Below are 57357 nucleotides of genomic sequence, written 5' to 3'. Positions count from 1 at the left end.
TCGCGGAAAGCCGCGACGTGTTTCCGCTGCTGAGCGTGCGCGACAACCTGCGGCTCGGGCTGCGCGGCGTGAGCGGCGCGGCCGAACGTGCGGCGCTCGACCGGCTGCTCGCACGCTTTCCGCTGCTGGGTGCGCGTGCCGACGTGAAGGCCGGCCGGCTGTCGGGCGGCGAACAGCAGGTGCTCGCGCTGGTGCGCGCGCTCGCCGGCGGCCCGCGCGTGCTGATCGTCGACGAACCGGCCGAAGGGCTCGCGCCGCTCGCGGTCGACGCGGTCCGCGCGTGTCTGGCGGCGCTGCAGGCCGACGGCGTCGCGATCCTGCTGATCGAGCAGCGGCTGCAGCTCGCGCCGCGGCTCGCGCAGCGCGTCGCGGTGATGGGGCGGGGACGGATCGTCCACGACGGTGCGCTCGACGGCCTCGGCAGCGACGTCGTCGGCACGTGGCTGAGTGCCGGCTGAGCGCACGCACATCTCGCCGATTGTTCGGCAAACCCCGCCAGTCAATTCGTGTCGAGCCGCTTTATCGCGGCCGCGCGAACCGCGAAGATTGCCAGCAAGGCCGGTGCGCGACGCGACGCAACGCAACGCAACGCAACGCAACGCAACGCAACGCAACGCGCAGCCGGCGCCCATCCATCGAGGTCTTCCGACTGAGGAATGCAATCATGAGCAAGCTGGCAAACAAGGTAGCGATCGTCACGGGCGGTTCCAAGGGCATCGGCGCCGCCATTGCGAAGGCGCTGGCCGCCGAAGGCGCGTCGGTCGTCGTCAACTACGCGAGCAGCAAGGCCGGTGCCGACGCCGTGGTGAGCGCGATCGTCGCAGCGGGCGGCCGCGCGGTCGCCGTCGGCGGCGACGTGTCGAAGGCAGCCGATGCGCAGCGCATCGTCGACACGGCGATCGAGACCTACGGCCGTCTCGACGTGCTGGTCAACAACTCCGGCGTGTACGAATTCGCGCCGATCGAAGCGATCACCGAAGAGCACTATCGCCGGCAGTTCGACACGAACGTGTTCGGCGTGCTGCTGACGACGCAGGCGGCCGTCAAGCATCTCGGCGAAGGCGCGAGCATCATCAACATCAGCTCGGTGGTGACGAGCATCACGCCGCCGGCAAGCGCCGTGTACAGCGGCACCAAGGGCGCGGTCGACGCGATCACCGGCGTGCTCGCGCTGGAACTCGGCCCGCGCAAGATCCGCGTGAACGCGATCAACCCGGGGATGGTCGTGACCGAAGGCACGCACAGCGCGGGCATCATCGGTTCGGATCTCGACAAGCAGGTGCAGAGCCAGACGCCGCTCGGCCGCCTCGGCGAGCCGGACGACATCGCGTCGGTCGCCGTGTTCCTCGCATCGGACGATGCGCGCTGGCTGACCGGCGAGCGCCTCGTCGCGAGCGGCGGGCTGCACTGATCGCGCAAGCCGGCGTGCGCCGCTACGCGATCATCGCGAGCGCGTTCGCGCCGACGTGCCAGCGCAGGCTCTCGACGACGAGCGCATGATCGCGTTCGTCGTCGAGCCCCGCGATCGTCATCGCGCCGACGATCGCACCGCCGGCGAGCCGCAACGGCACGCCGCCGCCGTCGAGCGCATAGTCGGCGTCCGACAATCCCTGCGACTGCAACGACCAGCCGGCGCGGCGAAAGCGCGCGCCGACCTCGAGCGAGCTCGCGCCGAAGCGCAACACCGTATTCTGCCGGCGGCGGATCGCGTCGCTGTGGTGCGCGCCGCTGCCGTCGCGCGCGCAGTAGAACAGCGGTGCCGCTTCGCCGACGATGCCGACCGCGATCGGCAGCCCGCGTCGCGAAGCGAGATTGATCGCGATGTCGCCGAGCCGGCGCGCGACGTCCGCATCGAAGTGCGCCAGCATCGGAACCGACGCCGTATCGCCGAAGGGCGCGGGTGCGAAGCGCGGGAAGGTAGTCGCCATGGCTGCTCCGTGTCGTCGCAACTGCGGTTCGTGTGCACGCCGGGCGTCGCGCCAACGGTCGATCGCCCGGCGCATCGATGCGTCAACGCATCGACACGTCAACGCTTCGGTGCCGCATCGAGCATCCATTCGTGCGCGGGATCGTTCTTGAACGCCCACGCGCGGCTCGGTCCGGCCATCACGTTCAGGTAGTACAGGTTGTAGCCATGCGGCGCGACCACCGGGTGATAGCCGCGCGGCACCATCACGACGTCGTGGTTCTCCACCGCGCACGCTTCGTCGAGACTGCGATCGTCCGTGTACACGCGCTGGAACGCGAAGCCCTGCGGCGGATCGATCCGGTGGTAATAGGTTTCCTCGAGCGACGTTTCGTCGGGCGCCGCGTCGCGATCGTGCTTGTGCGGCGGGTAGCTGCTCGAGTGGCTCGCGGGCGTGATCACTTCGACGACGAGCAGCCGGTCCGCGGCCGGGTTGTCGCCCATCAGGATGTCGCACACGTAGCGCGTGTTGGTGCCTTGCCCGCGCACCGCGCGGCGCATCCGTTCGCCGTCGAGGCGCTGCACGCGCTTGTCGCCGCTTGCGTACGGCGCGGTGCACAGCGCGACTTCGGCGTCGCGCGTCGCAACCAGCGTGACGGTCTTGCCGCCCGGCACGTACAGCGCGTCCGGCGAGACTTCCTCGAACACGCTGTCGCGCTTGCCGAGCGCATCGTAGGTTTCGCCGTCGACTTCGGCGCGCACCGTGCCCGTCAGCACGACCACGCACAGTTCGCGCGTACCCGTCTCGACCGTTTCGGTGTCGCCGGCCTTCAGGCGCAGCGCGCGAAAGCCGACGTGTTGCCAGCCGGCCGACTCCGGCGTGACGTTGCAGATTTCGCGCTCGGGCGATGCCTTGACCAGCAGGGGAGAAATCGTCATGGAGTGAAGCTCCTCGATGAGATGACGGCGCTCAAACAATCGAGCGCTCAGGCGTTTAGGCGCTCAAGCGGTCGACGATCGCGCGCAGCGACTCGTAGCCCTTCTTCGCATACTGATAGCTCGGTGCGACGGCCGGATCCTGCTCGGCCTCGACGACGAGCCAGCCTTCGTAGCCGGCGTCCTTCAGCGTGCGCAGCGTCGCCTCGTAATCGAGCGCGCCGTCGCCGGGCACCGTGAAGGTGCCGTTGATCACGCCGTTCAGGAAGCTCCAGCCGCCGTTGCGCGCCTGCGTGACGACCTGCGGACGCACGTCCTTGCAGTGCACGTGCACGACGCGCGCCACATGCTTCTTCAACAGCGCGACCGGATCGGCCGCGCCGCCGAAATACGCGTGACCGGTGTCGAACAGCAGAAACACCTTCGCGGGATCGGTCAGCGCCATCAGCCGGTCGACGTCCGCAGGCGACTCGACGTAGGCGCCCATGTGGTGATGGTAGGCGAGCTTGATCCCGTACGTGTCGAGCAGGTGCGCACCGAACGCGTCGAGGCGCGCCGCATAGCGCTGCCACGTTTCGTCGTCGACGAAGCGCGGCCGCTTCGCGACCGGCGTGTCGATGCTGCCCTGGATCGTGCCCGCGCATTCGCCGTATACGACCACCTTCACGTCGTTGTACTGCAGCTTCGTCATGTGCGCGCGGCAACGCTCGATCTCGGCGGCGACCGCGTCGGCATCGCTCATGCCCGGCGCGACTTCCGCTAGGAATCCCGAATACCAGCCGGATACGCACACGAGCCCGAACTCGGCGAGCTTCGCCTTCAGCTCGGGGCCCGTCTTCGGAAACTTGTTGCCGAGCTCGAAGCCCGCGTAGCCGATCTCGGCGCCTTCCTTCAGCGCCGTCTCGAGCGGCGTCTCGCCGCCGAGCGACGGCAGGTCGTCGTTCATCCACGACAGGGGATTGATACCGATGCGAACGTTCCAGCTCATGGCGTGTTTCCTGGGTTCGAATGTTGTTGTGTCGGCGCGGCCGATCGAAAGGGCGGATCAGCGCCGCTGCCGGGTTTTCTCGTCGAGATAGGCGTGGTGCGCGCGCTCGACGCCGGCGCGCGCGGACACCTGCGGCACCGCGACTTCCCACCATGCGCCGCCGTCTTCAGTCGTGCGCTGATGCGTCGTGTCGATCACGAGCACCTGGCTCGTCTTCGCCGCCCGCGCGCGCTTCATCTCGTGGCGCAGCTCGGCGACGTCGCGCACGTGCACGGCTTCGGCGCCCATCGCACGCGCATGCATCGCGAAGTCGATCGTCGAGCGTTCGCCGCCTTCGGGCACGCAGTCGTCGAGCATGTTGTTGAAGCTCGCGCCGCCGCAGTTCAGTTGCAGCCGCTCGATGCAGCCGTAGCCGCGGTTGTCGAGGATCACGACGATGATCTTGCGGCCGAGCAGCACCGACGTCGCGAGTTCCGCGTTGAGCATCATGTACGAGCCGTCGCCGACGATCACGATCACTTCGCGCTCGGGTCGCGCGAGCTTCGCGCCGAGGCCGCCCGCGACCTCGTAGCCCATGCACGAATACGCATAGTCCATGTGATAGTTGCCGGGCACGCCGCTGCGCCACAGCTTGTGCAGTTCGGCCGGCAGCGTGCCGGCCGCGCACACGACGAGATCGTCGCGCGCGCTGTCGCGCCCCGCGTCGGCCGCGGAGTCGCGCACCGCGCCGATCACTTCCGCGTCGTACGGCAGCGTGTCCTGCGGCACGCGCGTGGTCAGCTCGGTTACGCGCGCGTTCCACGCGGCGGCCTGGTCGCGGTTCGCGGCCGTCCATGACGCATCGGCCTGCCAGCCCGCGAGCGCGGCCGACAACTGGCCGAGGCCCGTGCGCGCATCGGCGATCAGTTGCCGGCCGCGCTTCTTGCCCGCATCGAACGGCTGCACGTTCAGGCTCAGCAGCGTCGCGTGGCCGAACAGCGCATGCGAGCCGGTCGTGAAGTCCTGCAGCCGCGTGCCGACCGCGAACACCACGTCGGCCTGCGCGGCCGCGCGGTTCGCGGCGGGCGAGCCCGTCACGCCGATCGATCCGAGGTTCAGCGGGTGGTCCCACGCGAGGCTGCCCTTGCCGGCCTGCGATTCGGCGACCGGCACGCCGTGCGTGTCCGCGAACGCGCGCAGCGCGTCCCACGCCTGGCTGTACAGCACGCCGCCGCCGGCAACGATCAGCGGCTTCTTCGCGGCCTTCAGCACGTCGAGCGCATCGGCGAGCTCGAGCGCGTCGGCCGGCGGCCGGCGCATCCGGATCACCGGCGGCGCGAAGAAATCCTCGGGCCAGTCGTACGCGAACGTCTGCACGTCCTGCGGCAGCGCGAGACACACGGGCCCGCATTGCGCGGGATCGGTCATCACCTGGATCGCGCGCGGCAGCGCGACGAGCAGCTGTTCGGGCGACGTGATCCGGTCGAAGTAGCGCGTGACCGGCCGGAAGCAGTCGTTCGCGCTGACGTCGCCTTGTTCGAAATCCTCGACCTGCTGCAGCACCGGGTCGGGCAGGCGCGACACGAACACGTCGCCGGGCAGCAGCAACAGCGGCAGCCGGCCGACGTGCGCGAGCGCGGCGGAAGTCAGCATGTTGGTCGCCCCGGGGCCGATGCTCGACGTCGCGGCCATCATCCGCTGGCGGAAATTCGCCTTCGCGAACGCGACGGCCGCATTCGCCATTCCTTGCTCGTTGTGCGCGCGGAACGTCGGCAGCCGGTGCTTCTCGGCGTGCAGCGCTTCGCCGAGCCCGGCCACGTTGCCGTGGCCGAAGATCGCGAACACGCCGCCGCAGTACGGCAGGATTTCGGTGCGGCCGTCCGGCTGGACGACTTCGGCGCGCAGGGCGGCCAGGTAGCGCACGAGCGCCTGGCTGACGGTCAGTCTCACGGTGGTGGTCATCGTCTGTCGATCAGGAAGAGTCGGGGAGTCGTCACGGACACGGGCATTGCGCGGCAGGCATCACGCGGCGGCAACGGCACGTGCCGCGGCACGGCGGCCGAGCCACGCATCGACCAGCTGCGCGAAATTGCCGGCGACTTCGTCGATCAGCGCCTGGTCGTCGATCCGGCCGGCGAGCCATTTCAGCGACGCGTCGGCCCACAGCGTGCGCCCGACCATGAAGCCCTTGACGATCGGGTTCGTCGCCGAGCGGAAGCTGTCGACGAGATACTGCAGCGGCTGGTTCAGCCCGAGGATCACGGCGCCGCGGCAGTGCGGATCGCGCTCGGCCACGAGCGTCTCGAGCCGCGCCCAGCCGTCGGCGCTCATCGGCGCGAGCTTCCACCACTCGGGCATCACGCCGAGGTTGTAGAAGCGGGCGACCGTGCGCAGCACCGCGTCGTCCTCGGTGCCGGCCGGCGTGACCGCGCGCGGCGGAATGATTTCGAGCAGCAGCTCGTTGCCGCTCGCCCGCGTCGCTTCCCACAGCTCCAGCACGCGCTGCTCCTGCGCGACGCGCAGGTCGACGTCGTCGTCCGGGTGGTAGTGCACGAGGCACTTCACCACCTGTTCGGTCGGCCAGTGCGTGAGCGACGAGCCGACCGAGCGCGTGTCGTCGAAGCAGAGCGGACGCGAGCCCGGCAGCTCGACCGGGCGGCCGACCCACCAGCCGCGGCCGGTGGCCGACGCGAGCGCGTCGCGGCCGTACGCGCCGCCGTCGACGAGCACGCCGACGTGGCCTTCGATATGGCGATCGCGCTCGACCTGTTCGGCCGCACGCACGAGCAGGCGCTTGAGCGTCTTGATCCGCGCTTCGTCCGCGCCGGCCTGCACGGCGAGCTCGTAGAACTGGCTGCGATGGTCGAACGCCATCACGCACAGGTCGTTCCATTCGCGGCGCGGTACCGTCACGCGATGCAGGTGCGCGAGCGTGCGATCGGCGTCGACCTGCGGATTGCGGCTGCCGCCGAACCAGTGCGCGAGCTCGGCCGGCGTCGGCATCGCGGCCGAACACGCGTGGCGCGACACGACGATCGCGCCGCACGCATTTGCGATCCGCGTCGCTTCGGCCCAGTCGCGCCCGCGCAGCAGCCCGGACAGCAGGCCCGACAGGAATGCGTCGCCCGCGCCGAGCACGTTCAGCACTTCGACGCGTTCGCCGTGGAAGGTCTGCGCGTCTTCGATGCGCGCGGGGATGTCGCGCTCGATCACGCAGCAGCCGAGCGCGCCGCGCTTGACCACCAGCACCGCGTTGCTCGCCCGGCGCACGGCCTGCAGCGACGCGATCAGGTCGTGCGGCACGCCGCCCGCGATCAGGAATTCCTCCTCGGTGCCGACCAGCAGGTCGAACTCGCCGAGCACCTGCTGCAACTGGCGCGTGACCTGCGCATCCGGCACGTAACGGTTCTCGCCCGCGCCGCGCGCGGTCAGCCCCCACAGCACCGGCCGGTAGTCGATGTCGAGAATCCGCACGACACCGTGGCGGCGCGCGTAGCCGAGCGCGGTCAGCGACGCTTCGCGGGTGGCCGGCGTCGACAGGTGGGTCCCGGTGATCGCGAGCGCGCGGCAGCCGGCGATGAAGTCCTCGCGGATCTCGTCGGCGCGCACGGCCATGTCCGCGCAGTTCTCGCGCACGAACAGCAGCGGGAACGTGTCGCGATCCTTCAGCCCGAGCAGCACGAGCGCGGTCTGGCGCTCCGGGTCGGCCTGCAGCTGGCTCGTGTCGCAGCCTTCGCGCTCGAGCGTCTCGCGCACGAAGCGGCCCATCTGCTCGTCGCCGACGCGCGAAATCATCGCGGTCTTCAGCCCGAGCCGGGCGACGCCGAACGCGACGTTGCCCGACGAGCCGCCGAGGTACATCTGGAAGCTGCGCGCATCCTCCAGGCGGCTGCCGTACTGCTGCGCGTAGAGGTCCACGGCGACGCGGCCGAGGCAGGCGAGATCGATGGGGCGGTCAGTCGGAAAGTTCAACGGGCTCATATCACGTATCACGCTCGCGGCCGGCGGTCGGCGTTGCCGGCGGATTGGGGGACCGATCCGGCGACGATGCTTCGTCACCTGCGCGGCACGACGCACACGCGCCTGCCGCAACGAATCGGGCTACGGAACGCAGTCTAGGCGTTTTGGAAATCCAGTTCCCTAGGTGAAATCACGTAGAAATAAATTTCCAAATTTTCGAGGAAGTGATCTACAGTTTCATCCGGATGCTTCAGTCCGTATCGGACTCGGCGCCGGCGGCGCGCAAAGCGCCGTTTTCCGCCCCCCGGAGATGAGGAGACAGAGTGATCATGAAGACCAAGCTGATGGCCGCCGCGGCCGCCGCGATCCTGGCCATGCCGCTCGCGCATGCCGAGAAGATCGGCGTGACGATGGCATCGTTCGACGACACGTTCCTGACGATCCTGCGCAACAGCATCGCCGATTCCGCGAAGAAGGACGGCGCGACCGTGCAGATCGAGGACGGCGGCAACGACGTCGGCAAGCAGTTGAGCCAGGTCCAGAACATGATCGCGCAGAAGGTGGACGCGATCATCGTGAATGCGGTCGATACCGACGCGACGCCGAAGATCACCAAGATGGTGACCGCCGCGAAGATCCCGCTCGTCTACGTGAACCGCAAGCCCGTCGATTTCGACAAGCTGCCGGCCGGCGTCGCGGTGGTCGCGTCCGACGAGAAGCAGTCGGGCACGCTGCAGGCGCGCCAGGTGTGCAAGCTGCTCGGCGGCAAGGGCGACATCCTCGTGCTGATGGGCGAGCTGTCGAACGAGTCGGCGCGCGCGCGCACGAAGGACATCGAGGACGTGATCGCGACGAAGGACTGCTCCGGCATGAAGATCGTCGACAAGCGCGAAGGCAAGTGGAGCCGCACGCAAGGGCAGGACATCACGATGAACTGGCTGAGTTCCGGCACGAAGTTCGACGCGATCATCTCGAACAACGACGAGATGGCGATCGGCGCGATCAACGCGCTGAAGGCTGCGCGCAAGCTGACGCCGAAGACGGTCGTCGCGGGCATCGACGCGACGCCGGACGGGCTCGCCGCGATGAAGAGCGGCGACCTGAAGGTGTCCGTCTATCAGAACGCGTCCGGGCAGGGCGCACAGGCCGTCGCGACCGCGCTGAAGCTCGCGAAGAAGCAGCCGGTCGACCGCTACGTGAACGTGCCGTTCGAGCTCGTCACGCCGGAGAACATGAACCAGTACGCGAAGCACTGACCGGTTTTTCCGCTGAACTGCGCGGGCCCGGCGCGACCGGGCTCGCGTGAGACTTTCGAGGAACGTCCATGTTTACAGCCAGGATGGCGCGCTCGATGGCCAGCGAAAGCGCGCCGGCCGCTTCGTCCGCCGCGCCCGGTTCGTCCGGCGTGCCCGCCGCCGATTGCCTGCTCGAGGTGCGCGGCGTCGGCAAGTCGTTTCCCGGCGTCGTCGCGCTCGACGGCGTGCAGTTCCGCGTGCGCCGCGGCACCGTGCATGCGCTGATGGGCGAGAACGGCGCCGGCAAATCGACGCTGATGAAGATCATCGCCGGCGTCTACACGCCCGACCAGGGCGAGATCCTGATCAACGGCGAGCCCGTCGTGCTGAACGGCCCGCTCGACGCGCTCGATCGCGGGATCGCGATGATCCACCAGGAACTCAACCTGATGCCGTACATGACGGTCGCGGAGAACATCTGGATTCGCCGCGAACCGAAGAACCGCTTCGGCCTGATCGATCACGCGGAGCTGCGCCGCCGCACCGCCGCGCTGTTCGAGCGGCTGTCGATCGACATCGATCCGGAAGCCGACGTGCGCACGCTGACGGTCGCGAGCCGCCAGATGGTCGAGATCGCGAAGGCCGTGTCGTTCGACTCCGACGTGCTGATCATGGACGAGCCGACTTCCGCGCTGACCGAGAAGGAAGTCACGCACCTGTTCCGGATCATTCGCCAGCTGCGCGAGCAGGGCAAGGGCATCGTCTACATCACGCACAAGATGAACGAGCTGTTCGAGATCGCCGACGAGTTCTCGGTGTTCCGCGACGGCAAGTACATCGGCACGCATGCGTCGACCGACGTCACGCGCGACGACATCATCCGGATGATGGTCGGCCGCGAGATCACGCAGATGTTTCCGAAGGAAGAGGTGCCGATCGGCGACGTCGTGCTCGCCGTGAAGAATCTCGGCGTCGACGGCGTGTTCCGCGACGTCAGCTTCGAGCTGCGCGCGGGCGAGATTCTCGGCGTCGCGGGGCTCGTCGGCTCGGGGCGCTCGAACGTCGCGGAGGCGCTGTTCGGCGTCGTGCCGGCCACGTCCGGCGAGATCCTGATCGACGGCAAGCCGGTGCGCATTTCCACGCCCGCGCAGGCGATGAAGCACGGGATGGCGTTCCTCACCGAAGACCGCAAGGACACCGGCTGCTTCCTGAACCTCGACCTGCTCGCGAACATGGAAGCGGCGGTGCTCAGCAACCGCTACGTGAAGTTCAATTTCGTGCAGCACGCGCAGTTGAAGCGCGACTGCGAGGAAATGAGCCGGATGCTGCGCGTGAAGACGCCCGGCCTGCACGAGGAAATCCAGAACCTGTCGGGCGGCAACCAGCAGAAGGTGCTGATCGGCCGATGGTTGCTCACGCAACCGCGCATCCTGATCCTCGACGAGCCGACGCGCGGGATCGACGTCGGCGCGAAGGCCGAGATTCACCGGCTCGTCAGCGCGCTCGCCGGCAAGGGCGTCGCGGTGCTGATGATCTCGTCGGAGATGCCGGAGGTGCTCGGCATGAGCGATCGCGTGATGGTGATGCACGAAGGCCGGATGACCGGCATCGTCGAACGCAAGGACGCCGACCAGGTCCGCATCATGGATCTGGCGTCGCGCTGAGCCGCAACAAGCATGGAGACAACTGAAATGGGCAACCTCAATCCGGTCGCGGACGCGCAGTCCATGACGATCAAGACGCGGCATGCGAAGTGGCCGCCCGAACTGAGCATCTTCATGGTGCTGGTGGGCATCAGCCTGTTCTTCGAGGTGATCGGCTGGCTCGTCGTCGGCCAGAGCTTCCTGTTCAATGCGGAGCGGCTCGAGATCATCGTGCTGCAGATGGCCGTGATCGGCATCATCGCGGTCGGCGTGAACCTCGTGATCATCACGAGCGGCATCGACCTGTCGTCGGGGTCGGTCGTCGCCGCGGCGGCCGTCGTATCGGCCAGCCTCGCGCAGGTGTCCGACTTTCCGCGCGCGGTGTTTCCGCACCTGACCGACCTGCCGGTGATCTGGCCGGTGCTGGCCGGCGTGTGCGTGGGGCTGCTGGTCGGCCTGCTGAACGGCTCGCTGATCGCGATGACGGGCATCCCGCCGTTCATCGCGACGCTCGGCACGATGGTCGCCGCGCGCGGTTTCGCGAAGTGGTTCACCAACGGGATGCCGGTGTCGATGCTGACCGACCAGTTCGCGGCGATCGGCGCGGGCGCGAATCCGGTGATCATCTTCGTGGTGGTGGCCGCGATCTTCCACGTCGTGCTGCGCTACACGCGCTTCGGCAAGTACACCTATGCGATCGGCGCGAATCGCCACGCGGCCGTCGTGTCGGGCATCAACGTGACGCGCCACCTGGTGTTCGTCTATGCGATCGCTGGCCTGCTGAGCGGGATCGCCGGCACCGTGACGGCCGCGCGGGCGATCTCCGGCCAGTCGGGCATGGGCGTGATGTACGAGCTCGACGCGATCGCGGCGGTCGTGATCGGCGGCACGTCGCTGTCGGGCGGCCTCGGACGCGTGACGGGCACCGTGATCGGCGTGCTGATCCTCGGCGTGATGACGTCGGGCTTCACGTTCATCCGGATCGACGCGTACTACCAGGAGATGGTCAAGGGCGCGATCATCGTCGCGGCCGTGATCGCCGACCAGTATCGCAACAAGAAGTCGCGCCGCTGACTCGCCGCGACCGAACACGCAATCGTCCGGGAAGAACATGAAGATCGCTCTGGATCCCTACATGATTCGTCACCTGCCGCTCGACCGGCTGCCGCACGCGGTCGCCGAGCTCGGCTACGACCAGATCGAGCTGTCGCCGCGCAGCGACTTTCTCGACTGGTGGGTGATGCCGCGCGCGACGCGCGAGCGCATGACCGCGTTCCGGCACGCGCTGCGCGCAAGCGGCGTCGGCCTTGCGTCGCTGCAGCCGATGTACCGCTGGGCCAGCCCGTTCGAAGACGAGCGGCAGTGGGCGGTGCGCTGCTGGAAGAAGGCGATCGAGGTCGCGCTCGAGATGGAATGCCCGCTGATGGTGTCCGAATTCGGGCGCGGCGCGTCGCCGGAGCGCTCGGTCGGCGAGCGGCCGGGCGCGAATCCGAAGGAGCTGTGCGAAGCCGCGTGGTTCCGTTCGATGGACGAGCTGCTGCCGATCCTCGAGCGCGAACGCATCGTGCTGTCGGTCGAGCCGCATCCGGAGGACTGGATCGAGCAGCTGCAGCCGGCCATCGACATCGTCACGAACATCGGCTCGCCGGCGCTGAAGCTGTCGTACATCGCGCCGCACACGTTCTATTACGGCGACGACATGGCCGCGATGATCGCGCAGGCCGCGCCGATTCTCGCGCACGTGCGTGTGGCCGATACCTTCGACCACCGCAAGAGCAGCCAGCTGCGCTACATCGTGAACCCGCCCGGCTTGAACCAGATCCGCGTGCACCAGCATCTCGACATCGGGCAGGGCGAGATCGACTGGGACGTGTTTTTCCGCGCGCTCGGCAGCGCCGGCTTCGACGGCGTGATGTCGTCGTGCGTGTTCGCGTGGGAGGACCGCGCGGAAGCATCGTCGCGCTACATGCGCGACACGATCCAGCGCTACATCGAGCGCCATTTCGAGCGGGCGGCCGCGCGCTGACTCGCCGTCGAAGCATTGCCGACCGGCGCGGCACGGGCCGCGCCGCTGATGAACGAAAGACTGGAGATATCCGGATGACCTTGCAAATCGGCGTGATCGGCTGCGGCGCGATCGGCCAGGACCATATCCGCAGGCTCACGCGCACGCTGTCCGGCGCGCGCGTGGTGGCCGTCAACGACATCGACCCGCAGCAGGCGCGCGACGCGGTGACGAAGTACGGGCTCGACGCCGAAATCTACGGCGACGGCCACGAAGTGGTCGCGGCCGCCGACGTGCAGGCCGTGCTCGTCACGTCGTGGGGGCCGACGCACGAAGCGTTCGTGCTCGACGCGATCGCGCACGGCAAGCCGGTGTTCTGCGAGAAGCCGCTCGCGGTGACGGCCGAAGGCTGCATGCGCATCGTCGAGGCCGAGGTCGCGCACGGCCGCCGGCTCGTGCAGGTCGGCTTCATGCGGCCGTACGACGAAGGCTATCGGGCGCTCAAGCGCGTGCTCGACAGCGGCGGGATCGGCGCGCCGCTGATGCTGCATTGCGCGCACCGCAACCAGTCGGTCGGCGAGCGCTATACGACCGACATGGCGATCACCGACACGCTGATCCACGAGCTCGACGTGCTGCGCTGGCTGCTCGGCGAGGACTACACGAGCGCGCAGGTCGTCTACCCGAAAAAGACGCGCCGTGCGAGCGCGCATCTCGCCGATCCGCAGATCGTGCTGCTCGAAACCGCGAGCGGCGTGCGCATCGACGTCGAGATCTTCGTGAACTGCCAGTACGGCTACGACATCCAGTGCGAGGTGGTCGGCGAGAACGGCATCGCGAAGCTGCCCGATCCGCCCGCGGTCGGCCTCAAGCACGCGGCGCGGCAGTCGGTCGAGATCATGACCGACTGGAAGGAGCGCTTCATCGCGTCGTACGACGTCGAGCTGCAGGCGTTCATCGACGGCGTGCGGCAGGGTGCGCTGACCGGGCCGTCCGCGTGGGACGGCTACGCGGCGGCGGTCGCGGCCGACGCGTGCGTGCGCGCGCAGAAGAGCGGGGCGGCCGAGGCGATCGCGATGGCCGAACGCCCGGCGTTCTATCGCGGCTGAACGGGCCGACACCGGGCCGCGTGGCGATGCGGCCGCACTCGCGGCCACGCGCCGCTTTCCTGCCGGACTGAACGACATGACGATGAAGATTGGCTGCGCGCCGTGCTGCTGGGGCGTCGACGACGTGAAGAACCCGCACCTGCCGCCGTGGCGGCACGTGCTCGCCGAAGCCGCGCAGGCCGGCTACTCGGGCATCGAGCTCGGCCCGTACGGCTACATCCCGCTCGAGCTCGACGTGGTGAGCGCGGAGCTCGAACGGCAGCGCCTGAGCATTACCGCCGGCACGATCTTCGACGACCTGGTGTCGCCGGAGAACCTGCCGAACCTGCTGCGCCAGACGCGCGAAATCTGCGCGCTGATCACGCGCTTGCCGAAGCTGCCGACGCAACCCGGGCAGCGCTACGCGGCGCCGTACCTGGTCGTGATGGACTGGGGGCACGAGGAACGCGACTACGCGGCCGGCCACGCCGAGCGTGCGCCGCGCCTGTGCGCCGAGCGCTGGGCGCGGATGGTCGACCACATTCGCGAGATCGCGACGATCGCGCGCGACGAATTCGGCGTGCGCGCGGTGATCCATCCGCATGCGGGCGGCTACATCGAGTTCGCGGACGAGATCGACCGGATCGTCGCCGACATCGCGGCCGACACGGCCGGCCTCTGTCTCGACACCGGCCACCTGTACTACTCGGGAATGGATCCCGAGACGTGGCTGCGCCGTCACGCGGCGCGGCTCGACTACGTGCATTTCAAGGATATCGACGCGGCGGTGTACGACGCGGTGATGGGCGAGCACATCGCGTTCTTTGCGGCGTGCGCGCGCGGCGTGATGTGTCCGATCGGCACCGGCGTGCTCGACTACCGCGCGATCCGCCGCGCGCTCGACGATATCGGCTATGCGGGCTACATCACGATCGAACAGGAGCGCGATCCGCGCAATGCCGGCACGAGCCTGCGCGACGTCGCGGCGAGCCGCGCGTTTCTTGCAGCGGCCGGGTTCGCGTAAACGACCGTCGGCTCGACGCGCTGCACTTGCTTTGAACACCTGAACACGGACAGGAACACGACAATCATGATCGACGGACAGATTCTGCTCGGACATTCGATTCGCTGGGGCATGGTCGGCGGCGGCCTTGGCAGCCAGATCGGCTACAGCCACCGGTCGGCCGCATTGCGAGACGGCAGCTTCCAGCTGGTTGCCGGCGCGTTCGACATCGATGCCGAACGCGGCCGGCAGTTCGGCGTGAAACTCGGTGTCGACGCCGACCGCTGCTATCCCGACTACCGGACGATGTTCGACGCCGAGGCGAAGCGCGCCGACGGCATCCGCGCGGTGTCGATTGCGACGCCGAACAACACGCACTTCGAAATCTGCCGCGCGGCGCTGAACGCGGGGCTGCACGTCGTGTGCGAGAAGCCGCTGTGCTTCACGACCGAGGAGGCCGAGGCACTGCAGCGGCTGTCGGTCGAGAAGAGCCGCATCGTCGGCGTCGCGTACGGCTATTCCGGACACCAGATGATCGAGCAGGCGCGCGAAATGATCGCGCGCGGCGATCTCGGCGAGATCCGCATCGTGCAGATGCAGTTCGCGCACGGCTTTCACAGCGACGGCGTCGAAGCCGCGAGTGCGGCCGCGCGCTGGCGCGTCGATCCGAAGTTCGCGGGGCCGAGCTACGTGCTCGGCGACATCGGCACGCATCCGCTGTACATCTCCGAAGTGATGGCGCCGGAGCTGAAGATCAGGCGCCTGATGTGCTCGCGGCAGAGCTTCGTGAAGAGCCGCGCGCCGCTCGAGGACAACGCGTTCACGATCATGGAGTACGACACGGGCGCGATCGGCTACGTGTGGTCGAGCGCGGTGAACGCGGGCTCGATGCACGGGCAGAAGGTGCGCGTGATCGGTTCGAAGGCGAGCGTCGAATGGTGGGACGAGCATCCGAACCAGTTGCGCTACGAAATCCAGGGGCAGCCCGCGCAGGTGCTCGATCGCGGGATGCCGTACCTGCATCCGGGCGCAACGCGCGAGGACCGCATCGGCGCCGGCCATCCGGAAGGGCTGTTCGAAGCGTGGTCGAACCTGTACGCGCGCTTCGCGCTCGCGATGGACGCGGCCGATCGCGGCGACGCGCAGGCGTTGAAGCACATCCGCTTTCCGGACGTCCATGCGGGCGTCGAAGGCGTGCGGTGGGTCGAGAACTGCGTGCGGTCCGCCGATGCAGGCGGCGTGTGGGTCGACTATCGTTGAGCGGCGAGGGCGCGCGGCGGCGGCCAGCGGCCCGGAATGGCCAGGCCAGGAGCGCCATCGCCGTCGCCGTCCGCATCGGTATCGGCGTCGGTAGACGCCCTAATCTTTACGACCCGGCGACGGCGTTGGAAAATCGTTTCCATTCCGGCCGTGGAGCATGTGCAGGTGATGACCGAGCGCGTGGGAGCGAGCATGCGGCGCGGGCGGCGCCGCAAACGTGATTAAATTCGCCCTTCATGCATGTCCACAGGAGAGTCCCGGGCGCACGCGCAGGCGGCGCGCGCATCGGGGCCGTCAACTTCGCGCTATCCGATGAGTTCATCCGACAAACCACCCGCCACCGTCGAGGCGTTCCTGCAGCATCTGACGCAGGAGTACGACGGCCTCAGCAATCGCCTGAAGGTGATTGCGCGTCACGTGGAAACGCATCGGGACCAGCTGGGCCTGGAAGGCATCCAGTCGCTCGCGGAGGCGTGCGGCGTGCAGCCGTCGGCCGTCGTCCGGTTCGCGAAGCATTTCGGCTTCTCCGGCTTCTCCGAGATGCAGCGGCTGTTTCGCGAGGGGCTCGCGCAGCAGATCGCGCCGGGCCGTGCGTACAACCTGCGGCTGCGCGACGTGATCGAATCGGGCGAATCGAGCCTGCAGCCCGAGCAGATCGCCGACGAATTCATCAAGGGCAGCATTGCGGGCATGCAGCAGCTGCGGCAGACGCTCGACCCGCACGCGCTCGCACAGGCCGTCGACCTGCTCGCCGACACGCAGGCGATCTGGATTGCCGGCTCGCGCCGCGCGTTTCCGATCGCCGTCTATCTCGACTATGCGCTGCAGCACACCGACAAGCGCATCGGCCTGTTCAGCGCGCTCGGCAGCATGCATCTCGGCCAGATCCGCTCGGTGCGCGAGGGCGACGTGATGATCGTGATCTCGTTCATGCCGTATGCGGAAGAGACGGTGCAGGTCGCGCAGCAGGCCGCGCAGCGCGGCGCGCGCCTGATCGCGATCACCGACAGCCGGATGAGCCCGCTCGCGCGGGAGGCCGAGGTGACGCTGATGGTGCAGGACAGCGCGACGTTCGGGTTCCGCGCGCTGACCGCGACGATGGGCCTCGCGCAGAGCCTGTTCGTCGCGCTCGCGTACCGGCTCGAACTGTCGTACCTGCCGACCTCCGACGGCGCCCACGGCACGAAGGCCGGCTGACGCCGGCCCTTCGATGCGCCGGCCGCCCGTGCATTCCACCGGCGGCCGGCTGTCGACCGCAGTTACTTCGCGGTCGGCATCGCGAACTCTGCGCCCTTGCCGATGCTCGACGACCAGCGCTGCATCACCGACTTCTGGCGCGTATAGAAACGCACGCCTTCCTCGCCGTACGCATGCATGTCGCCGAACAGGCTCTTCTTCCAGCCGCCGAAGCCGTGCCAGGCCATCGGCACCGGAATCGGCACGTTGATGCCGACCATGCCGACCTGAATGCGCCGCGCGAATTCGCGCGCGATGCCGCCGTCGCTCGTGAAGCACGCGACGCCGTTGCCGAATTCGTGCGCGTTGATCAGGTCGACCGCCTCGCCGAAGTCCTTCACGCGCACGCAGCCGAGCACCGGCCCGAAGATCTCTTCCTTGTAGATGCGCATGTCGGGGCGCACGTGATCGAACAGCGTGCCGCCGGTGAAGAAGCCTTCCTCGCGGCCCGGCACGCGCAGCCCGCGGCCGTCGACCACCAGTTGCGCGCCTTCGCTGACGCCTTGCTCGATGTAGCCTTCGATGCGCTTCAGCGCTTCGCCGGTGACGATCGGGCCCATCTCGACTTCCGGCGACATCCCGTCGCCGATCACCAGCTTGCGCGCGCGCTCGGCGACCGCCGGCACGATCTTGTCGGCCACGTCGCCGACCAGCACCGCGATGCTGATCGCCATGCAGCGCTCGCCGGCCGAGCCGTATGCGGCGCCGATCAGCGCGTCGACGGCCTGCTCGATGTTTGCGTCGGGCATCACGACGAGGTGGTTCTTCGCGCCGCCGAGCGCCTGCACGCGCTTGCCCGACTGCACCGCGCGCTGCTGCACGTACGCCGCGATCGGCGTCGAGCCGACGAAGCTGACCGCCTGCACGTCCGGGTGGTCGAGGAGCGCATCGACCGCGCCCTTGTCGCCCTGCACGACGTTGAACACGCCGGCGGGCAGGCCTGCCTGCGTGAGCAGGTCGGCGATGAACAGCGCGGCCGACGGGTCGCGCTCGCTCGGCTTCAGCACGAACGTGTTGCCCGTCGCGAGCGCGACCGGGAACATCCAGCACGGCACCATGCACGGGAAGTTGAACGGCGTGATGCCGGCGACGACGCCGAGCGGCTGGCGCATCGTCCAGTTGTCGATGCCCGTGCTGACCTGGTCGGTGAAGTCGCCCTTCAGCAGTTGCGGCACGCCGCACGCGAATTCGATGATGTCGATGCCGCGCGCGACTTCGCCTTGCGCATCCGAAAACACCTTGCCGTGCTCGGCCGTGATGATCGCCGCGAGCGTGTCGCGATGCTCGTTCATCAGCTGCAGGAAGCGGTGCAGCACGCGCGCGCGGCGGATCGGCGGCGTCGCGGCCCAGGCCGGGAACGCCGCGTGGGCCGATGCGACGGCCCGTTCGACTTCGTCGTTGCCGGCGAGCGCGACGCGGCGCACCGCGCGACCGAGCGCCGGGTTCAGCACGTCCTGGAAGCGGCCGCTGCGGCCGGCAACGGGCGCGCCGTCGATGTAGTGGCCGACGTCGGCATCGGACGTGTAGGCGGGAACCGTGGTCATGCGTGTCTCCTGGGGATAGGGGGTGGACGGAACCTAGTCTAGGCAAAGCGGCAGGGCGGGAGAAGGCCGCGCAGCTTGATTCACTGTTCAGAATTCTGAATAATCAGTGAATGAATCAGCAAAATGTCCAGGCGCTGTGGCCGCATATCCATTCGCTGACGGTGCTCGCCGCGGCCGGCAGTTTCACGGCCGCCGCGCAGCGGCTCGGCATCAGCAAGGCCGCGATGAGCCAGCGCATCGCCGATCTCGAGAAGGCGGCCGGCGTGCCGCTCGTGCGGCGCACGACGCGCAGCGTGCGGCTCACCGATGCGGGCCAGACGTTGGTCGACAGCACGCGCGACGCGTTCGAGTCGATCGGCCAGCACTTCGCGCGCGTGAAGGACCTGGCCGGCGAACCGCGCGGGTTGCTGCGCGTGACCGCGCCGGTCGCGCTCGGGCGCCAGCAGATCGTGCCGCACCTGCCGGATTTCCTGCGGCAGCATCCGGGCGTGCATATCGAGCTCGACCTGTCCGACCGGCTGCATTCGCTGACGCAGGAGGGTTTCGATCTCGCGATCCGCCACACGACCACCGCGCCGCAGACGCACGTCGCGTGGAAGCTGTGCGATACGCGCTCGCTGCTGGTCGCGAGCCGCGACTACCTCGACGCGCGCGGCGCGCCGCGCCATCCGAGCGAGCTCGTCGACCACAGCTGCCTGTGCTACCTGCGCGACAACGAGCCGGCCGCATGGAGCTTCGAGCCCGACGGCCGGCGGCGCCAGCGCGTCAGCGTGCCGGTGCGCGGCAGCTTCGCGGCGAACAACAGCGAGGCGATGCGCGAGGCCGCGCTCGGCGGGCTCGGCATCGCGCTGCTGCCGGATTTCAGCGCGCAGCGCGATCTCGATGCCGGCCGGCTCGTCGCGCTGCTCGACGGCTGGCGGCCGTCCGGCGCGTTCGGCGACCACATCTTCGCGATCCGGCCGTACAGCCCGGTCGTGCCGAGCGCGGTGCGCGCGCTCGTGCGCCATCTGCGCGAGCGGCTCGCAGGCGGTTTCTCGGGCGCGTGACGGGGCGTGACGGGGCACCAAGCTGGCGCAAAAGGGGCGTGAAGGGCGCTTGACGGCCAAGTACGCGCAAGCCGGGCCGCACGGGCGCAGCCGGCGGCAGCGCGGGCAGCCGCCGCCGCGCTGCGGTAAAATCGCCGCTTCCTCCCGCGCCCGTGTGGCGCGTCATTCGAAGGTCGACAGCCGATGCAGATTCACAAGGAAGTGGACGCGCGCGGGCTCAATTGCCCGTTGCCGATCCTGCGCGCGAAGAAAGCGCTCGCCGATATGGAGAGCGGGCAGATCCTCAAGGTGCTCGCGACCGACCCGGGCTCGCAGCGCGATTTCGCCGCGTTCGCGAAGCAGACGGGCAACGAGATCGTCGAAGTGACGACCCAGGACAAGACGTTCGTGTTCCTGATGCGCCGCCGCTGACGGCCCGCATCACGCGCCTCTCGCGGCACGCCGCCGGGCCCGGTCCCGAGGCGGTTGCGCCGCGCCACCCAAGGCTTCGACGCCTCTGACAATTCTTAAACCTCGCCGCGCAGCCGGCTGCGTATACTGACCCGGCCGGTCGTCCGTCTCGGATGGATACACCGGCCACGGTAGGTCATACGAGGCGGGCACGGGGGCCATGTCCGACGCTACCGTCGTACAAACGGGGAGAGGACATGTCCTTCAGACCAGGGACCATTCGAAGTCCGTCCGTGGCGGAACGCATCATGGCCGCACGTACGGTCGGGTTGAGCCGGATCGAACTCGATCCGCAGCAGGATCGCCACGCGCGTGCCGCGCTGGAGGCGTATGCCGATTCGGCGGCGGCCGAGATGCCGTGGCTGGCCGAATCGCTCGACGAACGCCTGCGCGACGCCGCGCGGACCGACGGTGCGGGCGTGACCTATTGCGGGGCGACGATCGGGCGCGTGTTCGATCTGGCCCACGCGTGGGCGGCGGCCCAGCCCGACTATGCGGCGACGGCATGGGAGCGCGTGCGCGGCCAGCTGGAGCGGATGCTGGGGCAGCCCATGCTGGGGCAGCCCACGCTGGGGCAGGCGGCGTCGCCGCAGGCCGACGCATCGCCGGCGGACTCGCTGCGGCGGTTGCCGGAGGGCGATTTTGCCGCGCCGGTGCGCGGCATCGCGGACGCCGATTAAGCGTGTGATCGCGCGACGGGAAGGATTATTCGAATAAAGGACCGTAGTCCGCGCAATTTCTTGGCGAATTTCATACTACTATGATGAAATCGCCGGTTCGTCCGTGCCCCGTTTTTGAGATATTTGCCGGGGCGTCGCGCCGCGCAGGTAGCGCGGGCGGCAAATGGCGGCTCGCCGGCCGTTGTCGGGGCTGCGCAGGCGCATGGCGCGCGGCGTGTGAGCGCGGGAAGCTGAACTGGACGAATCGATTTCGATTTGCGGGGTGCTATGAGAATTGCTGTACTGGATGACGATCCGGCCCAGACGGATTTCGTCAGTCAAACGCTGACGGCCGCCGGCCACACCTGTTACGCGTTCAAGGAAGGCAAGGCGCTGAAGAAGCGTCTGCAGCGCGAGACGTTCGATCTGCTCGTGCTCGACTGGAACGTGCCGGACATGTCCGGCGAGGAAGTGCTCAAGTGGGTGCGGGCGAACCAGACCGAGCACAGCCTGCCGATCATCTTCATGACGAGCCGCGACGACGAGGCGGGGATCACGCAGATCCTCAACGCCGGCGCCGACGATTACGTGGTCAAGCCCGTGTCGGGCCCGATCCTCCGCGCGCGCATCGGCTCGCTGCTGCGCCGCGCGTATCCGGTCAACGCCGAGGCGACCGTTCGCGAGTTCGACCAGTTCCGCTTCGACGTGAACCTGAAGCAGGCGTACGTCGGCGACAAGGCCGTGAGCCTCACGCAGAAGGAATTCGAGCTCGCGCTGCTGCTGTTCCAGCATCTCGACCGGCCGCTGTCGCGCGCGCACATTCTCGATCTCGTGTGGAAGCAGGCGACCGACATTCCGTCGCGCACGATGGACACGCACATCTCGATGCTGCGCACGAAGCTCGGCCTGCGGCCGGAAAACGGCTATCGCCTCGCGCCGATCTACGGTTACGGCTACCGGCTCGAGCGGGTCGGCCAGGGAGAGCCGGAGTGAGCGCGCGCATCACGCCGCGCAGCGCACGCTTGCGCACGGCCGCACTGGGCGCGGCCTGCGCGGTGGCGTTCGCGTTCGCGGCGCAGCAGGCCGCCGCGCAGCCGCCCGCGGCCGCGGGCAAGACGATCGTCTACCGCACGCAGGCGGGCGACACGCTGTACGACGTCGCCGCACGCTATCTGCAGGGCCCCGACGACTGGCAACTGCTGCAGCAGCTCAACGGCGTGCCTGCGCCGAAGCATCTGCAGCCCGGCATCGCGCTGAAGCTGCCGGTCGCGCGGCTGCGCAAGGAAAAGCTGACCGCGCGCGTCGTCGCGGTGCAGGGCTCGGCCGAGCGCGCGTCCGGTGATGCATACGCGCCGCTCGCGAACGATGCGACGCTCAACGAGGGCGATCGCGTGCGCACCGGCGCGAACGGCTTCGTGACGCTCGAACTGGCCGACGGCACGCACATGAGCCTGCCGCCCGACAGCCAGCTCGACCTGAAGAAACTGCGGCGCACCGTGCTGACCGGCACGCTCGATCGCGAGTTCGAGCTCACGCGCGGCTCGGTCGACAGCGAAGTCACCCACCTGAAGAAGCGCGACGACCGCTTCCAGATCCGCTCGCCGTCGGTCGTGGCCGGCGTGCGCGGCACGCGGTTCCGCGTGAACTACGATGCGGCCGGCAACGAAGCGACGCGCGTCGAAGTACTCGACGGCACCGTCGGCGTCGCGGGCAAGCGGCAACCGGCCGCTCCGACGCTCGTGCATGCGAGCTTCGGCAGCGTCGCGACGTCGTCCGGCGCGGTCGGCGCGCCCGTGCAGCTGCTGCCCGCACCGGCGCTCACGCATCCGGACAAGGTGCAGGACGAGCCCGACGTCGCGTTCGACATCGCGCCGCTCGCCGATGCGCGCGCGTACCGGCTGCAGCTCGCGCACGACGCGGGGATGCTCGACCTGTTCCGCGAAACGCGTACCGATTCGTCGCGCGCGGTGTTCCGCGACGTGCCGAACGGCACGTACTTCGTGCGGGTCGCCGCGATCGACGCGAACGGCCTCGAAGGCATGCCGCGCACCTATGCGTTCGAGCGGCGCCAGATGGGGCTCGACGCGACCGCGTCGCCAGGCGCGGGCGGCTACGAGTTCCGCTGGTCGCCGAACGGCGCGGGCAAGGATGCGCGCTACCGGTTCGTGCTGTCGCGCTCGAAGGACCTGAGCGCGCCGGTCGTCGACCAGGTCGGCCTGCCGTCGCGCAAGATCACCGTCGCGCACCTGCCGCCGGGCGACTATTACTGGGCGGTGACGGTCGAGGAATTCGAAGGCGGCAAGTTCTATCAGAAGACGAGTCCGGTCAGCGCGTTCACGTTGTCGCGCTGACCCGCGGCGCATGAAACCCGACTCCGTTTCTCCACGGCGGCGCCTCGGCCGCCGCTTCCTGATCGAGTGGATCGCGATCGGCTGCCTCGGGATCGCGGTGATCCTCGCGTGCGCGCTCGGCCGGCTGTCGTCGAGCGTCGACGGGCTGATCTACGACCGGCTGCTGATGCTGCGCAGCCTGCCGCTGTCGCCCGACGTCGTCGTCGTCGACATCGACAACCAGAGCGTGTCGGCGCTCGGCCGCTGGCCGTGGCCGCGCAGCGTCCACGCGCGGCTGCTCGACACGCTCGCGCGCGCGCAGCCGGCTGCCGTCGTGTACGACGTGCTGTTTACCGAGCAATCTGCCGAGGATCGCGCGTTCGCCGACGCAATGGCCCGTGTGCCGACCTTCCTGCCGGTGCTGCTGAGCCCCGAGCAGGCGGACGGCACGCGCACCGTCGATCCGCCGGTCGCCGAACTCGCGGCACGCGCGATGGGGCTCGGCCACATCAACCTCGAAGTCGATCCCGACGGCATCGTGCGCAGCGTCGCGCTGTTCGAAAGCGACGGCCGCGTGCGCTGGCCGCAGCTGATGGTGCCGGTCTACCGCGCAATCCAGGCCGGCCGCCTGCATCCGGTCGGCGGCGCGCCCGGCGCCAACGCGCACGATCTGTCGCGCGACGCGGCGGGCGAGGGCCGCTACCTGATTCCGTTCAGCCGCAACACGCCCGCGTATCCGACGCTGTCGTTCGACGACGTGCTCGAAGGGCGCGTGAAACCGGACGCGCTGCGCGGCAAGATCGTCGTCGTCGGCGTGACCGCGTCGGGCCTGTACGACCGGTTCGCGACACCGGTGTCGGGCGACTTCGGCCCGCTCGCGGGCGTGTACATCCATGCGAACGTGCTCGACATGCTGACGACCGGCAGCGCGATCCTGCCCGTGTCTCGCGCGGGGCTCTTCGCCGCGTCGCTGCTGCCGCTCGCGGTGCTGCTCGGCGGCTTCCTGATGCTGTCGCCGTGGCGCGCGCTGCTGCTGACGCTGAGCCTCGCCGCGCTCGCCGTCGTCGCGAGCGTCGCGCTGCTGTTCGAGGCGCGCGTGTGGCTGTCGCCCGCGCCCGCGATCTTCGGGCTGATCGCCGTGTACCCGATCTGGAACTGGCGGCGCCTCGAGATGACGATGTCGTACCTGCGCCGCGAACTGCAGCGCCTCGCCGACGAGCCGCACCTGCTGCCCGAGGCGCCGCGCACGCGCAGCGTCGGCGGCGACGTGCTCGAGCGCCAGATGGCGCTGATGGCGCAGGCCGCACAGCGCGTGCAGGACATGAAGCGCTTCGTATGGGACAGCCTCGACAGCATGCCGGAGCCAATCTTCGTCACCGACCTGGCCGGCACCGTGCTGATCGCGAACCATGCGGCGAAGCGCTACGGGTCGCGGCTCGCGCTGCCGCTGCCGGAAGGGCGGCCGCTGCGCGCCGCGCTCGGCGAGCTGACCTTCATGAAGACCGTCGACGGCAACGCCGAACACGACGTCGCGATCCGCGAACACTGGCCGGCCGCGCTGGACCCGACGCTCGGCGCCGAAGACGAAGCCATGGCGCGCGGCATCGAGGTGCGCGACCGCGACGGGCTCGACCATCTGTTACGCTACGCGCCATGCACGAACGCGCAGGGCCGCGTGACCGGCTGGATCGCGGGCCTCGTCGACGTGACCGAGCTGCATGCGGCCGAGCGCCAGCGCGAGGAAGCGCTGCACCTGCTGTCGCACGACATGCGCTCGCCGCAGTCATCGATCCTCGCGCTCGTCGAGATCGAGCGCGATCGCGTCGAATCGGACACGATGCGCGGGCTGCTCGGGCGGATCGAGCGCTATGCGCACCGCGCGCTGTCGCTCGCCGACGAGTTCGTGCAGTTGGCGCGCGCGGAGTCGCAGGCGTACCAGCTCGAACCGACGAGCCTCGTCGACGTACTGATCGACGCGAGCGACGAAGTGTGGCCGCAGGCACAGGCCAAGCGCATCCGCATCGATACCGACGTCGGTACCGACCTGGCCTGGACGCGCGCCGACCGCTCGCTGATCACGCGCGCGTTCGTGAACCTGCTGAACAACGCGGTCAAATACAGTCCGTCGGACACGGTGATCACGTGTACGCTGACGGTCGAGCATGCATCGAAACGGATGTTCTGTACGGTTCGCGATCAGGGTTACGGGATCGCGCCCGAAGATCAGCGGCATCTGTTCGAACGTTTCAAGCGGTTCCATGCCGGCGAGCGGCCCGAGATCTCGGGCTCCGGGCTCGGCATGGCGTTCGTGAAGACGGTCGTCACGCGCCACGGCGGCAGCGTGATGGTCGACAGCGAAGTCGGTGTCGGCACCGCGGTGACGGTGTCGCTGCCGGCGATCGACGAGCCGTCCGCCTGACAGGGCCGGGCAGACGGCAGGCATTTGGGGGAAGTCATGAGAAAGGAATGGGCAGCGGCCGCGCTGACGGTGTCGCTGTTGACGGGTTGCGCCGGCGTCACGACCGGCGTGAGCGCGCTCGGGCAGCCGGATGCGTTCGGCTCCGGCGCGCACGGCTACGATGTCGTCCGCACGGCCGCGCAGGCCGACGATGCCGACTACCGGCAGATCGAGACGCTCGTGCGCGACGAGCTCGCGCACCGCGGTTTCGATGCGCAGCCGGCGCAGGCCGCGCGCTACCGGCTGTCGATCGCGTATGCGACGCAGCCGGCGTCGGTCGCGACCACGGCCGAACAGTGCGGCGCGGCGAGCAGCGCATGCGTGACCGTCGACGGGCCGGCGCCGTTCGCGCTGCCGTTCGCGGGCAAGGTCTACCGCCACGTGCTGACGCTGCGTTTCGTCGATGCGAAGTCGGGTGCCGACGTCTATCGCGTGTCGGCGTCGCTGCGCGACCGCGACGCGGGCTCGCGGCAGGCCGCGCCGACGCTCGTGAAGAGCGCGCTCGCGAAGCTGCCGTTCGAGCCGGGCGACGGCTGGCTCGTGAAGACGAAAAAAGACGACGCGGGCGCGATGCCGGGCGTCGTCTCGGTGAAACCGGCCGCCCCGCACTGACGCGCGGCAGCCGACAGGCAAGGGCAGGGCCCGCCCGCCGCGTTCGCGACGCGGGCCCTCGCAGCGTTCAGGCGGCCGGTTGCGCGTTGCCGCGCGAACGCAGGTACGCGTCGAACTCGGTGCCGACTTCCGGGTGGCGCAGCGCGAATTCGACCGTCGCCTTCAGGTAGCCGAGCTTGCTGCCGCAGTCGTAGCGCGTGCCCTGGTACTTGTAGGCGAGCACCTGCTCGTCGGCGAGCAGCGCCTGGATCGCGTCGGTGAGCTGCAGCTCGCCGCCCGCGCCCGGCTTCAGCGCGCGCAGGTGCTCGAAGATCCGCGGCTTCAGGATGTAGCGGCCGACCACGCCGAGGTTCGACGGCGCGACTTCCGGCGCCGGCTTCTCGACGATCGCCGACATCTTGACGATCGACTCTTCCCACTCCTTGCCGTCGACGATCCCGTACGACTTCGTCTCCGACGGCGGGATCTCTTCCACGCCGATCACCGAGCTGTGATAGTGGTCGAACACGTCGACCATCTGCTTCATCACCGGCGGGTTGCCGTCGAGCAGGTCGTCGGCCAGGATCACCGCGAACGGGTTGTCGGCGACCAGCTTTTCCGCACACAGCACCGCGTGGCCGAGGCCGAGCGCTTCCGGCTGGCGCACGTAGAAGCAGTCGACGTGGCTCGGCTTGATGCTGCGCACGAGCTCGAGCAGCTTCTCCTTGCCGCGCGCTTCCAGTTCGGCCTCGACTTCGTACGACTTGTCGAAGTGATCCTCGATCGCGCGCTTGCTGCGCCCGGTCACGAAGATCATTTCCGTGATGCCCGCGGCGATCGCCTCCTCGACTGCGTACTGGATCAGCGGCTTGTCGACGACCGGCAGCATTTCCTTCGGGCTCGCCTTCGTTGCCGGCAGGAACCGCGTGCCGAGGCCGGCGACGGGGAATACTGCCTTGGTGACTTTCAACATGATCGAACCTTTATTCCTGTAATCGACTTGTCAGACAGTCTATGTTCACGTCCCGATTATAGTGAACGCAAACGACCTTACCGTTTGTTACGCAGGCAACCGATCGAGCTGGGCGCGCAGTTTGTCGAGCGTGCTCTGGAATTCCGCGACCCGCTTTTGCTCCTGTTCGACCACGGCCGGCGGCGCTTTCGCGACGAACGCCTCGTTGCCGAGCTTCGCATTGCACTTCGCGATCTCGCCGGTCAGGCGCGCGACTTCCTTCGACAGGCGCTCGCGTTCGGCCGCGACGTCGATCTCCACCTTCAGCACCAGCTTGTTCGGGCCGACGATCGCGATCGGCGCGCCGTGCGCTTCCTGGTCGAGCGCCGCTTCGTCCGCGAGGATCTGCACTTCCGACAGGCGCGCGAGGGCCTGCACGTACGGCGCGAACGAGCGCAGGCGCGCGGCGTCGCCGGCCGCGAGCAGCGGCACCTTGGTCGCCGGCGACAGGTTCATTTCGCCGCGCAGGTTGCGGCATGCGTCGACGATCGCCTTCAGGTCGGCCGCCCATTGTTCGGACGCCTCGTCGATCTTCTGCAGGTTCGCGACCGGATACGCCTGCGTCATCAGCGACGCTTCGCCGTCGGCCTTGCCCTGCGGATAGCGGCCGGCGAGCGGCGCGACCTTCTGCCACAGCGCTTCGGTGATGAACGGGATGACCGGGTGCGCGAGGCGCAGCACCGTTTCGAGCACGCGCAGCAGCGTGCGGCGCGTCGCGCGCTGCTGTTCCGGCGTGCCGTTCTGGATCTGCACCTTCGCGAGTTCGAGGTACCAGTCGCAGTACTCGTCCCACACGAACTTGTAGATGCTCGTCGCGATGTTGTCGAAGCGGTAGTCGGCGAAGCCCTTCGCGATGTCCGCCTCGGTGCGCTGCAAGAGCGACACGATCCAGCGGTCGGCCGCCGAGAAGTCGAGGTAGCCGCCGGGGCCGCAGTCGCCCGCGCCGCACACTTCCGGCTTGTCGGCGCCGCAGTCGTGGCCTTCGCAGTTCATCAGCACGAAGCGCGTCGCGTTCCACAGCTTGTTGCAGAAGTTGCGATAGCCTTCGCAGCGCGCGAGGTCGAAGTTCACGTTGCGGCCGAGCGTCGCCATCGATGCCATCGTGAAGCGCAGCGCGTCGGTGCCGAACGCCGGAATGCCGTCCGGGAATTCCTTGCGCGTCTTCTTCTCGATCGTCGCGGCCTGCTTCGGGTTCATCAGGCCCGTCGTGCGCTTCGCGACCAGCGTGTCGAGGTCGATGCCGTCGACGATGTCGATCGGGTCGAGCGTGTTGCCCTTGCTCTTCGACATCTTCTGGCCTTCCGCGTCACGCACGAGGCCGTGCACGTACACGGTGTGGAACGGCACCTTGCCGGTGAAGTGCGTCGTCATCATCACCATCCGGGCGACCCAGAAGAAGATGATGTCGAAGCCGGTGACGAGCACCGACGACGGCAGGAAGTGCTGCAGTTCAGGCGTTTCGTTCGGCCAGCCGAGCGACGAGAACGGCACGAGCGCCGACGAGAACCACGTGTCGAGCACGTCCTCGTCGCGCTTCAGCGCGCCTGCATAACCCTGCGCCGCGGCCTGCGCGCGCGCTTCGTCCTCGTCGCGCGCGACGAACACCTCGCCGTTCTCGCCGTACCACGCGGGAATCTGGTGGCCCCACCACAGCTGGCGCGAGATGCACCAGTCCTGGATGTTCTCGAGCCACTGGTAGTAGGTCGTCGTCCAGTTTTCCGGCACGAACTTGATCTGGCCGTTGCGCACGACGTCGAGCGACGTTTCGGTGATCGACTTGCCCGGGTTGAACGTGCCTTCCGGCGCCGGCTTCGTCATCGCGACGAACCACTGGTCGGTCAGCATCGGCTCGATCACGACGCCCGTGCGGTCGCCGCGCGGCACCATCAGCTTGTGCGGCTTCACCGAGTCGAGGAAGCCCAGCGCGTCGAGATCGGCGACGATCGCCTTGCGCGCATCGAAGCGGTCGAGGCCGCGATACTGCTCGGGGCCGTTGTCGTTGATCTTCGCGTCGAGCGTCAGGATCTCGATCGGCGCGAGGTTGTGGCGCAGGCCGACCTGGTAGTCGTTGAAGTCGTGCGCGGGCGTGACCTTCACGACGCCGGTGCCGAATTCGCGATCGACGTAGTCGTCGGCGATCACCGGAATCTCGCGGCCCGTCAGCGGCAGCGTGACGAGCTTGCCGATCAGGTGCGCATAGCGTTCGTCTTCCGGGTGAACCATCAGCGCGACGTCGCCGAGCATCGTCTCGGGGCGCGTCGTCGCGACGGTCAGCGAGCCCGAGCCGTCGACGAGCGGGTAGCGGATGTGCCACAGGTGACCGTTTTCTTCCTCGCTGACGACTTCGAGATCCGACACCGCGGTGAGCAGCACCGGATCCCAGTTGACGAGGCGCTTGCCGCGATAGATCAGGCCCTGTTCATACAGCGTCACGAACACGTCGCGCACGGCGGCCGACATCTTGTCGTCCATCGTGAAGTATTCGCGCGACCAGTCGGTCGACGCGCCGAGCCGGCGCACCTGGCCGGTGATCGTCGAGCCGGACTTCTGCTTCCATTCCCACACGCGCTCGACGAACTTCTCGCGGCCGAGGTCGTGGCGCGACACGCCTTGCGCATCGAGCTGGCGCTCGACGACGATCTGCGTCGCGATCCCCGCATGGTCGGTGCCGGGCACCCACAGCGTGTTCTCGCCGAGCATCCGGTGATAGCGCGCGAGGCCGTCCATGATCGTCTGGTTGAACGCGTGGCCCATGTGCAGCGTGCCGGTGACGTTCGGCGGCGGCAGCTGGATCGCGAAATCGGGGCGCGCCGGGTCGAATGCCGGGGCGGCATAGCCGCGTTTTTCCCACTCCGGCCCCCATTGGGACTCGATGGTGTGGGGCTCGAAACTCTTCGCAAGCGTGCTGTCGCTCATGTTGGAAATCTGCCGAAAAATGCGTGAATTGGATGCCGAATCCGACAATTATAAATGGATGCACATCGGCCAGCCATCGCCGTGCCGGCGCGGGCCTGTCGCGGAGCGCCGCAGCGCGGCGGCGCGGCGGCGACGGTCGTGCGGCGAACCGACCGGAAACGGCATCGCGCCGCCGACTTATAATGGCGGGTCCGCATTTTTTCTCGCACGCCCGCTGCCGCTCCATGCCCGATCTGCTCGCCAATCTGAACCCTGAACAATACGCCGCCGTCACGCTGCCGAACGAACCGGCACTGATCCTCGCGGGGGCGGGCAGCGGCAAGACCCGCGTGCTGATCACGCGGATCGCTTGGCTGATCCAGCAGGGCTACGCGTCGCCGCCGACCGTGCTCGCCGTCACGTTCACGAACAAGGCCGCGCGCGAGATGATGGCGCGGCTGTCGGCGATGATGCCGATCGACACGCGCGGGATGTGGATCGGCACGTTCCACGGGCTGTGCAACCGGATGCTGCGCGCGCACTACCGCGACGCCGGCCTGCCGCAGACATTCCAGATCCTCGACACGGCCGATCAGCTGTCCGCGATCAAGCGGCTGATGAAGGCCGCGAACGTCGACGACGAGAAATACCCGCCGAAGAACGTCCAGTACTTCATCAACAACGCGAAGGAACAGGGGCTGCGTCCCGACAAGGTCGACGCGTCCGACAACTTCAACCGCAAGTTCGTCGAGCTGTACCAGGCGTACGACCAGCAGTGCCAGCGCGAGGGCGTCGTCGACTTCCCCGAGCTGCTGCTGCGCTGCTACGAGCTGCTCGCGTACAACGCGCCGCTGCGCGCGCACTACCAGGCACGCTTCAGGCACATCCTCGTCGACGAGTTCCAGGACACCAACAAGCTGCAGTACGCGTGGCTCAAGATGCTCGCGGGCGGCCAGAACGCGATCTTCGCGGTCGGCGACGACGACCAGTCGATCTACGCGTTTCGCGGCGCGAACGTCGGCAACATGCGCGACTTCGAAGACGAATTCCGCGTGCGCAACCTTATCAAGCTCGAGCAGAACTACCGGTCGCACGGCAACATCCTCGACGCGGCGAACCAGCTGATCTCGAACAACTCGCACCGGCTCGGCAAGAACCTGCGCACCGACGCCGGCCACGGCGAGCCCGTGCGCGTGTACGAGGCGAGCACCGACGCGCAGGAGGCCGGCTGGATCGTCGAGGAGATCCGCTCGCTGATCAACACCGGGATGTCGCGCAGCGAAGTCGCGGTCCTGTATCGCAGCAACGCGCAGTCGCGCGCGATCGAGCACACGCTGATGACGTCGGGCATCCCGTATCGCGTGTACGGCGGCCTGCGCTTCTTCGAGCGCCAGGAAGTGAAGCACGCGCTCGCGTACCTGCGCCTGATCGACAACCCGAACGACGACACCGCATTCGCGCGGGTGGTGAACTTCCCGACGCGCGGAATCGGCGCGCGCTCGATCGAGCAGCTCGCGGATGCCGCGCGCCTGTACGACTGCTCGATGGCGGCCGCGATTCCTTACGTGACCGGCAAGGCCGGCTCGAGCCTCGGCGCGTTCGCGACACTGATCGCGAAGATGCGCGCCGAGACGCAGCAGATGAGCCTGCCGGAGACGGTCGAATACGTGGTGCGCGCGAGCGGCCTCGCCGATTTCTACCAGGGCGAGCGCGAAGGCCAGGACCGCCTCGAGAACTTGCAGGAACTCGTGAACGCGGCCACCGCGTTCGTCAGCGAGGAAGGCTATGGGCTCGACGCGCCGGCTCGCTCGATTCCGCTGCGCGCGGGCGCGATCGCGGCACCGGAGCTCGGCGCGGATGCGGACGATCCGTCGGTCGACGTGCTCGATCCGGCACCGCTCGGCGACCCCGCGCAGAACCCCGACACGATGACGCCGCTCGCGGGCTTCCTGTCGCACGCATCGCTCGAAGCCGGCGACAACCAGGCGCAGGCCGGCCAGGACGCCGTGCAGCTGATGACCGTGCACGCGGCGAAGGGCCTCGAATTCTCGGCGGTGTTCATCACCGGCCTCGAGGAAGGGCTGTTCCCGCACGAGAACAGCGTGCTCGAATCGGACGGTCTCGAGGAAGAGCGCCGTCTGATGTACGTCGCGATCACGCGCGCGAAGGAGCGGCTCTACCTGTCGTTCGCGCAGAGCCGGATGCTGCACGGCCAGACGCGCTACAACGTGCGCTCGCGCTTCTTCGACGAGTTGCCGGAGCACGTGCTGAAATGGCTGACGCCGAAGGTCGAGGCCGGCTCGCGCTGGGGCGGCCGTTCGGACAACGCCGGGTGGGGGCGCGACTGGTTCGCGCGCCCGGGCGGCGGCAGCCGCGAGCAGATCGTCGATGCGGCGGTTTCCGCGCCGCTGCCCGCGTTCGCGGACAAGCAGCGCGCGGCCGACACCGGTTTCCGCGTCGGCCAGCAGGTCTTCCATACCAAGTTCGGCGAGGGCACCGTCACCGCGCTCGAAGGCAACGGCGCCGATGCGAAGGCGCAGGTGAAATTCAAGCGGCACGGCGAGAAGTGGCTCGCGCTGGCAGTCGCGAAACTGCAGGCGGTGGAGTGATGAGCATCGACATGGTTGAAACGGTGGCGACGCGCCCGCTCGGCATTCTGGCCGCGCTGCCCGAGGAACTCGGCGACCTGATCGCCGCGATGCGCGCCGACGGCGCGATGAAGACGATCACGCTCGGCCGCCGCGATTACCACGTCGGCACCGTGCACGGCGCGGCCTGCGTCGTCACGCTCGCGCGGGTCGGCAAGGTCGCGGCTGCCGCGACGGTCAGCGCGCTGATCCACGTATTCGGCGTGTCCGGCGTGGTGTTTACCGGCGTCGCCGGCGGTGTGTCGCGCACGGTGCGCGTCGGCGACGTCGTCGTCGCCGATACGCTGCTGCAGCACGATCTCGATGCGTCGCCGCTGTTTCCGCGCTACGAGGTGCCGCTGCTCGGCATCACGCGCTTCGCGACCGACGCGGAGCTGACGGCGCGCCTGAAGGCCGCATGCACGCTGTTCGTCGCCGAAGAGGGCGCGCAGTTCGCCGAGCGCTTCGGGCTCGCCGGCGCAACGCTGCACGGCGGCCTGATCATCAGCGGCGACCGCTTCGTGTCGAGCGAGCGCGAAGTCGTCGCGCTGCGCGACGCGCTGCCGGACGCGCTCGCGGTCGAGATGGAAGGCGCGGCGATCGCGCAGGTGTGTGCCGAGCACGACGTGCCGTTCGCGCTCGTGCGCACGATCTCCGACACGGCCGACGACCATGCGACGCAGTCGTTCTCGCACTTCCTGTCGGCGATCGCGAGCAGCTATTCGTCCGGCATCCTCAAGCGTTTCCTGACGCTGCATGCGACGACGGCGGCCTAGCCGCCGCCGTCCTGTCCCTTCGAACGATGTCGACCGGCCGCGGCATGCACGCCGCGGCCGTGTCGTCACGCGTTCTTGCGCCGGCTGCTTTCGAGGTTCGGCAGGAACACCGTCAGCACGCCGATCAGCGGCAGGAACGAACACACCTTGTACACGAACGTGATGCTCGTCGCGTCCGCGAGCTGGCCGAGCACGGCCGCGCCCACGCCGCCGAGGCCGAACGCGAAGCCGAAGAACAGGCCCGCGACCATCCCGACCTTGCCGGGCATCAGCTCCGTCGCATAGACGAGGATCGCCGCGAACGCCGACGCCAGCACGACGCCGATGATCACGCTCAGCACGCTCGTCCAGAACAGGTTCGCGTACGGCAGCAGCAGCGTGAACGGCGCGACGCCGAGGATCGACACCCAGATCACGTACTTGCGGCCGATGCGGTCGCCGACCGGGCCGCCGATCAGCGTGCCGGCCGCCACCGCCGCGAGGAACACGAACAGGTGGATCTGCGCGGCCTGCACGGACAGATGGAACTTGTCGATCAGATAGAACGTGAAATAGCTGTTGATGCTCGCGAGATAGAAGTACTTCGAGAACACCAGCAGCACCAGCACGCCGATCGCGGCGAGCACGCGGCCCTGCGACAGCGTCGGGTGGCCGGCCGGCGCCGCCTTCTTCTTCATCGACGGGTGCTTCTTGTACCAGTGGCCGATCTGCGTGAGCACGACCATCGCGACGAGCGCGGCCGCCGAGAACCACGCGATGCTGTGCTGGCCGTGCGGAATGATCACCAGTGCGGCGAGCAGGGGCCCGAGCGCCGAACCGGCGTTGCCGCCGACCTGGAACAGCGACTGCGCGAGCCCGTGCTGGCCGCCCGACGCCATCCGCGCGACGCGCGACGATTCCGGATGGAACACCGACGAGCCGCAGCCGACGAGCGCGGCCGCCGCGAGCAGCGTCGGGAAATTCTGCGCGGCCGACATCAGCAGCAGCCCCGCGAGCGTGAAGCCCATCCCGACCGGCAGCGAATACGGCTTCGGCCGCTTGTCCGTGTACAGGCCGACGAGCGGCTGCAACAGCGACGCGGTGATCTGGTAGGTCAGCGTGATCAGGCCGATCTGCGCGAACGACAGCGCGAACTGGCTCTTGAGCATCGGATAGATCGCGAGGATCAACGACTGGATCATGTCGTTGAGCATGTGCGAGAAGCTGATCGCGCCGAGCACCGGATAGACGGTACGCGGGGCAGGTGGAGCAGACGGCTGGGACGCGGCGGCGCCGGCGCCCGTATCGAGGCTGGTTTCCATGTGAGCTGAGCGAGTTGAGGTGGCGGGACGCGCTCTGATGGGGATCGGCGCGTTCGATTCGTTGTTGCGTCAAAGAAGTGTAATGTGGCGTATCGAGAATGTCAGGCCAAGTTTTGTCGCGATTCGGACATGGATGTGACGATTCGGTCATCGCGCGTTTTTTGGCCGGGTATAACGCTGCGGCGCGGCCGCTCGCCGACGGGCCGCGGAGCCGGATCGGTGTTTGTCCGGACTCAAGGCGCGCCGCGCGCGGCCGTAGAAACGACGCAACCACAACATCGGCGCGCCGCGCCTGCACCGGCCACGAGCCGGGGCGGCGCTGGGCCGCACGGCACAGGCCAGCCGTCGCGGGAATGCCGTCCGCCGGAACCGACCTTTCCGGTGGCGTGATCACTACGGGGATATATCGATGAAAGCAGCAGCATCATTGCATCCGCAGCCGGGTACGGCCGTCGCCGCAGCCGGCGCAGCCGCGTCGGCCGCCGGGCCTGCCGCCAGCCGCGCGCGTGCCGCCCGGCGCGAACGCCGGCCGTGGACCGTCAAGGCGACGTTGCGGGCCGCGTTCGCGATCCTGCTGGCCGGCACGCTGGCGATCGGCGTGTTTTCGCTGTGGCAGATCAGCCGGCTGAATGCGTCGATCGCGTCGGTCTACGAGCAGGGGCACGTCGCGAGCCGGGCCGCGGAAGAGGTGCGGGCCGAAGTGCTGCGCGCGAGCCGCGCGCAAAAGATGCTGCTGACCGCGACCACCGCGAAGGAGCGTGACGATCTCGGCGCCGAGGTCGGCGCGGGGCTCACGTCGATCGGCCAGGCGCTTGCGACGCTGCAGCGTTACGCGGATCCGACGGACGCCGACGATTCCGCGCGGCTGCGCGCGTTCTCGATGGCCGTCGGCACGTGGAGCGGCCATCTGCGCGATTTCGTCGCGCTCGTGCAGGCGCAGCCGCTCGATTTGTCGCAGATGAACTGGCAGGTCGGCACGCAGGACGTGTCGCTGCTGGTCGAGACCGGCAAGCTCGAGAAACTCGTCGCGATGCTCGTGAAGACGCGCGGCGCGAAGTCGAAGGCGACGCTCGATGCGTCCGCGACGATCTTCTCGTCGTCGTTCGCGATGATCGCGGCGATGACGGCCGCGCTGATCGTGCTCGCGGTCGCGATCGCCGAACGCGTCGTGCGCCGCCTCGCGTCGCAGCTCGGCGGCGAGCCGGCGGACGCGAAGGCGATCGCCGCCGACATCGCGCGCGGCGACCTGACGCGGCCGATCCCGCTCGCCCGCAACGATCGCGACAGCATGGTGCGCGCGCTGTCCGACATGCAGACCGGCCTCGCGGCGACCGTCGGCGAGATCGCCGTCAGCGCCGAGGCGATCGCTGCCGCGTCCGGCGAGATCTCGACCGGTAACCTCGACCTGTCGCGGCGCACCGAGCAGCAGGCCGTCGCGCTCGAGCGCACCGCGGCCAGCATGGAGGAACTCACGTCCACCGTGCGGCAGAACGCCGAAAACGCGCGGCAGGCGAGCATGCTCGCCGCCAATGCGTCGGCCGTCGCGGAGGCGGGCGGCGAAGTCGTCGGGCGCGTGGTCGCGACGATGAGCGAGATCGACGACAGCGCGAAGAACATTCGCGACATCATCGGCACGATCGAGGGGATCGCGTTCCAGACCAACATCCTCGCGTTGAACGCGGCGGTCGAGGCGGCGCGCGCGGGCGAACAGGGGCGCGGCTTTTCGGTGGTGGCAGGCGAGGTGCGATTGCTCGCGCAGCGCTCGGCGACCGCGGCGAAGGAGATTCGCGAGCTGATCGGCGCGTCGGTCGAACGCGTCGCGAACGGCGCGACGCTCGCACACGATGCGGGCCGCACGATGGACGACGTGGTGCGCGCGGTGAAGCGCGTGACCGACATCATCGGCGAGATTTCGGCGGCATCCGACGAGCAGAGCGCCGGAATCGAGGAGATCGGCCGCGCGGTCACGCAGATGGATGCCGGCACGCAGCAGAATGCGGCGCTCGTCGAGCAGGCGGCGGCCGCCGCGAATGCGCTCGACGAACAGGCTCAAGCGCTCAAGGCGCTGGTCGGGCGCTTCCGCATCGCGGCGTAAGCGCGCCCGGCCATCGGCGGCTTACGACTTCTTCGGCTTGTCCGGATCGATGATGACCGTGCAGGTCGTGCCCGCCGACAGCACCACGTCGGCCGGCACTTCGTCGATCCGGATCCGCACCGGCACGCGCTGCGCGAGGCGCACCCAGTTGAAGGTCGGGTTCACGTCGGCGACGAGGTCGCGGCTTTGCGGGTTGTCGCGATCGTAGATGCCGCGCGAGATGCTCTCGACGTGGCCCTTCATCACGCCGCCGCTCATCAGCCGCATTTCGGCCGGCGCGCCGATCTTCACGCGCGGCAGCTTGGTTTCCTCGAAGTAGCCGTAGACCCAGAACGAGTGGCTGTCGACGATCGCGAGCTTCGCCTGGCCGGCCACCGCGTAGTTGCCCTTGAAGGTCTGCAGGTTCGTGATGTAGCCGTCGACCGGCGCGACCACGCGCGTGCGTTCGAGGTTGAGCTTCGCGGCGTCGAGCGCGGCGAGCGCCTGCTGGTACTGCGCGTCGGCGCTCGATGCGCTGTGCGCCGCGTTCTCGCGGTTTTCCTTCGACACGACGAGCGCATCGAGGTCCGCGCGGCGGGCCGCGTCGTCGCGGCGCATCTGCAGTTCCGCGCGACGGGCGGCCACCGCCGCCTGCGCCTGCTCGACCGCGATCTGGTAGTGCGACGGATCGATCTGCATGATCAGGTCGCCCTTTTTCACGAGCTGGTTGTCATGCACGGGCAGCTCGACGATCGCGCCCGACACGTCCGGCGCGACGTTGACGATCTCGGCGCGCACGCGCCCGTCGCGCGTCCACGGATCGTCCATGTAGTGCACCCACAGCGAGCGCCCGATCAGGATCGCGACGAGAAGGATGACGGCGGTCGCGACGAAGCCGAAGAGTTTTCTGAGAATCATGATGGTTCGGAATCAACGGTAAACGGCGAGACTCAGTCCGCCGCAAATGCAGACGAGAAGGCACGCGCGGAACAGCGACGGGTGCCAGACGAGACGGTAGAGGCCCGTATAGGCGAGCAGGCGGTCGACGGCCCAGGTGGCCAGGCCGCCCAGCACGAACATCAGCACCACCGTGGGCATGTAGGCATCGAGAATGGCGATTTCACGCGGCATCATGACGAGGCTCCTTGTTGGGGGCGCACGGCGCGGTTGCGGTTGAGCGGCTCGAGCGGCGATTCCGGATCGAGCAGCGCCGTGCGCACGAAATGCAGATGGCTCAGGATGCGCTGCAGCCGGTGGCGCTCGTCGCGCGACGGCGCGACCGCCTCGAGCGTCTGGCGTGTCGCGTCGATCGCGGCGTTGACCGCGGCGAGCGCGGTGTCGAAGCGGTCGGCGTCCGGCTTGCTGAACAGCGCGGACAGCGCGGTGCGCATCGTCTCGACCGCGCGCCGCCACGGCGTCGCCGGCGCATAGCGCGGGTCGGGCGGCAGCGTCGCCAGCTCGGCGCGCAGGTCGAGCGCCGCGTTGCCGGATTCGAGCACCGCGAACATCCAGCGCAGCGCGTCGCGCTGCACGTCGGGCTGGTCGGCAGACAGCGTATGCGCCTGGTACATCAGGTCGCGCGCGCCGCTCTCGAAGCGCGTGCGCAGGCCGGCGAGCCGCGCGTGGCACGCCGCGACCACCTGGTGGCGCAGGTCGGCGAACAGCCGCTTCTTCAGCCACGGCGCGGTCGGCGGGAACAGCACCGCGAACGCGATCGCCGACACCAGCATCGACAGCACAAGCGCGAGCGCATCGTTCATGAAGCTCGTCGGGTCGTAGTGCGTGATGTTGTCCGGACCGGCGAGGAAGCAGAAGAAGATCAGGTAGCCCATCCCGTAACCGGCAAGCTTCGGCTTCAGCGTCATGTAGATGCCGATCGCGAGCAGCGGCGCGAGCGCCACGCACAGCAGCGGGAAGCCGTCGATGTGCGGGTAGATGCCGAACGTCAGCAGGAAGCCCGTGAAGACGGCCAGCGCGGTGCCGACGCCCATCTGCGCGGACATCGCGGTCGGCCGCGGCGTCGACGATGCGAGCGCGCAGGTTGCCGCGGCGGTCAGCGTCATCGTCACGCCGCTCGGCCACGCGGTCTCGATCCAGAACCAGCCGAGCACGAGGATCACGGTCGCGGTGCGGATCGCCGCGATCACCATCGCCGTCAGGTTGGTGCGCGGCTCGTAGCGCTCGATCCAGCGTTCGCGCTCGTGCGTCGCGGTCGACAGCGACGCGTAGGTCGCCGCGTATTCGTGCAGGTCGGTGATGAAGCGGTACAGCAGTTCGGCGGCCGTGTCGAAGTCGAGCAGCGGAAAGTCCGGCTGCGTTTCGAGCGCCGCACGCGTCGCGCGGATGCGCCGCGGCAGTTCGTCGCGCCACGCGAGCAACTGTCCGGCCGCGAGCGCCGCATCGGCCGACGAGCGCACCGGCTCGCCGTTGCGCGTCAGAAGCGGCGCGATCTCGCGGAAATACGGCTCGATCGCGTCGATCGCGGCCTGCGCGCCGGCCGCGCGCAGCCGGTTCATCAGCTGGTGCAGCGCATGGAAGCGGCTCGACACGCTCATGAATTCGCTGTTCAGCCGCGCGAGGCGGCCGCTGCGCATCCGCGTGTCCGGATCCTCGAACACGGCCATGCTGCGCGCCGCCTCGAAGCCGACCACGTCCGCGACGAAGCGCGTATGGATCGTTTCGATGTGCGCGCGGTCGAGCTTGCCCGACAGCGCGGCCGCCACGTAGTCGACGAAGCTGCCGAAGCGCTTGCGCACCGTCGTGCGCATCTGCTCGCCGGTGGTCTGCGGAAACACCAGTGCGCTGACGACGCCCGCCGACACGATCCCGACCATGATCTCGGCGACCCGCGTCATCGCGCTCATGAACGCGCCGTCCGGGTGTTGCGACGCCGGCAGCCCGATCAGCGCGGTCGTGTAGCCGGCGAGCAGGAAGCCGTAGCTGCGGAAGTTGCGGTTGCGCGCGGCGCCGGCCGTGCACAGCGCGACCCACAGCGCGACGGCCAGCAGGAACAGCTGCGGCTGCTGCGGGAACAGGCCGACGAACGCGAGCGTCGCGATCAGCCCGAAGATCGTGCCGGCGACCCGGTAGAAGCTCTTCGCGAGCACGGCGCCGCTTTGCGGCTGCATCACGATGAACACGGTGGTCATCGCGGTCTTCGGCGCCGGCAGGTCGAGCCGCATCGACACGCCGGTCGCGATGAACGCGGCGAGCAGCGCCTTGAACAGATAGAGCCACGCGGCGCCGTCGCTGCGCGCCCAGTCGCCGAACGCGGCGTACCAGGCCGCGAGCGGCCCGCCGGCATGCGTGGAAGCGGGGGAGGAGGCTGACATGAAGGTCGCTCCGCGTTACCGTGCGGCCGGAGCCACGGACGCACCGGACGCACCGGACGCCGCCACCTGCGCGGGCCGGCCGGCGGCGACGGGCTTCGCAACCGATGCGGCGGCCGGCGCGGCGGCTTCGTCGTGGGGTACATCCGTCCCGGTCTCGACGCCGCCGCCGAGCGCGGCCATCAGCTGCGCGTGCGCGGCCAGGCGTTCCGCGTCGATGCGGGCCGCCGTCTCCTGCGCGCGCAGCAGCTGCTGCTGCGCGACCAGCACGTTCACGTAGTCGGTCAGCCCGCGGCGGAAGCCTTCGCGCGACAGCCGGTAGCTGCGGTCGTTGGCGGCCACCGAGCGCGCGGCGTCCTTCTTCTGCGTGTCGAGCGAGCGGATCCGCACGACCTGGTCGGCGATGTCCTTGAGCGCGCCGACGACCGTCTGGTTGTAACGCTCGACGGCCTGGTCGTAACCGGCGTTGGCCGCGCCGAGCTGCGCGCGCAGGCGGCCGCCTTCGAAGATCGGCAGCGACAGCGCGGGGCCGGCCGTCCAGCCGCCGTTCATCGCGCGCAGGAAGTCGGTGAACGGCGCGGTCACGCCGAAGCCGCCGACCGTCGCGAGCAGGTCGATGTTCGGGTAGAACGACGCCTTCGCGACGTCGATGCCGCGCGCCTGCGCGTCGACCATCCAGCGGGCCGCGACGACGTCCGGGCGGCGGCCGAGCAGGTCGGCCGGCATCGCGGACGGCAGTCCGGCCGGCGCGTCGAGCGACAGGCTCGGCCGCTTGATCGCGTCGCCGGCGCCCGGGCCCTTGCCCGCGAGCGCGGCGAGCTGATGGCGCGCGAGCTGGATCGCTTCTTCATAGGTGTCGATCTGGCGCTCGTAGTCGGGCAGCGTCGATTCGGCCTGGCTGACTTCGAGCTGCGTGCCGATGCCGGCCTGCAGGCGCTTGCGCGCGAGGTCGGCCAGCGCACGCTGGCGTTCGAACGTTTCGTGCGCGAGGTCGAGCAGCGCGTAGTTCATCGACATGCCGACATACGCGCGCACGACGTTCACCTCGAGCTCGAGTTTCGCGGCCCGTGCGTCGGCCGCGGTCGCATGCGCGGTGTCGAGCGCACGCTCGGTCGCGTTCTTGTCCTTGCCCCACAGATCGAGGTGGTACGACAGGCCAAGGGTGCCGGTGTTGTTCCAGGTGTCGGTGTCGGCGAGCGGCCCCGGGCCGTAATAGACGTTGTCGGGCCAGTGCTGGCGCATCAGCGACAGGTTGCCGTTGATCTGCGGCAGTTCGGCCGAGCGGGCCACCCGCGCCATCGCCTGCGCTTCGCGCACGCGCGCTTCTGCGGCGGCGAGCGTCGGATTGCCGGCCTGCGCGGCGGCGATCCACGCGTCGAGCTGCGGGTCGCGATACGCGCGCCACCAGTCGGACGCGGGCCAGCCCGCGTCGCGGTCGGCCGCGCGGATCGCGGCACCGGCGTCGAGCGTGTTCGCTTCGATGCGAGTGGACTGGGTCTTGTTGTCGCCCATGCTCGCGCAACCGGCCATTATTAATGAGACTGCAAGAACCGCCAGTGCCAGCGTCCCTTTTGTTGCCGGAGACTGCACGATTTTCTCCCTTTCGGATATAGATGAGTCGGATGCGATTATATTTTTCAGCGATTCCTGAATAAATGGACAACGGTGCAAGTCATTTTTACGGATCCTGAGATAATATTTGTTCGCCCCTGTGCAACAATCCCTCCGGATTCAAACGGGTATTGGGATGGATACGCTACAAAACATGCGGGTCTTCGTCCGCGTGGTCGACGCGGGAAGCTTTACCGCGGCCGCCCAGCAGATGAATTCGACTACCGCCTATGCATCGCGCGCCGTGTCGGATCTCGAAGCGCACCTGCGCACGCGCCTGCTGAACCGGACGACACGCCGGATCGCGCTGACCGAAGCGGGCGAGCGCTACCTGCAGCGCTGCGAGCAGATCCTCGCGTACGTCGACCAGGCCGAAGCCGAGGCCGGCGACGCGCATGCGCGCCCGTCGGGCAAGCTGAAGGTCCACTGCTTCACGAGCCTCGGGCAGCACTACCTGGTGCCGGCCATCGCGCGCTACCGGCAGCGCTATCCGGACGTGCACGTCGAGCTGACGCTCGCGCAACGGATGCCCGACCTGCTCGACGAGGGGTACGACGTCGCGATCGTCGTCGGCCGCGACCTGCCGGATTCGGGCCTCGTGTCGCAGCGGCTCGGCGAGAGCTACAGCGTCGTGTGCGCATCGCCCGGCTATGTCGACGCGCATGGCGCGCCGCGCACGCCGGCCGATCTGGAGCAGCACGTGTGTCTCGGGATGGTCGCGCCCGGTTTCCACTTCGACGAGTGGGCGCTGTCGGGGCCGCATGGCGACGAAGTGATTCCGATCACGGCGCCGCCGTTTCGCGTGAACGTCGCCGAGGCGCTCGCGGTGGCCGTGCGGGAAGGGATGGGGATCGGCGGGCTGCCGCTCTATTCGGCGATCGGCGGGCTGCGCAGCGGACAGATCGTGCGCGTGATGCCCGAATACCGGTCGCACGTGATGAACATCTACGCGCTGTATCCGTCGCGCCAGTACCTCGACGCGAAAATCCGCACCTGGGTCGATTTCCTGCGCGACGAGCTGCCGGCCACGCTGCAGGCCGACGAAGCCGCGCTCGCTCAGTTCACCGCTGCGGCATGAGCGCGCAGTCGAGCGCGATCTGACGAGATTTGTCGTTCGCGCAACATTTTTTTACCATCGGCACGCGGACAGTTTGATACTGTTCAAACATAGAGATTGGATCTGCCCACACCCGGAGTCGCAATGGATACGCAACTGATCATCGGCCTTGGAGTTCTGCTTGGCGCGGCGGCCGCCGCCGCGGCGACGCGCGATCTGCTGCGCGCGATGAAGGCACGGGCGAAGCCGGTGCCGGTGCGCGTACGCGTGTCGTCGAACGGTTCGCGCCGCGCCGATCGCTGATCGGGCAGCATTCAGATCAAGACGGGCCGCATCGCGCGGCCCATCGCCTGTCGGCCGGCGCTCAGCCGAGCTCGACCACTCTGTCCCAGCCGAACGCCGGATTTTCGAGTTCGCCGGTGCGCCGGCGGATATAACCGCGCGGGTTGCACACCACGCGCGTGCCGCTGTCGGTCACGTAATCGAACGACGTATGCGTGTGGCCGTGGATCCACAGGTCCACCGGCGGCCGCACCAGTTCCGCCATGTCCGTGACGAATCCCGCCGAAGCCAGATCCTCCGCATAACGCTCGGCCAGCGAGCGCAGATGCGGCGCATGATGGGTGACGACGATCGTGCGGCCCGCGAACGGCGTCGCGAGCCGCGCCTCCAGCCATGCGCGGCTTTGCCGGTGCAGCGCGATCGCGTCGGCCGGCGTGAAATCGCGCTCCGGCGCGTGGCCCGCATGCAGCGCCGCATCGTGCGGCCACGTCACCTGGATCAAGCCCTTGAAGTCGAGCATCACGCGCATGCCGGCGTCGACCGCGCGCGCGATGCTCGCGCCGTCCGCGCCGAACAGCGAGAAATCGCTCCACAGCGTCGTGCCGAGCACGCGATAGCGCTGCGCCGGATCGACGTACACGCCGTTGTTCAGGTAATGCACGTGGTCGATCGCATGCGCGGCGTCGCGCATCGCGGTTTCGAGCGCGCCGAATTCCCCGTCGTAATACTCGTGATTGCCGGGCACGTAGATCACCGGCACGCCGGGATCGAACGTCTCGGCGGCCCAGCGCAGGCCTTCCGCGTGGTTGTGGATGTCGCCGGCCAGCACGACGAGATCCGCGTCCGCATGCGCGATCGTGTCGGGCTGGTTGCATTCGAGATGCAGGTCGGACAGCACGCGAACTCTCATGGACATCGCTCCGGGGTGGGTGGCGTCAGCGCAGGACCTTGCCGGGATTCATCAGCCCGCGCGGGTCGAGCGCGGTCTTCAGCGTGCGCATCAGTGCCGTTTCGACCGGCGACTTGTAGCGCTGCGCGTCGTCGATCTTCAGCTGGCCGATCCCGTGTTCCGCACTGATCGTGCCGTGGTGACGGTGCACGTTGTCGTAGACGATGCGGTTGATCGGCTTCTGGAATTGCGCGAGGAACGCCTTCGGGTCGCCGCCTTCGGGCGTCTGCACGTTGTAGTGCAGGTTGCCGTCGCCGAGGTGGCCGAACGTGACCATCCGCGCGCCGGGCGCGGCCTGCTGGATCGCCGCGTCGGTCTCGTCGATGAAGCGTGCGATCGACGAGATCGGCACCGCGATGTCGTGCTTGATGTTGAGGCCCTCGTCGGCCTGCGCGAGCGGGATGTGCTCGCGCAGGTCCCAGAACGCGCGCGACTGCGCGAGGTTCTCCGCGACCACCGCGTCGACCACGAGCCCGGCGTCGAACGCTTCTTCCATCAGTTTCTCGAACAGCGCACGCGCATGCGTTTCGCTCTCGTTGTCCGACAGTTCGAGCAGCACCGTCTGCGCGTGCGTGCGGTCGAACGGGTAGCGCAGTTGCGGATAGTGCTTGCCGACGAGCTGCATGCAGAAGTCCGACATCAGCTCGAAGCCGGTCAGCAGCGGGCCCGCGGCGCGCTGTGCGAGCGCGAGGAAATCGAGCGCCGCGTGAGGCGACTCGAGCGCGGCCAGCGCGGTGACCTGCGCGGCGGGCAGCGGATGCAGCTTCATCACGGCGGCCGTGATGATTCCGAGCGTGCCTTCGGCGCCGATGAACAGGTCGCGCAGGTCGTAGCCGGTGTTGTCCTTGCGCAGCCCGCGCAGGCCGTCCCAGACGTCGCCCTGTGGTGTCACGACCTCGAGCCCGAGGCACAGCTCGCGCGCGTTGCCGTAGCGCAGCACCGCGGTGCCGCCCGCATTGGTCGACAGGTTGCCGCCGATCGTGCAGCTGCCTTCGGCCGCGAGGCTCAGCGCGAACAGCCGGCCGCCTTCGCGGGCGCGCGCCTGCACGTCGGCGAGGATCACGCCGGCTTCGACGGTGATCGTGTTGTTGTGCGGGTCGAGCGCGCGCACGCGGTTCAGCCGCGCGAGGCTCAGCACGGCCTGGGCGCCGCTCGTGTCGGGCGTCGCGCCGCCGGCGAGCCCGGTGTTGCCGCCCTGCGGCACGAGCGCGACGCCGTGCGCGTTCGCGAGCCGGACCAGCGCGGCGACTTCGGCCGTATCGGCCGGTTTCAGCACCGCGCACGCGCTGCCCTGGTAGCGGCGGCGCCAGTCGGTCAGGAACGGCTCGGTGTCGTGCGGATCGGTCAGCACGTGCGCGGCGCCGATCGCGTCGCGGCAGGCGGAAACGAATGCGTCGGAAGAAATCATCTCGTTCGGTCGCGTAAGGGTCAGGACGCGGCCCGCTGCTTCTTCGCCGCGCGCTTGAACGGCGCGACGTATGCAAGCGCGGCCACGAAGAAGCCGACGGCGAGCGCGGTCTCGCACCAGCCGAGCGTCGCGGACAAGCCGCGGTCGGACATGCCGCGCACGATGCCTTCGGCGAAATAGACGAGGATCAGCATGCTCGCCCACTGCATCGTATAGATGTTACGCCGCCAGACGCCCGGCAGCGCGAGCGCGAGCGGCACGGCCTTGAGCATCAGTGCCGAGCCGCCCGGGCGCAGCGGCGCGAGCCACAGTTCCCACGCGAGCGACAGCGCGATCAGCGCGACCAGACACGCGGCGGCGGCGAGCGCGCAGCGCGGCCGCGCGGCGGCGGGGCGGGCGGGCGCGTTCATGCGGCCCCGGCGCTCTGCGATACCTGCGCGTCGGCGAGCGCCGCCGCTGCGCGCGCGAGCCGCACGCCGAGCGCGGCCGCGAGCGCCTTCTCGTCGGCCGACAGGCCTTCGGGCGCGCTGCGATCGTGCTGCGACACGTGCGACGCGCCGTACGGCGTGCCGCCGGTGCGCGTCGTGCTGAGCGCGGATTCCGTGTACGGGATCCCGACGATCATCATCCCGTGATGCAGCAGCGGCAGCATCATCGACAGCAGCGTCGATTCCTGGCCGCCGTGCAGGCTGCCGGTCGACGTGAACACGCACGCGGGCTTGCCGGTCAGCGCGCCCGACAGCCATTGCGGCGTCGTGCCGTCGAGGAAATATTTGAGCGCCGCGGCCATGTTGCCGAACCGGGTCGGCGAGCCGAGCGCGAGGCCCGCGCATTCCTCGAGATCGCGCAGTTCGGCATACGGCGGGCCGTCGTCGGGGATGTCGGGGGCGGTGGCTTCGCAGACCGTCGATACGGGCGGCACGGTGCGGATGCGTGCCTGGACGCCCGGCACGCTGTCGATGCCGTTCGCGATCGCGAGCGCGAGATCGCGCGTCGCGCCGTGGCGGCTGTAATAGAGGACGAGAATGTCTTTCATGGGCGGCGGAGCCGCGTGCGGCCGCGCGCATGCCCGGTGCAGTCGGCCCCTGCTGGATCGAGCGGCTATTATAGGGGCTGAAGCCGTCGCGCAGCGCGGCGGCGGCGCGCCGCCGGGCGCGCGGCATCGACAAGGAGAAGCCGTTTGCCGAAGTTGAGCGTCGATCTCGACACCATCAAGCGCCTCGCGCAGTTCGCGGCCCGGCGCAGCGCCGAGGATCGCATCCCGCAGGTCGCGGGCAGCCTCACGTTCACGACGATGCTGGCACTCGTGCCGCTCGTGACGGTCGCGTTCGCGCTGTTCACCGCGTTTCCGATGTTCGCATCGTTCCAGATCTCGCTGCAGGGGTTCCTCGCGGACCACCTGATGCCCGCGCAGTTCAACGTCCAGATCTTCAAGTACCTGAACCAGTTCGCGGCGAAGGCGAAGGGGCTGACGACCGCCGGCCTGATCGTGCTCGTCGTCACGTCGGTGATGACGATGATGACGATCGAATCCGCGTTCAACCTGATCTGGCGGGTGCGCAAGCCGCGGCCGTTCGCGCAGCGCGTGCTCGCGTACTGGGCGCTGATCACGCTTGGGCCCTTGCTGTTCGGCGTGAGTCTGTCGATCTCGTCGTACCTGTTTACGCAGTCGCTGGCGTTCACCGGCGCCGCGCCGTCGACGTCGATCATCGAGTGGCTGCTCGCGCTCGCGTCGCTGCCGCTGACCGTGCTCGCGTTCACGCTGCTGTACGTGTATCTGCCGAACTGCACGGTCGCGTGGCGCGACGCGGTGATCGGCGGGCTGTTCGCGGCCATCGCGTTCGAGCTCGCGAAGCGCGGCTTCGGCTACTACGTGCGGCGCATCCCGACCTATACGGCCGTATACGGCGCGTTCGCGGCGCTGCCGGTGTTCCTGCTGTGGGTGTACCTGAGCTGGTTCATCGCGCTGCTCGGCGCGATGGTCGCGTCCGCGCTGCCGGCGATCCGCGTCGGCCAGTTCCACCGGATCCATTACCCGGGCAGCGACCTGCTCGACGCGCTCGAACTGCTCGCGCGGCTCGCCGAGGCGCGCGCGGTCGGCAAGCCGGGCTATACCGCGCTGCGGCTCGCGACCATGCTGCGCTGCGACATGGAAACCGCGCAGCGGCTGCTGCTGACGATGGAGGAGCGCGAATGGATCGCGCGGCTGGACAGCGGCGAACTGGCGCCGCGCTACATCCTGCTCGCGAACCCGGAGCAACTGACGCTCGCGCAGCTGTTCGACGTGCTGGTGATCGATCGCACCGAGCTGACCTACCAGCTGCAGCGCCGCCGCAGCCACGTCGAAGGCGCGGCGTTGCTCGAGGTTCTGTCGAACGACCGGTTCGACGTGTCGCTCGCGTCGCTGATCGCCTCGCACCGGCTCGCCGGTGCGCATCCGGCGGCGGCCGAGGACGGACAGGCGACGGACGCGGCGCCCGACCCGCACGCGCGGCCGCCGAAGACGGCGTGACGCGCGTGCGGGCGGGCCGTTACAGCGGAATCTTGCCGGTGCAGATGTCCCTGAACATCACCCAGTCGCCCATCAGGCTGTAGATCGGGTGCCGGAACGTGGCCGGGCGGTTCTTCTCGAAGAAGAAGTGTCCGACCCACGCGAATCCGTAGCCGCACACGACGGCGGCCGGCAGCCACAGCCAATAGCCGGTCGCGATCGCCATCGCGACGCAGCCGATCACGCCGAGCGAGCCGATGAAATGCAGCCGCCGCGACGTGAGGTTCTGGTGTTCGTTCAGGTAGTACGGATAGAAATCAGCGAAGCTGGCGAATTGCTCCGAATGCGTATGCGCCATGGCCGTCTCCTCGGGCCGCCGTCCATGCGGTCATTGTGCGGCGGGCGGCCCGCGTCCGCAAGCGCGGCGGCCGCGCCGCGCCGGCCCGAGCTTTCCTTTTGACAGGCTTTCCGATAGGATCGAAAGCGGATTTGCATTCAAGCATGAGGGGACTACGATGCGCGTCAGCGATATTCTGAAAGTGAAGGGCAACACGCTGTTTACGGTGACGCCCGATAAGCCGCTGCGCGAAGCGGTCGACACGATGGCCGAGCACGACATCGGTTCGCTCGTCGTGATGGAGTACGGCGATCTCGTCGGGATGCTGACGTTCCGCGAGATCATCCTGCGCCTGCACGTGAACGGCGGCGCGATCGGCGACGTGCAGGTGCGCAAGGTGATGGACGAGCCGCTCACGTGCACGCCGGAAACCGACGTGAACGAAGTACGCCGGATGATGCTCGAGCGCCATGCGCGCTACATGCCGGTGCTCGACAAGAAGGTGCTGATGGGCGTCATCTCGTTCTACGACGTCGCGAAGACGGTCGTCGAGGCGCAGAGCTTCGAGAACCGGATGCTGAAGGCATACATCCGCGACTGGCCGGAATCGGAAGCCGAAGCGCAGAAGCCGTGATACGCGTCGCGCCCGTTGCCATCGCGCGCGGGCGCGGCCATTCGGCGCACGGCGGCGCAGGTTCAGCCTGCGCCGCCGTTTTTTCAACGACAACACAAGGCCCGCGCAGCTTCGCCGAGACGACGCGCGCGTATTCCGCATGAGCGATCACACGCAAGTTTCTTCCGCATCGCGCGGCGAACGGCGCGCCCACGCTTCGCAGTTCGACCTGCTGCGCCAGCGCCGTTTCGCGCCGTTCTTCACGACGCAGTTCCTCGGCGCGCTGAACGACAACGTGTTCAAGATCGGCTTCACGTCGCTCGTCACCTACCACACCGCGCGCTTCTCCGGCGTCGACGCGAAGACGGCCGCGTTCCTGATTTCCGCGATCTTCATCCTGCCGTTCGTGCTGTTCTCGGCCACCTCCGGCCAGATCGCCGACAAATACGACAAGGCGACGCTCACGCGGCTCGTGAAGACCTTCGAGATCGTGCTGATGCTGGTCGGCGCGGCCGGTTTCGTCACGCACAGCGCGACGCTGCTGTATCTGTGCACGTTCATGATGGGCATGCACTCGACGCTGTTCGGCCCCGTCAAGTATTCGTATCTGCCGCAGCATCTCGGCGACCATGAGCTCGTCGGCGGCAACGGCCTCGTCGAGATGGGCACGTTCATCGCGATCCTGATCGGCACGATCATCGGCGGAGCGGCCGCCGGCATCGAAGGCAGCGGCGAACGCGTGCTGGCCGTCGGCGTCGTCGTGATCGCGCTCGCGGGGCGGCTCGTCGCGCAGCGTGTGCCGCCGACGCCGGCGCCGCAGCCCGATCTCGTGATCAACTGGAACCCGTTCAGCGAAACCTGGCGCAACCTCGCGCTCGCGCGGCAGAACCGCACCGTGTTCCTGAGCCTGCTCGGCATCTCGTGGCTGTGGTTCGTCGGCGCGACGTTCCTCACGTCGTTCTTCAATTTCGCGAAGGACGTGCTGTCGGCGAGCCCCGACGTCGTCACGGTGCTGCTCGCGACGTTCTCGGTCGGCATCGGCCTCGGCTCGCTGCTGTGCGAGCGGCTGTCGCAGCGCCGCGTCGAGATCGGCCTCGTGCCGCTCGGCTCGATCGGCATCAGCGTGTTCGCGATCGAGCTGTATTTCGCGAGCCGTGCGCTGCCGTCTCCGGGCCATCTGCTGTCGGTCGGCGAGTTCCTCGCCGGCGCGCGCCACTGGCGCATCCTGGCCGACCTGTTCCTGCTCGCGATGTTCGGCGGCTTCTACAGCGTGCCGCTGTACGCGCTGATCCAGAGCCGCAGCGCGCCGACCCACCGCGCGCGGATCATCGCCGCGAACAACATCCTGAATGCGCTGTTCATGATCCTGTCCGCGCTGATGGCGATGGGGCTCACCAAGGCCGGTGTCGACATCCCCGGCCTGTTCCTCGTCACCGCGCTGCTGAACGTCGTCGTCGCCACGTACATCTACCTGCTCGTTCCCGAATTCCTGCTGCGCTTCGTCGCGTGGGTGCTGGTGCATACGTTCTATCGGATCCGCCTCGTGCACGCGGAACGGATTCCGGAGGAGGGTGCGGCCGTGCTCGTGTGCAACCACGTGAGCTACGTCGATGCGCTGGTGCTGGCCGCCGCGAGCCCGCGGCCGATCCGGTTCGTGATGGATCACCGGATCTTCAAGACGCGTTTCGCGAGCTGGGTGTTCCGGCATGCAAAGGCGATCCCGATCGCGCCGCGCCACGAGGATCCCGACATGCTCGCGCGGGCGTACGACGCGTGCGAAGCCGCGCTGAAGGACGGCGAGCTCGTGTGCATCTTCCCCGAGGGCAAGCTGACCAAGACGGGCGACATCAACCCGTTCCATCACGGCATCGCGGAGATCCTGAGCCGCACGCCGGCGCCCGTCATCCCGATGGCGCTGCGCGGACTGTGGGGCAGCTATTTCTCCCGTCATGCGGATGCGCGGATGCCGCGGCCCATCAAGCGTGGCGTGATGAGCCGGCTGACGCTCGCGGTCGGCGAGCCGATTGCGGCGGCGGTCGCAACGCCCGAGGCGCTGCAGGCCGCGGTGACCGAACTGCGCGGCGCGCGCAAGTAGGCGGGACGCCACCGGCGCCGGTCGCCGGTCACCGCGCGGGGCCGCGATGGTGGTGGCGAACCGGCCGACGCGCGCGGGAATGGCGCGGGCGGGGCGCTCCGCGCCCGGACCCCGGCCGCGGCCGGCCCGTGTGGTCCGAACGGTTCACACGGCCCGCGGGCCCGGGACGGCTGGCATAATAGCGGTTTACCTCTTTTCTCGACCGGCAAACGATCGGCCTGCCTGCGGCTCCGGCAGCGCATCGGTTTGTCCATTTCTCTTTGGGCGGTTCCATCATGTCCGGCAATACCCTCGGCACGCTTTTCACTGTCACGACCTTCGGCGAATCGCACGGTCCCGCGATCGGCTGCGTGATCGACGGCTGCCCGCCGGGAATGGGGCTGACCGAAGCCGATATCCAGGCCGAGCTCGATCGCCGCAAGCCGGGCACGTCGCGGCACGTGACGCAGCGCCAGGAGGCCGACGAGGTCGAGATTCTGTCCGGCGTGTTCGAAGGCGTGACGACCGGCACGCCGATCGCGCTCCTGATCCGCAACACCGACCAGCGCAGCAAGGACTACGGCAACATCGTCGAGACGTTCCGTCCGGGCCATGCCGACTACACCTATTGGCAGAAGTACGGGATCCGCGACTACCGCGGCGGCGGCCGTTCGTCCGCGCGCCTGACCGCGCCGATCGTCGGCGCAGGCGCAGTCGCGAAGAAGTGGCTACGCGAGCGCTTCGGCGTCGAGGTCCGCGGCTACATGAGCGGCCTCGGCGAGATCGACGTGCCGTTCGTCGACTGGTCGCACGTGCGCGAGAACCCGTTCTTCGCACCGAATGCGGCGATCGTTCCTGAGCTCGAGGCGTACATGGACGCGCTGCGCAAGGACGGCGATTCGATCGGCGCACGCATCGACGTCGTCGCGTCGGGCGTGCCGGTCGGCTGGGGCGAGCCGGTGTTCGACCGTCTCGACGCGGACATCGCGAAGGCGATGATGAGCATCAACGCGGTGAAGGGCGTCGAAATCGGCGCGGGCTTCGACAGCGTTGCGCAGCGCGGCTCCGTGCACGGCGACGAACTGACGCCGGCCGGCTTCGTCGGCAACCATGCGGGCGGCGTGCTCGGCGGGATTTCGACCGGGCAGGACATCACCGTGTCGATCGCGATCAAGCCGACGTCGAGCATCCGCACGCCGCGCCGCTCGATCACGAAGTCGGGCGAAGCGGCGACGGTCGAAACCTTCGGCCGCCACGATCCGTGCGTCGGCATCCGCGCGACGCCGATCGCCGAGTCGATGCTTGCGCTGGTGCTGATCGACCATGCGCTGCGCCATCGCGCGCAGTGCGGCGACGTCGAGACGTCGACGCCGAAGATCTCCGGCAGCGCAACCTGATCCGGGCGGGCCGGCAGCGGCCGGCTCGATCGATACGATCGATACGATGCGAAGCGGGGCGCCAGTGGCGCCCCGTTTTCATCGGGCCGCGGAAGGCGGCGCGGCCGATTCGCGCACCCGCAGTTCCGGCAGCACCGCGCAACCGGGCCCGGCTTCGCCGTTCTCGAGTGCGTCGAGCAATGCGCGGGCGGCCTTGCGGCCGATCGCATCGGTGTCGACCCACATCGTCGTCAGCGCCGGGCGGATTTCGCGCGCAAGCGCGACATCGTCGAAGCCGGTGATCGACAGCTGCGACGGCACCGCGAGGCCGATTGCCTGAGCCTCCAGCAGCGCGCCGAGCGCGAGTGCGTCGTTGCCGCAGATCACGGCCGTCGGACGCGTCGGCCCGCTGTCGGCAATGGCACGCAGGCTCGCGCGCCCGAACGCGATCGTGGCCGCGCCTTCGTGCTGGTGGACCGGCCGGACCGCGAGCCCGCGTGCGGCCAGCGTGTCGTGAATGCCGCGCAGGCGCGCCTGCACGCGATCGTTGTCCGCGGACGGCTGCATGATGATCGCGAAATCGCGATGGCCGAGGTCGAGCAGATGCGTGGTCAGCCGCGCGAAGGCCGCGCGGTTGTCGAAGCCGATGCAGCAGTGCGGGCTGTCGTCGCGGTACGCATAGGTGACGACATAAGGCACCCGATGCAGGTCGAGCAGTTCGAATACTTCCGGCGGATAGGCTTCACCGACCAGCGACACGGCTTCGACGCCGCGCGACAGCATTGCGCGCACCTGCGCGAGCGCCTGGGCCGGATCGTAGTTCGAGCAGCCGAGGAACAGCGTGATGCCGTGCTCGGCCATCACCGCCTGCATGCCGGCGACCTGCGACGCGAACACCTGGTCGTCGAGCGTCGGGATGATCGCGCCCGTAATGTGCGTGCGCGTGGACGCGAGCGCGCGACCGGCCGCATTGGGAATCCAGTTCAACGCACGTGCCGCGTCGCGCACGCGCTGCTGGACGTCGGCCGACACCTTGCCGGGATCGTTGTACACGCGCGAAACGGTCGCAGTCGACACGCCGGCGAGTTTCGCAACGTCCCCGAGCACCGACCGGCCGCTGCCGCGGCGCGCGCGCGCCGCGCCGCCGCTGGAAGGGGGCGTGCTCATCGCCGGCCCCCGGTTGCGGCCGCCGCGCGGACTGCGCACCTGCTCAAAAACGCCATCGTTTACCCTCGGTTCGTCGTGGTCCCGCTTGCATTCGCGGTCCTGCCTGTGAGAATGTAAGCGCTATCTTGATGTCAGTCCGTATTATGTCAGACACACGTTCCAGCCGCATCACCGTGAAATTTTTGTCGACGCCGGCCGTTCCGGCGATTTTGTTTGTCGCAAATGTAAGCGGTTACATTCGATGAAGGATCACGCAGGATTCCCCAGGATCGCAGTCGTCGGCAGCCTCAACGTCGACCTCGTCACGCATGCGCCGCGGCTGCCCGTGCCGGGCGAAACGCTGCTCGGCTCCACGTTCCGGACCGTCCACGGCGGCAAGGGCGCGAATCAGGCGGTGGCGGCCGCGCGCCTCGGCGCATCGGTCGCGATGATCGGCTGCGTCGGCAACGACGCGTTCGGCGCGCGCCTGCACGATGCGCTCGCGGCGGAGCGCATCGACGTGACGCACGTACGCCGGATCGACGGCGAGGCAACCGGCGTCGCGACGATCACGGTCGATGCGCGTGGCGCGAACAGCATCGTCGTCGTGCCCGGTGCGAACGCGCGTCTCGATGCCGAATCGATCGATGCGGCACAGGACGCGATCGCCGGCGCGGCGCTGATGGTGTGTCAGCTCGAGGTGCCGATCGCGACCGTCGCGCGCGCCATCGGCAGCGCGATCGCCCATCGCACGCCGGTACTGCTCAATCCGGCGCCCGCCCAGCGGCTGTTCGACGCGTTGCTGGCCAGGATCGACTACCTCGTCGTCAACGAAACGGAAGCCGAGTCGCTGACCGGCATCGCCGTCGGCGACGACGCATCGGCGGTGCGCGCCGCCGATGCATTGCGCGCGAAGGGCGTCGGCAACGTGCTGGTCACGTTGGGCGCGCGCGGCGTCTGCTGGCGCGGCAGTGCAGGGAGCGGCCGCCATCGGGCCATCGCGGTGACCGCGGTCGATACGACGGCGGCCGGCGACACGTTCGTCGGCGGATTCTCGGCCGCCCGGGCGGGCGGCGCGTCGATGGCCGATGCCATCGCGTTCGGCCAGCGCGCTGCCGCGATTAGCGTCACGCGCCACGGCGCGCAGACGTCGATTCCGACCCGCGACGAAGTGGAGCGCACGGCCGCCTAGATTCCGCGACGACGGAAAGGCCGGCCGAGCCGGCAACCATCAAAAGGACATGGAGACAACCGCAATGAACGAAGACCACGCTGTTCCCGCCGCGCCGCCCCGTATCCGGCGCGGACAACGTATCGCGCTCGCGCTGCTGATGGTGAGCGGGATCGTCAACTATCTCGACCGCGGCACGCTGGCCGTCGCGAGTTCGGCCATCCGGGCGGATCTCGGGTTGTCGCTGTCGCAGATGGGGCTGCTGCTGTCCGCCTTCTCGTGGAGCTATGCGCTGTGCCAGTTTCCGGTCGGCGGGCTCGTCGACCGGATCGGACCGCGCCGGCTGCTCGGCGTCGGACTGATCGTGTGGTCGATCGCGCAGGCGGCGGGCGGCATCGTGTCGACCTTCGGCTGGTTCATCATTGCGCGGATCGTGCTGGGCATCGGCGAAGCGCCGCAGTTCCCGTCCGCGGCGCGGGTGGTGAGCAACTGGTTTCCGTTGCGCGCGCGCGGTACGCCGACCGGGATCTTCAACGCGGCGTCGCCGCTGGGCACCGCGCTCGCGCCGTTGCTGCTGTCGGTGCTCGTCGTGTCACTGGACTGGCGCTGGGCGTTCGTCGTGACGGGCGCGCTCGGCCTCGTCGTCGCCGTCGTCTGGTTCGCGCTGTACCGCGATCCGGCGCGCGGGCAATTGAGTGCCGCCGAACGCGGCTATCTGGATGCCGATGCGCAGACGGCCGTCGCCGCGCCGAAGCTGACCTTCGCCGACTGGCGCAGCCTGTTCTCGCACGGCACGACCTGGGGCATGCTGATCGGGTTCTTCGGTTCCGTGTATCTGAACTGGGTCTACCTGACGTGGCTGCCGGGCTACCTGACGATGGAGCGCCACATGAGCCTGATTCGCACCGGGTTCGCGGCGTCGGTGCCGTTCCTGTGCGGGTTCGTCGGTTCGCTCGTCGCCGGCTGGCTGTCCGATCTGGTCACGCGGCGCAGCCGCTCGCCGGTCGTGAGCCGGCGCAATGCGGTCGTCGTCGCGATGCTCGGGATGGTCGCGTTCACGATTCCGGCCGCGCTCGTGCAGAGCAACACCGTCGCGCTCGCATGCATTTCCGTCGTGATCTTTCTCGCGAACGCGGCATCGGCGTGTTCGTGGGCGCTCGCGACGGCGGCCGCACCGCCGAGCCGCGTTGCATCGCTCGGCGCGATCCAGAATTTCGGCGGTTTCATCGGCGGTGCGCTCGCGCCGATCCTGACGGGTGTCATCGCGCAGAAGTGGTCGTTCGTGCCGGCGCTGCTGACGGCGGCAGCGATCGCGTTCGCCGGCGCGATGGCCTACCTGCTGCTGGTGCGCAAGCCGATTCCCGAGCAGGCGGCCAGCGCTGCGCCCGGACCCCTGCCGGCCTGAGCGCCGCGGCTATATCGCGAATTCATTGGAGAAGGAGAAACAGATGCAACACCATCAGCAGTCGACCGCGACCATCGAGGGGATCGTACCGGTGATGCTGACGCCGTTCGACGACGCCGGCGCGATCGACTATGCGGGCCTCGAGCGACTCATCGAGTGGTATCTGGCGCACGGCTCGGATGCGCTGTTCGCAGTCGCGCAGTCGAGCGAAATGCAATTCCTGAGTCTCGCCGAACGCGCGGAGCTCGCGCGTTTCGTGGTCGACCGCGTGGCCGGGCGCGTGCCCGTCGTCGCGTCCGGACACATCAGCGACGATCTCGATTCGCAGGTCGCCGAGTTGCGCGCGGCAGCCGAATCCGGTGCGCAGGGCGTCGTGCTCGTGACGAACCGCCTCGATCCGCAGCGCAAGGGCAGTGCCGCGTTTCTCGATCGTCTTCACAAGCTGCTCGCGCGGTTGCCGGCGGATCTGCCGCTCGGCCTGTACGAATGTCCGGCGCCTTACCGGCGGCTGCTGTCCGATGACGAACTGCGTGCATGCATCGACACCGGCCGCTTCGTGATGCTCAAGGACGTGAGCTGCGACCTCGAAACCGTGAAGCGGCGCGTGGCGCTCGCCGCGGGGTCGCCGTTGAAGATCCTGAATGCGAACGCCGCGATCGCGTGGGATGCGATGAAGGCCGGTTCCGCCGGCTTCAACGGCGTGTTCACCAACTTCCATCCCGATCTGTACCGATGGCTGCGCACGCGCGGCGATTCGGATCCAGCGCTCGCCGACGAATTGTCGACGTTCCTGGTGGTATCGGCGGTATCGGAGGCACTTGGCTATCCGGCGCTCGCGAAGATCTATCATCAGCGGATCGGCACGTTCGGGTCGATTCGCTGCCGCGCGATCGATTACGACGTGCGCGAGCGTTTCTGGGCGCTCGACGCGGTGCTCGACAAGATCGTGTCGGGTACCGAGCATTTCCGCCGGCGGATCGCAGCCCGCTAGCGGGCGGGCAACGCGTGCGCGCGGTGCATCGCCGCGCACGCGCTGGGGTGGGGCGCGGCCGCCGGATGTCGAACGGACGAAAAAAACGCCGCGCGAGGCGGCGTTTTCCAGCGGA

The 57357-nt window shown here is 68.6% G+C and carries 48 protein-coding genes (1 of these 48 only partly in view); 29 read left to right on the top strand and 19 right to left on the bottom strand.

Annotated features, from left to right (window positions below; all coding sequences use genetic code 11):
• Together Q3A80_RS23045 and Q3A80_RS23040 are read left to right on the top strand one after the other, a co-directional pair.
• A protein-coding gene (locus tag Q3A80_RS23045; RefSeq protein WP_446331176.1) for an ABC transporter ATP-binding protein crosses the window boundary here: on the top strand, positions 1 to 458 show its 3' portion. The gene continues 247 nt to the left of window position 1, outside the view; the window shows 458 of its 705 coding nt (coding positions 248–705); its start codon lies beyond the left edge, outside the window; it ends in the stop codon at positions 456 to 458.
• 206 nt (positions 459 to 664) lie between these two features.
• Entirely contained in the window at positions 665 to 1411 is a 747-nt protein-coding gene (locus Q3A80_RS23040; protein ID WP_446331175.1) for a glucose 1-dehydrogenase, read from the top strand.
• Positions 1412 to 1433: 22 nt separating this feature from the next.
• Here the strand turns inward: Q3A80_RS23040 and Q3A80_RS23035 are convergent, their stop codons facing one another.
• The 5 genes from Q3A80_RS23035 to Q3A80_RS23015 form a co-directional block, all read right to left on the bottom strand.
• Positions 1434 to 1928 carry a heme-degrading domain-containing protein gene (locus Q3A80_RS23035; protein WP_446331174.1) on the bottom strand — a complete coding sequence of 165 codons (495 nt, stop codon included), beginning with the start codon at positions 1926 to 1928 and terminating at the stop codon, positions 1434 to 1436.
• A 98-nt stretch (positions 1929 to 2026) separates the two neighbouring features.
• Complete coding sequence (gene iolB, locus Q3A80_RS23030; protein ID WP_446331173.1) at positions 2027 to 2845, bottom strand: 5-deoxy-glucuronate isomerase; 819 nt, start codon at positions 2843 to 2845, stop codon at positions 2027 to 2029.
• Between the two features lie 55 nt (positions 2846 to 2900).
• A complete protein-coding gene (gene iolE / locus Q3A80_RS23025; protein ID WP_446331172.1) occupies positions 2901 to 3830 on the bottom strand; it encodes a myo-inosose-2 dehydratase in 930 nt (309 codons plus the stop codon).
• Positions 3831 to 3887: 57 nt separating this feature from the next.
• The gene (gene iolD / locus Q3A80_RS23020) at positions 3888 to 5771 is read right to left on the bottom strand and encodes a 3D-(3,5/4)-trihydroxycyclohexane-1,2-dione acylhydrolase (decyclizing) (protein ID WP_446331171.1); all 1884 of its coding nucleotides are present in this window, start codon (positions 5769 to 5771) and stop codon (positions 3888 to 3890) included.
• Positions 5772 to 5831: 60 nt separating this feature from the next.
• Entirely contained in the window at positions 5832 to 7790 is a 1959-nt protein-coding gene (locus Q3A80_RS23015) for a bifunctional 5-dehydro-2-deoxygluconokinase/5-dehydro-2-deoxyphosphogluconate aldolase (protein ID WP_446331170.1), read from the bottom strand.
• A gap of 308 nt (positions 7791 to 8098) precedes the next feature.
• Here Q3A80_RS23015 and Q3A80_RS23010 point away from each other — a divergent pair, with 308 nt between their 5' ends.
• The 8 genes from Q3A80_RS23010 to Q3A80_RS22975 all read left to right on the top strand — a co-directional run bounded on the left by Q3A80_RS23010 (position 8099) and on the right by Q3A80_RS22975 (position 17200).
• A complete protein-coding gene (locus Q3A80_RS23010) occupies positions 8099 to 9025 on the top strand; it encodes a sugar ABC transporter substrate-binding protein (RefSeq protein WP_446331169.1) in 927 nt (308 codons plus the stop codon).
• Between the two features lie 68 nt (positions 9026 to 9093).
• A complete protein-coding gene (locus Q3A80_RS23005) occupies positions 9094 to 10668 on the top strand; it encodes a sugar ABC transporter ATP-binding protein (protein ID WP_446331168.1) in 1575 nt (524 codons plus the stop codon).
• A gap of 27 nt (positions 10669 to 10695) precedes the next feature.
• On the top strand, positions 10696 to 11721 hold the full coding sequence (locus Q3A80_RS23000; protein ID WP_446331238.1) for an ABC transporter permease: 1026 nt from the start codon (positions 10696 to 10698) through the stop codon (positions 11719 to 11721).
• A gap of 37 nt (positions 11722 to 11758) precedes the next feature.
• Positions 11759 to 12673 carry a sugar phosphate isomerase/epimerase family protein gene (locus Q3A80_RS22995; RefSeq protein ID WP_446331167.1) on the top strand — a complete coding sequence of 305 codons (915 nt, stop codon included), beginning with the start codon at positions 11759 to 11761 and terminating at the stop codon, positions 12671 to 12673.
• 74 nt (positions 12674 to 12747) lie between these two features.
• On the top strand, positions 12748 to 13761 hold the full coding sequence (locus Q3A80_RS22990; RefSeq protein WP_446331166.1) for a Gfo/Idh/MocA family protein: 1014 nt from the start codon (positions 12748 to 12750) through the stop codon (positions 13759 to 13761).
• A 76-nt stretch (positions 13762 to 13837) separates the two neighbouring features.
• Positions 13838 to 14764: a TIM barrel protein gene (locus Q3A80_RS22985; RefSeq protein WP_446331165.1), complete on the top strand. Its 927-nt coding sequence runs from the start codon at positions 13838 to 13840 to the stop codon at positions 14762 to 14764.
• Positions 14765 to 14830: 66 nt separating this feature from the next.
• On the top strand, positions 14831 to 16003 hold the full coding sequence (locus Q3A80_RS22980; protein ID WP_446331164.1) for a Gfo/Idh/MocA family protein: 1173 nt from the start codon (positions 14831 to 14833) through the stop codon (positions 16001 to 16003).
• 312 nt (positions 16004 to 16315) lie between these two features.
• A complete protein-coding gene (locus Q3A80_RS22975; RefSeq protein ID WP_446331163.1) occupies positions 16316 to 17200 on the top strand; it encodes a MurR/RpiR family transcriptional regulator in 885 nt (294 codons plus the stop codon).
• 62 nt (positions 17201 to 17262) lie between these two features.
• On the opposite strand, the gene Q3A80_RS22970 is transcribed toward Q3A80_RS22975, so the two are convergent.
• Complete coding sequence (locus Q3A80_RS22970; protein WP_446331162.1) at positions 17263 to 18783, bottom strand: CoA-acylating methylmalonate-semialdehyde dehydrogenase; 1521 nt, start codon at positions 18781 to 18783, stop codon at positions 17263 to 17265.
• Between the two features lie 110 nt (positions 18784 to 18893).
• On the opposite strand from Q3A80_RS22970, the gene Q3A80_RS22965 reads away from it, so the two are divergent.
• The 7 genes from Q3A80_RS22965 to Q3A80_RS22935 all read left to right on the top strand — a co-directional run bounded on the left by Q3A80_RS22965 (position 18894) and on the right by Q3A80_RS22935 (position 26338).
• Positions 18894 to 19829, top strand: coding sequence for a LysR substrate-binding domain-containing protein (locus Q3A80_RS22965; protein WP_446331161.1), 936 nt, complete (start codon positions 18894 to 18896; stop codon positions 19827 to 19829).
• Positions 19830 to 20012: 183 nt separating this feature from the next.
• Complete coding sequence (locus tag Q3A80_RS22960) at positions 20013 to 20240, top strand: sulfurtransferase TusA family protein (RefSeq protein ID WP_006753156.1); 228 nt, start codon at positions 20013 to 20015, stop codon at positions 20238 to 20240.
• A gap of 236 nt (positions 20241 to 20476) precedes the next feature.
• Positions 20477 to 20959 carry a peptidase gene (locus Q3A80_RS22955; RefSeq protein ID WP_446331160.1) on the top strand — a complete coding sequence of 161 codons (483 nt, stop codon included), beginning with the start codon at positions 20477 to 20479 and terminating at the stop codon, positions 20957 to 20959.
• A gap of 267 nt (positions 20960 to 21226) precedes the next feature.
• Positions 21227 to 21931, top strand: coding sequence for a response regulator transcription factor (locus Q3A80_RS22950; protein WP_006402120.1), 705 nt, complete (start codon positions 21227 to 21229; stop codon positions 21929 to 21931).
• Positions 21928 to 23289, top strand: a complete 1362-nt coding sequence (locus Q3A80_RS22945; RefSeq protein WP_446331159.1) for a FecR domain-containing protein — start codon at positions 21928 to 21930, stop codon at positions 23287 to 23289. The genes Q3A80_RS22950 and Q3A80_RS22945 overlap by 4 nt, the downstream gene beginning before the upstream one ends.
• A gap of 10 nt (positions 23290 to 23299) precedes the next feature.
• Complete coding sequence (locus Q3A80_RS22940; RefSeq protein ID WP_446331158.1) at positions 23300 to 25687, top strand: CHASE2 domain-containing protein; 2388 nt, start codon at positions 23300 to 23302, stop codon at positions 25685 to 25687.
• Positions 25688 to 25723: 36 nt separating this feature from the next.
• The gene (locus Q3A80_RS22935; RefSeq protein ID WP_446331157.1) at positions 25724 to 26338 is read left to right on the top strand and encodes a DUF4136 domain-containing protein; all 615 of its coding nucleotides are present in this window, start codon (positions 25724 to 25726) and stop codon (positions 26336 to 26338) included.
• 67 nt (positions 26339 to 26405) lie between these two features.
• Here the strand turns inward: Q3A80_RS22935 and galU are convergent, their stop codons facing one another.
• Both galU and Q3A80_RS22925 read right to left on the bottom strand, forming a co-directional pair.
• Entirely contained in the window at positions 26406 to 27290 is an 885-nt protein-coding gene (gene galU / locus Q3A80_RS22930; protein WP_446331156.1) for a UTP--glucose-1-phosphate uridylyltransferase GalU, read from the bottom strand.
• Positions 27291 to 27377: 87 nt separating this feature from the next.
• The gene (locus Q3A80_RS22925; protein ID WP_446331155.1) at positions 27378 to 30245 is read right to left on the bottom strand and encodes a valine--tRNA ligase; all 2868 of its coding nucleotides are present in this window, start codon (positions 30243 to 30245) and stop codon (positions 27378 to 27380) included.
• 224 nt (positions 30246 to 30469) lie between these two features.
• Here Q3A80_RS22925 and Q3A80_RS22920 point away from each other — a divergent pair, with 224 nt between their 5' ends.
• The gene (locus Q3A80_RS22920) at positions 30470 to 32833 is read left to right on the top strand and encodes a UvrD-helicase domain-containing protein (RefSeq protein WP_446331154.1); all 2364 of its coding nucleotides are present in this window, start codon (positions 30470 to 30472) and stop codon (positions 32831 to 32833) included.
• On the top strand, positions 32833 to 33627 hold the full coding sequence (locus Q3A80_RS22915; RefSeq protein WP_446331153.1) for a 5'-methylthioadenosine/adenosylhomocysteine nucleosidase: 795 nt from the start codon (positions 32833 to 32835) through the stop codon (positions 33625 to 33627). The genes Q3A80_RS22920 and Q3A80_RS22915 overlap by 1 nt, the downstream gene beginning before the upstream one ends.
• Before the next feature lie 65 nt (positions 33628 to 33692).
• Here Q3A80_RS22915 and Q3A80_RS22910 read toward each other — a convergent pair whose 3' ends face one another.
• Positions 33693 to 34928, bottom strand: coding sequence for an MFS transporter (locus Q3A80_RS22910; protein ID WP_446331152.1), 1236 nt, complete (start codon positions 34926 to 34928; stop codon positions 33693 to 33695).
• Positions 34929 to 35337: 409 nt separating this feature from the next.
• Between Q3A80_RS22910 and Q3A80_RS22905 the strand changes: the two genes are divergently transcribed.
• A complete protein-coding gene (locus Q3A80_RS22905; RefSeq protein ID WP_446331151.1) occupies positions 35338 to 37023 on the top strand; it encodes a methyl-accepting chemotaxis protein in 1686 nt (561 codons plus the stop codon).
• A gap of 21 nt (positions 37024 to 37044) precedes the next feature.
• Here Q3A80_RS22905 and Q3A80_RS22900 read toward each other — a convergent pair whose 3' ends face one another.
• Genes Q3A80_RS22900 through Q3A80_RS22885 form a run of 4 tightly spaced genes read right to left on the bottom strand, consistent with a single transcriptional unit; the run spans position 37045 to position 41921 of the window.
• Entirely contained in the window at positions 37045 to 37920 is an 876-nt protein-coding gene (locus Q3A80_RS22900; RefSeq protein WP_446331150.1) for an efflux RND transporter periplasmic adaptor subunit, read from the bottom strand.
• Positions 37921 to 37932: 12 nt separating this feature from the next.
• Positions 37933 to 38136, bottom strand: a complete 204-nt coding sequence (locus Q3A80_RS22895) for a DUF1656 domain-containing protein (protein ID WP_121859880.1) — start codon at positions 38134 to 38136, stop codon at positions 37933 to 37935.
• Complete coding sequence (locus Q3A80_RS22890; RefSeq protein ID WP_446331149.1) at positions 38133 to 40334, bottom strand: FUSC family protein; 2202 nt, start codon at positions 40332 to 40334, stop codon at positions 38133 to 38135. Before Q3A80_RS22890 ends, Q3A80_RS22895 begins: the two co-directional genes overlap by 4 nt.
• Before the next feature lie 15 nt (positions 40335 to 40349).
• A complete protein-coding gene (locus Q3A80_RS22885; protein WP_446331148.1) occupies positions 40350 to 41921 on the bottom strand; it encodes an efflux transporter outer membrane subunit in 1572 nt (523 codons plus the stop codon).
• A 157-nt stretch (positions 41922 to 42078) separates the two neighbouring features.
• Here Q3A80_RS22885 and Q3A80_RS22880 point away from each other — a divergent pair, with 157 nt between their 5' ends.
• Both Q3A80_RS22880 and Q3A80_RS22875 read left to right on the top strand, forming a co-directional pair.
• Positions 42079 to 43020, top strand: coding sequence for a LysR family transcriptional regulator (locus Q3A80_RS22880; RefSeq protein ID WP_446331147.1), 942 nt, complete (start codon positions 42079 to 42081; stop codon positions 43018 to 43020).
• Between the two features lie 123 nt (positions 43021 to 43143).
• A complete protein-coding gene (locus Q3A80_RS22875) occupies positions 43144 to 43302 on the top strand; it encodes a hypothetical protein (protein ID WP_446331146.1) in 159 nt (52 codons plus the stop codon).
• 61 nt (positions 43303 to 43363) lie between these two features.
• On the opposite strand, the gene Q3A80_RS22870 is transcribed toward Q3A80_RS22875, so the two are convergent.
• Genes Q3A80_RS22870 through wrbA form a run of 4 tightly spaced genes read right to left on the bottom strand, consistent with a single transcriptional unit; the run spans position 43364 to position 46674 of the window.
• Positions 43364 to 44191 carry a metallophosphoesterase gene (locus tag Q3A80_RS22870; RefSeq protein ID WP_446331145.1) on the bottom strand — a complete coding sequence of 276 codons (828 nt, stop codon included), beginning with the start codon at positions 44189 to 44191 and terminating at the stop codon, positions 43364 to 43366.
• 25 nt (positions 44192 to 44216) lie between these two features.
• On the bottom strand, positions 44217 to 45638 hold the full coding sequence (locus Q3A80_RS22865; protein WP_446331144.1) for an FAD-binding oxidoreductase: 1422 nt from the start codon (positions 45636 to 45638) through the stop codon (positions 44217 to 44219).
• Between the two features lie 20 nt (positions 45639 to 45658).
• Positions 45659 to 46048, bottom strand: coding sequence for a DUF2069 domain-containing protein (locus Q3A80_RS22860; RefSeq protein ID WP_446331143.1), 390 nt, complete (start codon positions 46046 to 46048; stop codon positions 45659 to 45661).
• Positions 46045 to 46674, bottom strand: a complete 630-nt coding sequence (gene wrbA, locus Q3A80_RS22855; protein ID WP_446331142.1) for an NAD(P)H:quinone oxidoreductase — start codon at positions 46672 to 46674, stop codon at positions 46045 to 46047. The genes Q3A80_RS22860 and wrbA overlap by 4 nt, the downstream gene beginning before the upstream one ends.
• A 144-nt stretch (positions 46675 to 46818) precedes the next feature.
• Here wrbA and Q3A80_RS22850 point away from each other — a divergent pair, with 144 nt between their 5' ends.
• Positions 46819 to 48150, top strand: coding sequence for a YihY family inner membrane protein (locus Q3A80_RS22850; protein WP_446331141.1), 1332 nt, complete (start codon positions 46819 to 46821; stop codon positions 48148 to 48150).
• 19 nt (positions 48151 to 48169) lie between these two features.
• Here the strand turns inward: Q3A80_RS22850 and Q3A80_RS22845 are convergent, their stop codons facing one another.
• A complete protein-coding gene (locus Q3A80_RS22845; RefSeq protein ID WP_446331140.1) occupies positions 48170 to 48487 on the bottom strand; it encodes an Mpo1-like protein in 318 nt (105 codons plus the stop codon).
• A 157-nt stretch (positions 48488 to 48644) separates the two neighbouring features.
• Here Q3A80_RS22845 and Q3A80_RS22840 point away from each other — a divergent pair, with 157 nt between their 5' ends.
• The 3 genes from Q3A80_RS22840 to aroC all read left to right on the top strand — a co-directional run bounded on the left by Q3A80_RS22840 (position 48645) and on the right by aroC (position 52550).
• On the top strand, positions 48645 to 49100 hold the full coding sequence (locus Q3A80_RS22840; RefSeq protein WP_044846066.1) for a CBS domain-containing protein: 456 nt from the start codon (positions 48645 to 48647) through the stop codon (positions 49098 to 49100).
• Positions 49101 to 49239: 139 nt separating this feature from the next.
• Positions 49240 to 51174 carry an MFS transporter gene (locus Q3A80_RS22835; RefSeq protein WP_446331139.1) on the top strand — a complete coding sequence of 645 codons (1935 nt, stop codon included), beginning with the start codon at positions 49240 to 49242 and terminating at the stop codon, positions 51172 to 51174.
• Positions 51175 to 51449: 275 nt separating this feature from the next.
• Positions 51450 to 52550 (top strand): chorismate synthase, encoded by a 1101-nt coding sequence (gene aroC / locus Q3A80_RS22830; protein WP_446331138.1) that lies wholly within the window; start codon positions 51450 to 51452, stop codon positions 52548 to 52550.
• Positions 52551 to 52628: 78 nt separating this feature from the next.
• On the opposite strand, the gene Q3A80_RS22825 is transcribed toward aroC, so the two are convergent.
• The gene (locus tag Q3A80_RS22825) at positions 52629 to 53696 is read right to left on the bottom strand and encodes a LacI family DNA-binding transcriptional regulator (protein WP_446331137.1); all 1068 of its coding nucleotides are present in this window, start codon (positions 53694 to 53696) and stop codon (positions 52629 to 52631) included.
• Between the two features lie 241 nt (positions 53697 to 53937).
• On the opposite strand from Q3A80_RS22825, the gene rbsK reads away from it, so the two are divergent.
• The 3 genes from rbsK to Q3A80_RS22810 all read left to right on the top strand — a co-directional run bounded on the left by rbsK (position 53938) and on the right by Q3A80_RS22810 (position 57242).
• Positions 53938 to 54867 carry a ribokinase gene (gene rbsK / locus Q3A80_RS22820; protein ID WP_446331136.1) on the top strand — a complete coding sequence of 310 codons (930 nt, stop codon included), beginning with the start codon at positions 53938 to 53940 and terminating at the stop codon, positions 54865 to 54867.
• A gap of 64 nt (positions 54868 to 54931) precedes the next feature.
• A complete protein-coding gene (locus tag Q3A80_RS22815; protein ID WP_446331135.1) occupies positions 54932 to 56251 on the top strand; it encodes an MFS transporter in 1320 nt (439 codons plus the stop codon).
• A 43-nt stretch (positions 56252 to 56294) separates the two neighbouring features.
• The gene (locus Q3A80_RS22810; RefSeq protein ID WP_446331134.1) at positions 56295 to 57242 is read left to right on the top strand and encodes a dihydrodipicolinate synthase family protein; all 948 of its coding nucleotides are present in this window, start codon (positions 56295 to 56297) and stop codon (positions 57240 to 57242) included.
• Positions 57243 to 57357: the final 115 nt, after the last annotated feature.

This window comes from Burkholderia sp. SR8, assembly GCF_052851275.1.
This window is presented reverse-complemented; position numbering and strand designations above follow the sequence as displayed.

Coding starts and splice junctions, on each gene's coding strand:
- Q3A80_RS23040 (WP_446331175.1), top strand. CDS start 665: ATGAGCAAGCTGGCAAACAAGGTAGCGATCGTCACGGGCGGTTCCAAG.
- Q3A80_RS23035 (WP_446331174.1), bottom strand. CDS start 1,928: ATGGCGACTACCTTCCCGCGCTTCGCACCCGCGCCCTTCGGCGATACG.
- iolB (WP_446331173.1), bottom strand. CDS start 2,845: ATGACGATTTCTCCCCTGCTGGTCAAGGCATCGCCCGAGCGCGAAATC.
- iolE (WP_446331172.1), bottom strand. CDS start 3,830: ATGAGCTGGAACGTTCGCATCGGTATCAATCCCCTGTCGTGGATGAAC.
- iolD (WP_446331171.1), bottom strand. CDS start 5,771: ATGACCACCACCGTGAGACTGACCGTCAGCCAGGCGCTCGTGCGCTAC.
- Q3A80_RS23015 (WP_446331170.1), bottom strand. CDS start 7,790: ATGAGCCCGTTGAACTTTCCGACTGACCGCCCCATCGATCTCGCCTGC.
- Q3A80_RS23010 (WP_446331169.1), top strand. CDS start 8,099: ATGAAGACCAAGCTGATGGCCGCCGCGGCCGCCGCGATCCTGGCCATG.
- Q3A80_RS23005 (WP_446331168.1), top strand. CDS start 9,094: ATGTTTACAGCCAGGATGGCGCGCTCGATGGCCAGCGAAAGCGCGCCG.
- Q3A80_RS23000 (WP_446331238.1), top strand. CDS start 10,696: ATGGGCAACCTCAATCCGGTCGCGGACGCGCAGTCCATGACGATCAAG.
- Q3A80_RS22995 (WP_446331167.1), top strand. CDS start 11,759: ATGAAGATCGCTCTGGATCCCTACATGATTCGTCACCTGCCGCTCGAC.
- Q3A80_RS22990 (WP_446331166.1), top strand. CDS start 12,748: ATGACCTTGCAAATCGGCGTGATCGGCTGCGGCGCGATCGGCCAGGAC.
- Q3A80_RS22985 (WP_446331165.1), top strand. CDS start 13,838: ATGACGATGAAGATTGGCTGCGCGCCGTGCTGCTGGGGCGTCGACGAC.
- Q3A80_RS22980 (WP_446331164.1), top strand. CDS start 14,831: ATGATCGACGGACAGATTCTGCTCGGACATTCGATTCGCTGGGGCATG.
- Q3A80_RS22975 (WP_446331163.1), top strand. CDS start 16,316: ATGAGTTCATCCGACAAACCACCCGCCACCGTCGAGGCGTTCCTGCAG.
- Q3A80_RS22970 (WP_446331162.1), bottom strand. CDS start 18,783: ATGACCACGGTTCCCGCCTACACGTCCGATGCCGACGTCGGCCACTAC.
- Q3A80_RS22965 (WP_446331161.1), top strand. CDS start 18,894: ATGAATCAGCAAAATGTCCAGGCGCTGTGGCCGCATATCCATTCGCTG.
- Q3A80_RS22960 (WP_006753156.1), top strand. CDS start 20,013: ATGCAGATTCACAAGGAAGTGGACGCGCGCGGGCTCAATTGCCCGTTG.
- Q3A80_RS22955 (WP_446331160.1), top strand. CDS start 20,477: ATGTCCTTCAGACCAGGGACCATTCGAAGTCCGTCCGTGGCGGAACGC.
- Q3A80_RS22950 (WP_006402120.1), top strand. CDS start 21,227: ATGAGAATTGCTGTACTGGATGACGATCCGGCCCAGACGGATTTCGTC.
- Q3A80_RS22940 (WP_446331158.1), top strand. CDS start 23,300: ATGAAACCCGACTCCGTTTCTCCACGGCGGCGCCTCGGCCGCCGCTTC.
- Q3A80_RS22935 (WP_446331157.1), top strand. CDS start 25,724: ATGAGAAAGGAATGGGCAGCGGCCGCGCTGACGGTGTCGCTGTTGACG.
- galU (WP_446331156.1), bottom strand. CDS start 27,290: ATGTTGAAAGTCACCAAGGCAGTATTCCCCGTCGCCGGCCTCGGCACG.
- Q3A80_RS22925 (WP_446331155.1), bottom strand. CDS start 30,245: ATGAGCGACAGCACGCTTGCGAAGAGTTTCGAGCCCCACACCATCGAG.
- Q3A80_RS22920 (WP_446331154.1), top strand. CDS start 30,470: ATGCCCGATCTGCTCGCCAATCTGAACCCTGAACAATACGCCGCCGTC.
- Q3A80_RS22915 (WP_446331153.1), top strand. CDS start 32,833: ATGAGCATCGACATGGTTGAAACGGTGGCGACGCGCCCGCTCGGCATT.
- Q3A80_RS22910 (WP_446331152.1), bottom strand. CDS start 34,928: ATGGAAACCAGCCTCGATACGGGCGCCGGCGCCGCCGCGTCCCAGCCG.
- Q3A80_RS22905 (WP_446331151.1), top strand. CDS start 35,338: ATGAAAGCAGCAGCATCATTGCATCCGCAGCCGGGTACGGCCGTCGCC.
- Q3A80_RS22900 (WP_446331150.1), bottom strand. CDS start 37,920: ATGATTCTCAGAAAACTCTTCGGCTTCGTCGCGACCGCCGTCATCCTT.
- Q3A80_RS22895 (WP_121859880.1), bottom strand. CDS start 38,136: ATGATGCCGCGTGAAATCGCCATTCTCGATGCCTACATGCCCACGGTG.
- Q3A80_RS22890 (WP_446331149.1), bottom strand. CDS start 40,334: ATGTCAGCCTCCTCCCCCGCTTCCACGCATGCCGGCGGGCCGCTCGCG.
- Q3A80_RS22880 (WP_446331147.1), top strand. CDS start 42,079: ATGGATACGCTACAAAACATGCGGGTCTTCGTCCGCGTGGTCGACGCG.
- Q3A80_RS22875 (WP_446331146.1), top strand. CDS start 43,144: ATGGATACGCAACTGATCATCGGCCTTGGAGTTCTGCTTGGCGCGGCG.
- Q3A80_RS22870 (WP_446331145.1), bottom strand. CDS start 44,191: ATGAGAGTTCGCGTGCTGTCCGACCTGCATCTCGAATGCAACCAGCCC.
- Q3A80_RS22865 (WP_446331144.1), bottom strand. CDS start 45,638: ATGATTTCTTCCGACGCATTCGTTTCCGCCTGCCGCGACGCGATCGGC.
- Q3A80_RS22860 (WP_446331143.1), bottom strand. CDS start 46,048: ATGAACGCGCCCGCCCGCCCCGCCGCCGCGCGGCCGCGCTGCGCGCTC.
- wrbA (WP_446331142.1), bottom strand. CDS start 46,674: ATGAAAGACATTCTCGTCCTCTATTACAGCCGCCACGGCGCGACGCGC.
- Q3A80_RS22845 (WP_446331140.1), bottom strand. CDS start 48,487: ATGGCGCATACGCATTCGGAGCAATTCGCCAGCTTCGCTGATTTCTAT.
- Q3A80_RS22840 (WP_044846066.1), top strand. CDS start 48,645: ATGCGCGTCAGCGATATTCTGAAAGTGAAGGGCAACACGCTGTTTACG.
- Q3A80_RS22835 (WP_446331139.1), top strand. CDS start 49,240: ATGAGCGATCACACGCAAGTTTCTTCCGCATCGCGCGGCGAACGGCGC.
- aroC (WP_446331138.1), top strand. CDS start 51,450: ATGTCCGGCAATACCCTCGGCACGCTTTTCACTGTCACGACCTTCGGC.
- Q3A80_RS22825 (WP_446331137.1), bottom strand. CDS start 53,696: ATGAGCACGCCCCCTTCCAGCGGCGGCGCGGCGCGCGCGCGCCGCGGC.
- rbsK (WP_446331136.1), top strand. CDS start 53,938: ATGAAGGATCACGCAGGATTCCCCAGGATCGCAGTCGTCGGCAGCCTC.
- Q3A80_RS22815 (WP_446331135.1), top strand. CDS start 54,932: ATGAACGAAGACCACGCTGTTCCCGCCGCGCCGCCCCGTATCCGGCGC.
- Q3A80_RS22810 (WP_446331134.1), top strand. CDS start 56,295: ATGCAACACCATCAGCAGTCGACCGCGACCATCGAGGGGATCGTACCG.